This is a genomic window from Phenylobacterium sp. VNQ135 (assembly GCF_049445735.1).
Lineage (GTDB): Bacteria > Pseudomonadota > Alphaproteobacteria > Caulobacterales > Caulobacteraceae > Phenylobacterium.
Map to the genome: position 1 here is coordinate 227675 of NZ_JBMSDS010000003.1, position 54791 is coordinate 282465.

56 protein-coding genes and 4 tRNA genes (2 of these 60 running past the window's edge) are annotated in these 54791 nt (G+C 69.9%); 37 read left to right on the forward strand and 23 right to left on the reverse strand.

All coding sequences use genetic code 11. The features are described from left to right. A protein-coding gene (locus ACO2Q0_RS12215) for a DODA-type extradiol aromatic ring-opening family dioxygenase (RefSeq protein ID WP_423351795.1) crosses the window boundary here: on the reverse strand, positions 1–344 show its beginning. The gene continues 463 nt to the left of window position 1, outside the view; only the first 344 of its 807 coding nucleotides appear in the window; the start codon lies at positions 342–344; its stop codon lies beyond the left edge, outside the window. A 5-nt stretch (positions 345–349) separates the two neighbouring features. Beyond that, on the reverse strand, positions 350–931 hold the full coding sequence (locus ACO2Q0_RS12220; RefSeq protein ID WP_423351796.1) for an NADPH-dependent FMN reductase: 582 nt from the start codon (positions 929–931) through the stop codon (positions 350–352). 136 nt (positions 932–1067) lie between these two features. Here ACO2Q0_RS12220 and ACO2Q0_RS12225 point away from each other — a divergent pair, with 136 nt between their 5' ends. Next, complete coding sequence (locus ACO2Q0_RS12225; protein WP_423351797.1) at positions 1068–2009, forward strand: LysR family transcriptional regulator; 942 nt, start codon at positions 1068–1070, stop codon at positions 2007–2009. On the opposite strand, the gene ACO2Q0_RS12230 is transcribed toward ACO2Q0_RS12225, so the two are convergent. The 4 genes from ACO2Q0_RS12230 to ACO2Q0_RS12245 form a co-directional block, all read right to left on the reverse strand. Further along, complete coding sequence (locus tag ACO2Q0_RS12230) at positions 2006–2839, reverse strand: DUF6644 family protein (RefSeq protein ID WP_423351798.1); 834 nt, start codon at positions 2837–2839, stop codon at positions 2006–2008. The genes ACO2Q0_RS12225 and ACO2Q0_RS12230 overlap by 4 nt on opposite strands. Further along, the gene (locus tag ACO2Q0_RS12235; protein WP_423351799.1) at positions 2836–3450 is read right to left on the reverse strand and encodes a DUF6644 family protein; all 615 of its coding nucleotides are present in this window, start codon (positions 3448–3450) and stop codon (positions 2836–2838) included. The genes ACO2Q0_RS12230 and ACO2Q0_RS12235 overlap by 4 nt, the downstream gene beginning before the upstream one ends. A 129-nt stretch (positions 3451–3579) precedes the next feature. Beyond that, positions 3580–4101, reverse strand: coding sequence for a CinA family protein (locus tag ACO2Q0_RS12240; protein WP_423351800.1), 522 nt, complete (start codon positions 4099–4101; stop codon positions 3580–3582). A gap of 1 nt (position 4102) precedes the next feature. Then, entirely contained in the window at positions 4103–4687 is a 585-nt protein-coding gene (locus ACO2Q0_RS12245) for a hemerythrin domain-containing protein (RefSeq protein ID WP_423351801.1), read from the reverse strand. 116 nt (positions 4688–4803) lie between these two features. Here ACO2Q0_RS12245 and ACO2Q0_RS12250 point away from each other — a divergent pair, with 116 nt between their 5' ends. After that, positions 4804–5823, forward strand: a complete 1020-nt coding sequence (locus ACO2Q0_RS12250; protein ID WP_423351802.1) for an NAD(P)/FAD-dependent oxidoreductase — start codon at positions 4804–4806, stop codon at positions 5821–5823. Beyond that, on the forward strand, positions 5820–6989 hold the full coding sequence (locus tag ACO2Q0_RS12255; protein WP_423351803.1) for an acyl-CoA dehydrogenase family protein: 1170 nt from the start codon (positions 5820–5822) through the stop codon (positions 6987–6989). The genes ACO2Q0_RS12250 and ACO2Q0_RS12255 overlap by 4 nt, the downstream gene beginning before the upstream one ends. Here the strand turns inward: ACO2Q0_RS12255 and ACO2Q0_RS12260 are convergent. Next, positions 6986–7672: a TonB family protein gene (locus ACO2Q0_RS12260; protein ID WP_423351804.1), complete on the reverse strand. Its 687-nt coding sequence runs from the start codon at positions 7670–7672 to the stop codon at positions 6986–6988. The genes ACO2Q0_RS12255 and ACO2Q0_RS12260 overlap by 4 nt on opposite strands. 112 nt (positions 7673–7784) lie before the next feature. Between ACO2Q0_RS12260 and ACO2Q0_RS12265 the strand changes: the two genes are divergently transcribed. From ACO2Q0_RS12265 to ACO2Q0_RS12280, 4 genes are all read left to right on the forward strand, one after another. After that, positions 7785–8621, forward strand: a complete 837-nt coding sequence (locus ACO2Q0_RS12265) for a transglycosylase SLT domain-containing protein (protein ID WP_423351805.1) — start codon at positions 7785–7787, stop codon at positions 8619–8621. A gap of 66 nt (positions 8622–8687) precedes the next feature. Then, positions 8688–9452: a histidine phosphatase family protein gene (locus tag ACO2Q0_RS12270; protein WP_423351806.1), complete on the forward strand. Its 765-nt coding sequence runs from the start codon at positions 8688–8690 to the stop codon at positions 9450–9452. Further along, the gene (locus ACO2Q0_RS12275; protein ID WP_423351807.1) at positions 9449–10327 is read left to right on the forward strand and encodes an NAD(P)H-hydrate dehydratase; all 879 of its coding nucleotides are present in this window, start codon (positions 9449–9451) and stop codon (positions 10325–10327) included. The genes ACO2Q0_RS12270 and ACO2Q0_RS12275 overlap by 4 nt, the downstream gene beginning before the upstream one ends. A 65-nt stretch (positions 10328–10392) precedes the next feature. Beyond that, positions 10393–11709 (forward strand): MFS transporter, encoded by a 1317-nt coding sequence (locus ACO2Q0_RS12280; RefSeq protein WP_423351808.1) that lies wholly within the window; start codon positions 10393–10395, stop codon positions 11707–11709. Between the two features lie 21 nt (positions 11710–11730). On the opposite strand, the gene ACO2Q0_RS12285 is transcribed toward ACO2Q0_RS12280, so the two are convergent. Continuing rightward, on the reverse strand, positions 11731–12927 hold the full coding sequence (locus ACO2Q0_RS12285) for a CaiB/BaiF CoA transferase family protein (RefSeq protein WP_423351809.1): 1197 nt from the start codon (positions 12925–12927) through the stop codon (positions 11731–11733). A 50-nt stretch (positions 12928–12977) separates the two neighbouring features. Continuing rightward, positions 12978–14723 (reverse strand): ATP-binding protein, encoded by a 1746-nt coding sequence (locus ACO2Q0_RS12290; protein WP_423351810.1) that lies wholly within the window; start codon positions 14721–14723, stop codon positions 12978–12980. A 174-nt stretch (positions 14724–14897) separates the two neighbouring features. On the opposite strand from ACO2Q0_RS12290, the gene ACO2Q0_RS12295 reads away from it, so the two are divergent. After that, complete coding sequence (locus ACO2Q0_RS12295) at positions 14898–16037, forward strand: DUF2336 domain-containing protein (protein WP_423351811.1); 1140 nt, start codon at positions 14898–14900, stop codon at positions 16035–16037. A 48-nt stretch (positions 16038–16085) separates the two neighbouring features. Continuing rightward, a complete protein-coding gene (locus tag ACO2Q0_RS12300; protein ID WP_423351812.1) occupies positions 16086–16859 on the forward strand; it encodes an NUDIX hydrolase in 774 nt (257 codons plus the stop codon). Here ACO2Q0_RS12300 and ACO2Q0_RS12305 read toward each other — a convergent pair. The 3 genes from ACO2Q0_RS12305 to ACO2Q0_RS12315 all read right to left on the reverse strand — a co-directional run bounded on the left by ACO2Q0_RS12305 (position 16856) and on the right by ACO2Q0_RS12315 (position 19379). Then, positions 16856–17341 (reverse strand): Hpt domain-containing protein, encoded by a 486-nt coding sequence (locus ACO2Q0_RS12305; RefSeq protein WP_423351813.1) that lies wholly within the window; start codon positions 17339–17341, stop codon positions 16856–16858. The genes ACO2Q0_RS12300 and ACO2Q0_RS12305 overlap by 4 nt on opposite strands. A gap of 81 nt (positions 17342–17422) precedes the next feature. Continuing rightward, positions 17423–18205: an NAD kinase gene (locus ACO2Q0_RS12310; protein WP_423351814.1), complete on the reverse strand. Its 783-nt coding sequence runs from the start codon at positions 18203–18205 to the stop codon at positions 17423–17425. Positions 18206–18257: 52 nt separating this feature from the next. Continuing rightward, the gene (locus ACO2Q0_RS12315; RefSeq protein ID WP_423351815.1) at positions 18258–19379 is read right to left on the reverse strand and encodes a DUF2336 domain-containing protein; all 1122 of its coding nucleotides are present in this window, start codon (positions 19377–19379) and stop codon (positions 18258–18260) included. 124 nt (positions 19380–19503) lie between these two features. Here ACO2Q0_RS12315 and glpK point away from each other — a divergent pair, with 124 nt between their 5' ends. From glpK to ACO2Q0_RS12340, 5 genes are all read left to right on the forward strand, one after another. Then, the gene (gene glpK, locus ACO2Q0_RS12320) at positions 19504–21000 is read left to right on the forward strand and encodes a glycerol kinase GlpK (protein WP_423351816.1); all 1497 of its coding nucleotides are present in this window, start codon (positions 19504–19506) and stop codon (positions 20998–21000) included. 62 nt (positions 21001–21062) lie between these two features. Continuing rightward, positions 21063–21833 (forward strand): class II aldolase/adducin family protein, encoded by a 771-nt coding sequence (locus tag ACO2Q0_RS12325; RefSeq protein WP_423351817.1) that lies wholly within the window; start codon positions 21063–21065, stop codon positions 21831–21833. Positions 21834–21976: 143 nt separating this feature from the next. Continuing rightward, entirely contained in the window at positions 21977–22501 is a 525-nt protein-coding gene (locus ACO2Q0_RS12330; RefSeq protein ID WP_423351818.1) for a hypothetical protein, read from the forward strand. A 411-nt stretch (positions 22502–22912) separates the two neighbouring features. After that, positions 22913–24127: an efflux RND transporter periplasmic adaptor subunit gene (locus ACO2Q0_RS12335; protein ID WP_423351819.1), complete on the forward strand. Its 1215-nt coding sequence runs from the start codon at positions 22913–22915 to the stop codon at positions 24125–24127. Beyond that, positions 24127–27369, forward strand: a complete 3243-nt coding sequence (locus tag ACO2Q0_RS12340; RefSeq protein WP_423352267.1) for an efflux RND transporter permease subunit — start codon at positions 24127–24129, stop codon at positions 27367–27369. Before ACO2Q0_RS12335 ends, ACO2Q0_RS12340 begins: the two co-directional genes overlap by 1 nt. A gap of 205 nt (positions 27370–27574) precedes the next feature. Here the strand turns inward: ACO2Q0_RS12340 and ACO2Q0_RS12345 are convergent, their stop codons facing one another. Both ACO2Q0_RS12345 and ACO2Q0_RS12350 read right to left on the reverse strand, forming a co-directional pair. Next, positions 27575–28084: a c-type cytochrome gene (locus ACO2Q0_RS12345; protein WP_423351820.1), complete on the reverse strand. Its 510-nt coding sequence runs from the start codon at positions 28082–28084 to the stop codon at positions 27575–27577. 60 nt (positions 28085–28144) lie between these two features. Beyond that, positions 28145–28597, reverse strand: a complete 453-nt coding sequence (locus ACO2Q0_RS12350; protein ID WP_423351821.1) for a YaiI/YqxD family protein — start codon at positions 28595–28597, stop codon at positions 28145–28147. 76 nt (positions 28598–28673) lie between these two features. Between ACO2Q0_RS12350 and ACO2Q0_RS12355 the strand changes: the two genes are divergently transcribed. The 3 genes from ACO2Q0_RS12355 to ACO2Q0_RS12365 all read left to right on the forward strand — a co-directional run bounded on the left by ACO2Q0_RS12355 (position 28674) and on the right by ACO2Q0_RS12365 (position 30557). Further along, the gene (locus tag ACO2Q0_RS12355; RefSeq protein ID WP_423351822.1) at positions 28674–28970 is read left to right on the forward strand and encodes a hypothetical protein; all 297 of its coding nucleotides are present in this window, start codon (positions 28674–28676) and stop codon (positions 28968–28970) included. Positions 28971–29020: 50 nt separating this feature from the next. Next, positions 29021–29096: transfer RNA gene (locus tag ACO2Q0_RS12360), tRNA-Thr, on the forward strand. Positions 29097–29153: 57 nt separating this feature from the next. Continuing rightward, positions 29154–30557: an amidase gene (locus tag ACO2Q0_RS12365; protein WP_423351823.1), complete on the forward strand. Its 1404-nt coding sequence runs from the start codon at positions 29154–29156 to the stop codon at positions 30555–30557. Here ACO2Q0_RS12365 and ACO2Q0_RS12370 read toward each other — a convergent pair. The 5 genes from ACO2Q0_RS12370 to ACO2Q0_RS12390 form a co-directional block, all read right to left on the reverse strand. Further along, positions 30554–31330, reverse strand: coding sequence for an ABC transporter permease (locus ACO2Q0_RS12370; protein WP_423351824.1), 777 nt, complete (start codon positions 31328–31330; stop codon positions 30554–30556). The two genes, ACO2Q0_RS12365 and ACO2Q0_RS12370, sit on opposite strands and share 4 nt — an antisense overlap. After that, a complete protein-coding gene (locus ACO2Q0_RS12375; protein ID WP_423351825.1) occupies positions 31327–32199 on the reverse strand; it encodes an ABC transporter permease in 873 nt (290 codons plus the stop codon). The genes ACO2Q0_RS12370 and ACO2Q0_RS12375 overlap by 4 nt, the downstream gene beginning before the upstream one ends. Next, a complete protein-coding gene (locus ACO2Q0_RS12380) occupies positions 32196–33161 on the reverse strand; it encodes an ABC transporter ATP-binding protein (RefSeq protein WP_423351826.1) in 966 nt (321 codons plus the stop codon). Before ACO2Q0_RS12380 ends, ACO2Q0_RS12375 begins: the two co-directional genes overlap by 4 nt. After that, the gene (locus ACO2Q0_RS12385; protein WP_423351827.1) at positions 33158–34246 is read right to left on the reverse strand and encodes a polyamine ABC transporter substrate-binding protein; all 1089 of its coding nucleotides are present in this window, start codon (positions 34244–34246) and stop codon (positions 33158–33160) included. The genes ACO2Q0_RS12380 and ACO2Q0_RS12385 overlap by 4 nt, the downstream gene beginning before the upstream one ends. 376 nt (positions 34247–34622) lie before the next feature. Next, entirely contained in the window at positions 34623–35147 is a 525-nt protein-coding gene (locus tag ACO2Q0_RS12390) for a hypothetical protein (protein ID WP_423351828.1), read from the reverse strand. Positions 35148–35226: 79 nt separating this feature from the next. Between ACO2Q0_RS12390 and ACO2Q0_RS12395 the strand changes: the two genes are divergently transcribed. Further along, entirely contained in the window at positions 35227–35580 is a 354-nt protein-coding gene (locus tag ACO2Q0_RS12395; protein ID WP_423351829.1) for a DMT family protein, read from the forward strand. On the opposite strand, the gene ACO2Q0_RS12400 is transcribed toward ACO2Q0_RS12395, so the two are convergent. After that, positions 35577–36050: a hypothetical protein gene (locus ACO2Q0_RS12400; RefSeq protein ID WP_423351830.1), complete on the reverse strand. Its 474-nt coding sequence runs from the start codon at positions 36048–36050 to the stop codon at positions 35577–35579. The genes ACO2Q0_RS12395 and ACO2Q0_RS12400 overlap by 4 nt on opposite strands. Before the next feature lie 201 nt (positions 36051–36251). Between ACO2Q0_RS12400 and metG the strand changes: the two genes are divergently transcribed. After that, on the forward strand, positions 36252–37970 hold the full coding sequence (gene metG / locus ACO2Q0_RS12405; protein ID WP_423351831.1) for a methionine--tRNA ligase: 1719 nt from the start codon (positions 36252–36254) through the stop codon (positions 37968–37970). Positions 37971–38002: 32 nt separating this feature from the next. Here metG and ACO2Q0_RS12410 read toward each other — a convergent pair whose 3' ends face one another. Together ACO2Q0_RS12410 and rlmB are read right to left on the reverse strand one after the other, a co-directional pair. Then, positions 38003–38716: a TerC family protein gene (locus tag ACO2Q0_RS12410; protein ID WP_423351832.1), complete on the reverse strand. Its 714-nt coding sequence runs from the start codon at positions 38714–38716 to the stop codon at positions 38003–38005. A 39-nt stretch (positions 38717–38755) separates the two neighbouring features. Next, a complete protein-coding gene (gene rlmB, locus ACO2Q0_RS12415) occupies positions 38756–39553 on the reverse strand; it encodes a 23S rRNA (guanosine(2251)-2'-O)-methyltransferase RlmB (protein WP_423351833.1) in 798 nt (265 codons plus the stop codon). Between the two features lie 136 nt (positions 39554–39689). On the opposite strand from rlmB, the gene ACO2Q0_RS12420 reads away from it, so the two are divergent. From ACO2Q0_RS12420 to ACO2Q0_RS12435, 4 genes are all read left to right on the forward strand, one after another. Then, positions 39690–39775: transfer RNA gene (locus ACO2Q0_RS12420), tRNA-Tyr, on the forward strand. A gap of 54 nt (positions 39776–39829) precedes the next feature. Next, positions 39830–39903: transfer RNA gene (locus tag ACO2Q0_RS12425), tRNA-Gly, on the forward strand. 40 nt (positions 39904–39943) lie between these two features. Next, positions 39944–41134 carry an elongation factor Tu gene (gene tuf / locus ACO2Q0_RS12430; protein WP_423351834.1) on the forward strand — a complete coding sequence of 397 codons (1191 nt, stop codon included), beginning with the start codon at positions 39944–39946 and terminating at the stop codon, positions 41132–41134. 159 nt (positions 41135–41293) lie between these two features. After that, complete coding sequence (locus ACO2Q0_RS12435; RefSeq protein ID WP_423351835.1) at positions 41294–42127, forward strand: hypothetical protein; 834 nt, start codon at positions 41294–41296, stop codon at positions 42125–42127. Here ACO2Q0_RS12435 and ACO2Q0_RS12440 read toward each other — a convergent pair. After that, positions 42124–42408 (reverse strand): hypothetical protein, encoded by a 285-nt coding sequence (locus ACO2Q0_RS12440; protein ID WP_423351836.1) that lies wholly within the window; start codon positions 42406–42408, stop codon positions 42124–42126. The two genes, ACO2Q0_RS12435 and ACO2Q0_RS12440, sit on opposite strands and share 4 nt — an antisense overlap. Before the next feature lie 140 nt (positions 42409–42548). Between ACO2Q0_RS12440 and ACO2Q0_RS12445 the strand changes: the two genes are divergently transcribed. The 14 genes from ACO2Q0_RS12445 to rpoC form a co-directional block, all read left to right on the forward strand. Next, a tRNA-Trp gene (locus ACO2Q0_RS12445) sits at positions 42549–42624 on the forward strand. A gap of 67 nt (positions 42625–42691) precedes the next feature. After that, complete coding sequence (gene secE, locus ACO2Q0_RS12450) at positions 42692–42994, forward strand: preprotein translocase subunit SecE (RefSeq protein WP_423351837.1); 303 nt, start codon at positions 42692–42694, stop codon at positions 42992–42994. A gap of 7 nt (positions 42995–43001) precedes the next feature. Then, positions 43002–43574, forward strand: coding sequence for a transcription termination/antitermination protein NusG (gene nusG, locus ACO2Q0_RS12455; protein ID WP_423351838.1), 573 nt, complete (start codon positions 43002–43004; stop codon positions 43572–43574). Positions 43575–43583: 9 nt separating this feature from the next. Continuing rightward, positions 43584–44012: a GxxExxY protein gene (locus ACO2Q0_RS12460; RefSeq protein ID WP_423351839.1), complete on the forward strand. Its 429-nt coding sequence runs from the start codon at positions 43584–43586 to the stop codon at positions 44010–44012. Positions 44013–44195: 183 nt separating this feature from the next. Continuing rightward, on the forward strand, positions 44196–44627 hold the full coding sequence (rplK, locus tag ACO2Q0_RS12465; protein WP_423351840.1) for a 50S ribosomal protein L11: 432 nt from the start codon (positions 44196–44198) through the stop codon (positions 44625–44627). A 3-nt stretch (positions 44628–44630) separates the two neighbouring features. After that, on the forward strand, positions 44631–45320 hold the full coding sequence (gene rplA / locus ACO2Q0_RS12470; RefSeq protein WP_423351841.1) for a 50S ribosomal protein L1: 690 nt from the start codon (positions 44631–44633) through the stop codon (positions 45318–45320). 264 nt (positions 45321–45584) lie between these two features. Next, positions 45585–46415, forward strand: a complete 831-nt coding sequence (locus tag ACO2Q0_RS12475; protein WP_423351842.1) for an enoyl-CoA hydratase-related protein — start codon at positions 45585–45587, stop codon at positions 46413–46415. Beyond that, complete coding sequence (locus ACO2Q0_RS12480; protein WP_423351843.1) at positions 46412–46885, forward strand: hypothetical protein; 474 nt, start codon at positions 46412–46414, stop codon at positions 46883–46885. Before ACO2Q0_RS12475 ends, ACO2Q0_RS12480 begins: the two co-directional genes overlap by 4 nt. Positions 46886–47178: 293 nt before the next feature. Then, on the forward strand, positions 47179–47694 hold the full coding sequence (rplJ, locus tag ACO2Q0_RS12485; protein WP_423351844.1) for a 50S ribosomal protein L10: 516 nt from the start codon (positions 47179–47181) through the stop codon (positions 47692–47694). Between the two features lie 45 nt (positions 47695–47739). After that, positions 47740–48129 carry a 50S ribosomal protein L7/L12 gene (rplL, locus tag ACO2Q0_RS12490; protein WP_423351845.1) on the forward strand — a complete coding sequence of 130 codons (390 nt, stop codon included), beginning with the start codon at positions 47740–47742 and terminating at the stop codon, positions 48127–48129. Between the two features lie 95 nt (positions 48130–48224). Beyond that, positions 48225–49292 carry a helix-turn-helix domain-containing protein gene (locus tag ACO2Q0_RS12495; protein ID WP_423351846.1) on the forward strand — a complete coding sequence of 356 codons (1068 nt, stop codon included), beginning with the start codon at positions 48225–48227 and terminating at the stop codon, positions 49290–49292. Positions 49293–49382: 90 nt separating this feature from the next. Beyond that, positions 49383–50183 carry a sterol desaturase family protein gene (locus tag ACO2Q0_RS12500; RefSeq protein WP_423351847.1) on the forward strand — a complete coding sequence of 267 codons (801 nt, stop codon included), beginning with the start codon at positions 49383–49385 and terminating at the stop codon, positions 50181–50183. 416 nt (positions 50184–50599) lie between these two features. After that, positions 50600–54670 (forward strand): DNA-directed RNA polymerase subunit beta, encoded by a 4071-nt coding sequence (rpoB, locus tag ACO2Q0_RS12505; RefSeq protein ID WP_423351848.1) that lies wholly within the window; start codon positions 50600–50602, stop codon positions 54668–54670. 104 nt (positions 54671–54774) lie between these two features. Then, positions 54775–54791 carry the beginning of a DNA-directed RNA polymerase subunit beta' gene (gene rpoC / locus ACO2Q0_RS12510; RefSeq protein WP_423351849.1) on the forward strand. The gene runs 4174 nt beyond the window's last position, so the window shows 17 of its 4191 coding nt (coding positions 1–17); its start codon is at positions 54775–54777; its stop codon lies off the right edge, out of view.

Here is a 54791-nt window from a genome sequence, read left to right on the forward strand (position 1 = left end):
TCCGGATCGGCCGCCGAGGCGATGCCGGCCTCGGCGAGCAGGCCCCGAACCCGCGCCGCCAGCTCAGGCGACCCCGGCGCCGGGAAGGTTAGCTCGTAGGTGTGCTCGGGAAAGCCGTAGTAGTCGAAGATCAGCCCCGGCGCCTCGCCCGAGCCCACGGTGAACACCGGCGCTTCCCAGTGGCCCGAGACCACCAGGATCGCGCGCGGCCGTTCCGGCAGGCTGTCCACGAGGCCGCGGAGGAACGCTTCCGTCCGCGCCCAGGTGTCGGCCGGCCCGCGGGTCCACGCCATGAAGAAGCAGGGACCCGCGCCGTGCGGGATGTAGAGCGCCGGGAGCCGCATGGTCGTCAGGCTGCCGCGCGGGCCGCCGGCGTCTCGGCCAGGATCTTCTCGATCCAGGCGCTGAACGCCGCGCCGAAGGTCTTCAGGAACTCGGCGGTGCTTTCGTTGATCAGCTCGCCGGCGTCGTCGAACAGGGTGAAGGCGTTGCCGATATAGGCTTCCTGGCTGAGCAGGGGGACGTTCAGGAACACCAGCGCCTGGCGAAGATGGTGGTTGGCGCCGAAGCCGCCGATGGCGCCCGGGCTGACGCTGATCACCGCGCCGGGCTTGCCGTCCCAGGCGCTGGAGCCATAGGGGCGCGAGCCCACGTCGATCGCGTTCTTCAGCGCGCCGGGGACAGAGCGATTGTACTCGGGCGTGACGAACAGCACCGCGTCATGGGCGGCGATCTCCTGGCGGAACTTGGTCCAGGCGGCCGGCGGGCTGTCGGTTTCGATGTCCTGGTCGTAGTGCGGCAGGTCGCCGATCTCGACGAAATCGAACTTCAGGTTCGGCGTCTGGGCGGCGAGCGCCTTGGCGACCTTGCGGCTCACCGAGTCCTTGCGGAGGGAGCCGACGACGACGGCGACGGTGCGGGTTTGCGACATGAGAAGGGGGCCTTTCGCGAGGGGTCCGAAGCGCGTTGTGGAGAACGCCTCGGGTTGAGCGAAAGGTGGTCCCTATCCGTGCTGTTGATAATCGGCCTCGTTTGAAGGACTGTCTTGCCTGAAAGGAAACAATCCGATGGACCGTCTCGACGAGATCGCCGCCTTCGTGGCGGTGGCCGACGCCCGCAGCTTCACCCAGGCGGCGCGCAAGCTGGACGTCTCCTCCGCCCAGGTCTCGAAACTGGTCGCCCGGCTCGAGAACCGGCTCAAGGCGCGGTTGTTGAACCGAACCACGCGCGACGTGTCGCTGACCGACGTCGGCCGAGCCTACCTCGACCGCGCCCGCGAGCTGCTCGAGGACTTCGAGACCCTGGAGACCACCGTCCGCGACCAGAGCGGCCCGTCGGGGCTTCTGAAGATCTCGGCGCCGATGTCCTTCGGCGCCAGCCAGCTCACCCCCGCGCTACTGGATTTCGCCGCCGGCTGCCCTTCGGTGTCCCTGGACGTGGTGTTCAGCGACCGCATGGTCAATCTCGTGGAGGAGGGCTTCGACGTGGCCGTCCGCATCGGTCACCTGTCGGACTCGTCGCTGGTGGCGCGCAAGCTGGCCGCCGTGCGCATGGTCACCTGCGCCTCGCCCGAGTACCTGGCCCGCGTGGGCGCGCCCAGGGAGCTGGCCGACCTCGCGCAGGTCGAGGCGATCCTCGACACCAACGGCCGCGATCCCACGGTCTGGCGCTTCCTGAAGAACGGGGAGCCGCACGACGTGCGGGTGAACGGTCGGCTGCGGTTCGCCGGCGCCGACGCCTGCGTGGCCGCCGCCCGGGCCGGCTTCGGCGTCGCCCGCAGCCCGGCGTTCGCGGCCGCGGCCGACCTGCGTTCAGGCCGCCTCGTGCCCCTCTTCTGCAACTATGAGCCCGAGCTGATCCACGTGCATGCGGTCTATCCGCATGCGCGCCATCTGGCGGCCAAGGTCCGGGGCTTCGTCGACTTCCTGGCCCACCGCTATTCGGGAGAGCCCGAGTGGCATCAGGGCTGGGGCAGCAAGCACCCGGCCCTGACGCCCGTCCCGGCCTAGGCGAAGGCGATCCAGCGCCCGGCGGCCGCCGTCGTCACCCACACCAGGATGGCGGCATAGGCCATCGCCTTGGTGTATGCCCCCGCGCCCGCCTCGTTGCGCCCCGACGAGACGACCTGCACGGCCGCCGCGCCCAGGATCCAGGCCGCGAAGACGAAGAAGAACGTCTTGTTGGCGGGGTCCAGGCGGGTGAAGTCGTCCGGCTTGATGACGAAGTGCGTCGTCACGAACTGGATTGCGATCAGTCCGGCCAGCCCCGCCGCATAGACGATCCGGGTGAGGCCGCGGCTGACGAAGAGCACGATCAGCGCCGCGGCCGTTGCCACGTGCCAAAGGCCCGGGTTCACCAACTTGGCCGAAGCGAAGACGTAGAGCGACAGCGCCCAGACGACGATCCCCAGCAGGCCGAGCAGGCGAGCGGCGGTCCCGGCCCGTCCCTCGTTGCGCGCCAGGGGCAGGCTGACGCCGTAGGTCAGGATCACCGCCGCCAGAAGGCCCAGCATCTTCGCCGTGAAGGCTTCGGAGGTGTAGAGGCGCTCGGGGTTCGAGGCGCCGATCAGCACGCCCGTGATCAGGATGCCCGCCACGCCCAGGTGCAGCCAGGGCGAGACGTCGCGGCGCACCTCGGAAGGCGTCTGGTCCGAAAGGCCGAAGCCGATCAGGCGCAGGTTGAGCAGGATGCTCGCCCCGCCCAGCAGCACGAGCGAGAGGAGGTGGCCCACCTCCCACTGCGCGAACCAGGGTTTCACGGCCGCGCCCGGCCAGGTTTGGTCCAGCGTCGCCACCCAGGGCTGAATCGCCGGAAGGAAGTCCTGCGGAGCCAGGCTCATTGCGGCATCTCCCCGATGTCGATGGCGCCGTGCTCGGAGCGCGCGCATTCCTGGACGGCGTTGGCCCAGTGGGGCAGGGCCTTGCCGCACTCGTACCAGTCGTAGGCGATGAAGCGGCCGAAGGTGATCACCAGGATCCAAGACAGCAGCGAGACGGCGGCCGACAGCCGCGTCTTGGCCGGCGGCCTCGCGGCGGTGTCCCACTCATGCCGGTTTCGCTGAACCCGCCAATGGAAGACCATGATGTTGAGAAGCGCGACCGCCAGGAAGACCAGCTTCAGGCGGAACCAGAGATTGTGATAATAAAGCAAGGGCTTGGCGTAGAAGAGCGCGAGGCCGGTCAGCAGCATCAGCACGAAGCCGAAGACCGTCAGCGGCAGCACCCGGTCGCTGATCACCGAGACCGGCGTCCGCTTGAAGGCGACGCCCAGCAGCCGCAGGTCCACCAGGAAGATGGTGCCGGCGAACAGCATCAGCGTGAGCACGTGGGTGCCTTCCAGAAGGCCCCAGAAGTTCAGAGACGAGGCCAGCGCCTCGCTCCAGGACATGGGGTATTCCCCCTTGCCCTTACCTAGCTCGGTCGCGAGCCAGACCAGGAAGTCTCGCAGCACCTAGTCGCCCCCCTAAACATACCCGTCTTTCTAGTGAAGACGTACGCCCCCTCCATTGCGGAATTGCTGCGGCTTGGCAACACGCAAACGTCGGGCGGATGGGAGCCTAGGTGGATTCGTGAACGCTGATCAGGCAGCGCCGGTCGGCGGGGCGATCTGCCGGCGCAGCAACTCCAGGCCGACCCTCAGGGCCTCGAGCCGGACCTCGGCCCGGCCGACGTCGCCGAAGGTCTCCTTGCGGTGCAGCGTGGGGCTGCCGTGGCGGGCGCAGGCGAAGTGGACGAGGCCCGCCGGCTGTCCCGGCCCACCCTCCGCGAAGCCGGTGATCGAGACGGCGACGTCGGCCTTGGAGTTGGCGATCGCGCCTTCCGCCATGGCCCGGGCGCAGCGCTCGCTCACCACGCCGTCGTTGTCGATGATCGTCTGCGGGACGCCCAGCATCTCGTGCTTGGCCTCGGGCGTGTAGACGACGAAGCCGCGCTCGAAGGCGTGGCTGACGCCCGGAAGGTCGGTCAGCAGGGACGCAAGCAACCCGCCGGTGCAGCTCTCGGCCGTGGCCAGGGTGAGGTTCCGGTCGCACGCCTCGCGGAGCACGCGCTCCGCGAGGCTGTCGATCTCGGGCGGCAGGGCTGGTTCGAGGGCTTCCGCCATCCTACTGGAGGGCGGACCCGCCCATCTTGGCCATCAGCTCTTCCTTGCGGGCCTTGAGCTGCTCGCCGACGGCCTTCAGGTCCATGTCGGACTTGCGGCACTCGGGGAAGTATTCCTTCTCCTCCTCCTCGACGTGGTGCTCGATCATCTCCTTCAGGACGGTGACCTTGGCGTCGTAGTAGGGGTCTTCCGGCTTCATCTTCTGAAGCTGGGCCATCAGGTCCTTGGCCGAAGCGTGCTCGACCTCGGCCTCGTTGACGATGTCTTCCTCGTCGAGGTGCGGCCGCGAGGCGGGATAGAAGATCTCCTCCTCGATCTGCGTGTGGACCGCCAGCTCCATGTAGATCTGCTGGAAGATCGCCTGCTTCTCGGCGGGCTTCTCCTTGGCCTTTTCGTATTGCTTGAACAGCTTCTCGACGGCCCGGTGGTCCTGCATCAGCAGGCGGGTCGCGGGGTCGCTCTTCGGCGTCGTCGAGGTCTTCTTGGCCGTCGACTTCGAGGACGACGCCGATTTCGACGCGGTCTTGGCCTTCGTCGCCGATGATTTGCTTTTCTTGGTCGTGCTGGTCTGGGTCCCGGTCGCCATGGGGGTCTCCGTGGGCTTGAGAGGGGCGGGCGTCCGGTTGAACCCGCCGCCGCGGCCCAGGTTCCGCGCAAGCGCGGCCTTGATTTTCCGAGGCGGGGCGGGTCGTTAGGGAGCCGATGAGCAGGCAGCCGACGGTGACGATCGCGGGCGCGGGCGCCCTGGGCCTGGCGTGCGCCGTGGCGCTGGCCGACGCGGGCCTGCATGTCACCGTCTGCGATCCGGCCGAGCCCGCGGCCAATGCCTCGGGCGTCGCGGCGGGCATGATCGCGCCCGCCTTCGAGGCCGTGCTGGACGCCGCCGCGCGGCCGCACTTCGACGTCCTGCTGGCCGGGCGCGATCTCTGGCCGGGACTGGCCGAACGCGCAGGGATCGGTCTGCACCGCGACGGCGCGACGGCTGTCGGCGACGAGGCCTGGCTGGAAGGCGTGGCGGCGGAGTTCACGCGCCTTGGCCTGCACCCCGCCGAGCTGCCGGCCGCCACGGCCCAGGTCCTTGCGCCAGGCCTCTCGCCCGCCTGGACGCGGGCCCTGCTGACGCGCGAGGACTGGCGGCTCGACGCGGTCCAGGCGCTCGCCGCCCTCCGCGCCGCCGCCCAGGCCGCCGGCGTGCAGTTCCGCTCGGAAGCCGTCACCGGACGCGGCGACGCCGACCTGCTCGTGGTGGCCACCGGCGCCGGCCCCGCGCCTCTCGCCCCCGAGCTGTCCGTCCTCTCGCCGATCAAGGGCCACATCCTGCGTGTCCAGGCGCCTTGGGCCGCCGGCGTCACCGTGCGTGGGCAGGGGGCCTACGCCGCGCCGGGCCAGGCCGTGATGACCGTCGGCGCCACCATGGAGCCCGGCGTCGCCGACGCCGCCGTCGACCCGGCCAAGGCGGAGCCGCTGCGCGTGGCGGCCGCCCGGCTGTTCCCGGCGCTCGCCGACGCGCGGTTCGAACTCTCGGCCGGCGTCCGCGCCGCCACGCCGGACGGCCTGCCGCTGGTCGGCTTCGGCGCGGAGCCCGGCCTCATCCTGGCGGCCGGCGCGCGACGCAACGGCTGGCTGCTGGCCCCGCTGGTCGCCCATATCGTCGCCGCGCTGGCCATCGGCCGCGATCCAGGGCCCTATGCCGCACGGTTCGACCCGAGACGCTTCCCATGACCGGCTTCTGGCTCACCGACGAACAGCAGGCGATCCGCGACGGAGTCTTGAAGCTCTGCGCCCGCTTCGACGCGTCCTACTGGCGCCGCACAGACGAGACCGGCGACTTCCCGGAAGCCTTCGTGTCCGAGATGGCCAAGGCCGGCTGGCTGGGCGCCGCCATGCCCGTGGAGCTGGGCGGCTCGGGCCTGGGCCTCACCGAGGCCGCCATCGCCATGCAGGCGGTGGCCGAGAGCGGCGCGGGCTTCTCGGGCGCCAGCGCCCTGCACCTCAACATCTTCGGCCCCATGCCGCTCGCCCGCTTCGGCACGGAGGAGCAGAAGCAGCGGCTGATCCCTCGCCTGATCTCAGGCGAGGACCGGATGTGCTTCGGCGTCACCGAGCCGGACGCCGGCCTCGACACCACCCGGCTCGCCACCAAGGCGGTGCGCACCGAGGGCGGCTACGTCATCTCGGGCCGCAAGCTCTGGACCACCATGGCCCAGCGGGCGACCAAGATGCTGATCGTCGCCCGCACCACGCCGCGCGAGCAGGCGAGGAAGCCCACCGAGGGCATCAGCCTCTTCTACGTCGATTTCGACCGCTCGAAGATCCAGGCCACCCCGATCCCGAAGATGGGCCGCAAGGCGGTGGAGTCGAACGCGGTCTTCATCGAGGACCTGCACGTCCCCGGTGACGCCCTGGTGGGCGAGGAAGGCCAAGGCTTCCGCTACCTGCTGGAGGGCCTCAATCCCGAGCGCGTCCTGATCGCCGCGGAAGCCGTCGGCCTCGGCCGCGCCGCCCTGAAGAAAGCCGCCGCCTATGCGAAGGAACGCGTCGTCTTCGGCCGCCCCATCGGCCAGAACCAGGGCGTCGCCCATCCGCTGGCCAGGTCCTGGGCCGAGCTCGAGGCGGCGAACCTGATGGCCTTCAAGGCCGCCGCCCTCCACGACGCTGGCCGCGAGTGCGGGGCCGAGGCCAACGCGGCCAAGTACCTCGCGGGCGAGGCCGGCTTCCGCGCCTGCGAAGCGGCCGTCCTCGCCCACGGCGGCATGGGATACGCCAGGGAGTACGACGTCGAGCGCTACTTCCGGGAGGCGATGATCCCGCGCATCGCCCCTGTCAGCCGCGAGATGATCTTCAACTACATCGCCGAACGCGTGCTGGGGCTCCCGAAGAGCTACTAGGCCTCGGGCAGGCGGAAGCGGATCGGCACCCGCACGATCCCGCCCTCGACGGCGCGCCCGTCGACCGTCTTCGGGCTCATGCGGAAGTAGCGCGACAGCTTCACGGCCGCCTGGCCGAAGCCCGCCCCCGCCGGGGTCTCCGACACCACCTCGCAGCCGCCGATGGCGCCCTTGGCCGTCACCGTGCAGGAGATGGTGGCCGAGCCTTCCAGCCCCCGCCGGATGGCGCCGTCCGGGTAGTGCCGGGCCAGGTCCTGGGCGTCGGGCAGCCGCAGCCAGCTCGGATTGCCGATCACCGGGTCCGGCGCGGGCCGGGTCTGCACGGGCGTGTCAACCTTCAGCTCCGCGACCGGGCCGATCGGCGGCGGGCGCACCTCGTCCGGCGGATCGACGGGCAGCGGATCGATGGGCGCGGCCGCGCTGCTCACCGGCTTGTGCGGCGTAAGCGTCTTCGGGCGTTCCGTCGGCTGCGGCGGGGGCTTGGGCTTCTCCAGCCGGATCCAGGGGCCGGTCACCGGCGGGTCCAGCGTGACCGGCGGCTGCGGGGGCGCGAATTGCATCATCGCCAGGTACGCCGCAACGCCCGCGTGGGCCGCAATCGAGAGCCCCACGACGACCGTCGTCCGCGAGACCCGCCGTCCGTTCCAGGCGAAGCCGGAAGCGAGGGAAGCCAGAGCAGCCATGACCGAACTCCTGGGTTACACTTGTAAGACGCACTAGATGTGCGCCTGGAGATTACATCTGTCAATCGCCCGTCGCGGATATGGTTAGCGGCGCGTTAACCATGCCGGTCGCATGCCTAAAGCCATGGCCGTCCAGGGGATTCGCGGGATCGTCGAGGCTGCGATCGATCGCGCCTCCAAAGCGACCGGCGTCGATTTCAGCTTCCTGATGAAGACCGCCCATCGGGAGAGCGGCTTCAATCCGACGGCGCGCGCGTCCTCCTCCTCGGCGGCGGGCCTCTTCCAGTTCGTCGAGCAGACTTGGCTCCAGACGCTCAAGACCCACGGCTCGAAGTACGGCTACGCCCGCTACGCCGAACTGATCAGCCAGGGCGCCGACGGCCGCTACCGCGTGACCGGCGCCGAGGCGCGGCGGGCGGTGATGGACCTGCGCCTCGATCCGCATGCCGCCTCGCTGATGGCCGGTGAGCTCGCCTCGGATCATGCCGCCTATCTGAAGGGCCGCACCGGCCGCACGCCCACGGCAGGCGAACTGTACGCCGCCCACTTCCTGGGGCCGCAGGGCTCGGCCAAGCTGATCGAGGCCGCCCAGTCACGCCCCGGCGCCTCGGCCGCCGCGCTGTTCCCGGACGCGGCCCAGGCCAACCGCTCGATCTTCTACCGCGACGGCCGGGCCGCGACGGTCTCCGAGGTCTACGCCAATCTCACCCGCACGGGCGGGGCCGGCGCCGCTACCTCGGGCGACAAGGCCTCGGACGACGACGGCGGCTTCATCCAGTACGCTTCCGCTCGCCAGCTCTCGCGCCAGCGGGACGAGGAGGCGCTGATCCAGCTCATCCTCAAGGGCTCCCAGCCCAACGACCAACTCGGCGTCGGCTCGCGCCTGACGGGCTCCCTGTTCACCTCCGAGATGCTCAAGGTCCTGTCGGACAGCCGCGACGCCTCCTAGGCGGGAGCGCAACCGCCTCCAGCCGCGTTGCCATCGCCGTTGGTTTCATCGGCGAAGGTTTGAGCAATGGCGCAGCGCTGGCCCGAACGCTTGTGGATCGTCCGTCACGGCCAGAGCGCCGGCAACGTCGCGCGCGATCTCGCCGAGGCCGGCCGGCTGCCCCGCATCGACATCGCCGAGCGGGACGTCGACGTGCCGCTCTCGCCGCTCGGCCACGAGCAGGCCTGCGCGCTCGGCCGCTGGTTCGGCGCCCAGCCGATGGAGGAGCGGCCCCAGGTGGTGCTGACCTCGCCTTACGTCCGCGCCCTGCAGACCGCCGACATCGTGCGCGACTGCGGCGGCTTCTCGGCCCAGGCCAAGCGCCCGACGCCGGACGAGCGGCTGCGCGAGAAGGAGTTCGGCGTCCTCGACCGCCTGACCCGCTCAGGGATCGAGGCCGACTTTCCCGACCAGGCCGAATTCCGCCGGCTGCTGGGCAAGTTCTATCACCGGCCCCCCGGCGGGGAGAGCTGGTGCGACGTGATCCTCAGGCTCCGCAGCGCGCTCGACACGCTGTCGCTGCACCATGCGGGCGAGCGGGTGCTGATTGTCACCCATCAGGTCGTCGTCCTCTGCCTGCGCTACCTGATCGAGGAGATGACGGAGGCGGAGATCCTCGCGGTCGATCGGGAGGCCGACGTCGCCAACTGCTCGGTCACGGAATACCGGCTCGACGCGTCCGAAGGGCCGAACGGCTGCCTCAAGCTCCACCGCTACAACTTCGTGGCGCCGCTGGAGCGTGAGGGCGCGCCCGTCACCCGCGAGCCGGACGCCGCCGTGGCCGCGCGATGAGCCTCGTCGAACTCACGCCGCAGAGCCTGGGCGCCTGGCCCCTGCCCGTGATCCCGACCGAGACCGACAAGGAGAGCCGTGGGCGCGTCCTTGTGGCCGGCGGCGGGACCCAGGTGGCGGGCGCCGTGCTGCTGGCGGCGGTGGCGGCGCTGCGGGCGGGCGCTGGCAAGCTGCAGGTGGCCGCGCCGGCCTCCTTCGCCACCCACCTCGCCCTCGCCTTGCCGGAGGCCCGGGTCTTCGGCCTCCGCGAGACCGCCGACGGCGAACTCGCGGCCGAGGCGGCCACCGCGCTCGCCGACGCCGCGCCGCGGGTGAATGCGGTGGTCATCGGCCCCGGCCTGCTGGACAGCGCCGCCGCCGGCGAACTGGCGCTGCGCCTGATGCAGCCCGACGGTCCCCCGATGGTCGTCGACGCCGCCGCCATGCCGGGGTTGGCCGAGGCGCCGGACCGGGCCCGCCGCCACGCCGGCCGCCTGGTGCTGACGCCTCACGCGGGCGAGATGGCCGGACTGCTCGGGCGCAGCAAGGCCGAGGTCGAGGCCGCCCCGCTGGACGCCGCCCGGTCGCTCGCCGCCGACCTCCATGCGGTCGTCGCGCTGAAGGGGCCCGAGACCTTCATCGTCTCGCCGGACGGGCGCGCGTGGCGCAATGTCGGGCATTGTCCGGGTCTGGCGACGTCCGGCTCCGGCGACGTGCTCTCAGGGATCATCGGCGGCCTCCTGGCGCGCGGCGCCCCGCCGGCCCAGGCCGCGGCCTGGGGCTCGTACATCCACGGCGCCGCTGGGCGACGCCTCGCCGCCCGGATCGCGCCCGTCGGCTTCCTGGCCCGCGAGCTGCTCGACGAGATCGCCCCCGCCCTGGCCGAACTGGGCTAGGCACATTTCGCCGAACGCCCATATCTGAAGCAAGCGGGGCCCGGCGGCCCCTTTGGGCCGCGCGCATGAAGCCGTTCTACCAGCTGCTGGGCAACAACCTCGTCGCCAACGTCACCAACTACACGGTTTGGTTCGCGCTGACCTTCTGGGTCTACCTCGAGACCCGGTCGGTCTTCGCCACGGGCATGATCGCCGGCATCTATGTGGTCTTCACGGCGGCTTCCGGCATGTGGTTCGGCAGCCTCGTCGATCACAACCGCAAGAAGCTGGTGATGCTGGGCTCCAGCGTCGTGTCCTTCGTCTTCTACGCCCTGTCGCTCGCCTATCACCTGGCGGTGGGCGAGCCGGCCATGCGCGACGTCGGCGGCGTCCATCTGTGGCTGTTCGTCCTGCTGGTGATGCTCGGCATGCTCGCCGGCAACATCCGCGGCATCGCGCTCCCGACGCTGGTGACGGTGCTGGTCCCGGAGGACCGCCGCGACAAGGCCAACGGCCTCGTCGGCATGGTCACCGGCGTCGGCTTCCTGACCACCTCGGTGATCAGCGGCTTCCTGGTGGCCTGGGGCGGCATGTACGCCACCCTCGCGCTGGCGATGGCCTTCACCGTGGCGGTGTTCCTGCATCTGCTGTTCGTCCGCCTCGACGAGCCCGCCCGCGAGGCGACGCCGGGCGAGCCGGCCGCGTCCCGGCGCATGGACCTGTCCGGCACGCTCAAGGTGATCGGCGCCGTGCCCGGTCTCTTCGCGCTGATCTTCTTCGCCGCCTTCAACAACTTCCTGGGCGGCATCTTCATGGCGTTGATGGACGCCTATGGCCTGTCGCTGGTTTCGGTCCAGGCGTGGGGGCTGCTTTGGGGCGGCGTCTCGACCGCCTTCATCCTCTCCGGGATGGTCATCGCCCGCACCGGCCTGGGGTCGAACCCTTTGCGCACCCTGCTGCTCGTGAACCTGATCATGTGGAGCGTGTGCTGCGTCTTCACGCTGCAGTCGTCGATATGGCTGCTGGCCGCCGGCTGCTTCGTCTGGATGTTCCTCGGCCCCTACGCCGAGGCCGCCGAGCACACGACGCTGCAGAAGGTCGTACCCTTCGAGCGCCAGGGCCGGGTCTTCGGCTTCGCCCAGTCGGTGGAGCAGGCGGCCTCGCCCCTGACCGCCTTCCTGATGGGCCCGCTCACCCAGTTCGTCTTCATCCCGCTGATGACGGACGGGGCGGGCGCCGATGCCATCGGCGACTGGTTCGGGCGCGGTCCCGATCGCGGCATCGCCCTGGTCTTCACCCTCGCCGGCGTCGTGGGCGTGATCGTCACCACGATCGCGCTGAACTCGCGGCCCTACCGCGCGCTCAGCGCCGCCTACGCGAGCCGCGCGCCTGAGCCGGCCTGAATTCGGGCGCAGGTCGCGCCGTCAGGCCGCCGCCCCGCTCGCCAGCATCGCCTCGATCTCGGCCTCGGCGTAGCCCAGTTCCGCCAGGACCTCCCGGGTGTGCTGGCCAAGCGCTGGCGAGGGCGGTCGCCGCGTCGGGTCGGCGCCGGGGAACCGCGCCGGAGCCGCGATCGAGCGGACCGTTCCACCCTGGCCGTCGTCGATGTCGATCCAGGCGCCGGCCGCCTCCACCTGCGGGTCGGCTGCGACGTCGGCCGGGGTCTGGACGGGCGCCCAGACAAGGTCGGCGGCGTCGAGCCGGCGGGCGATCTCGTCGAAGGGCAGGGCGGCGAAGCCCTTGTCGAATTCCTCGGTCAGCGCCTTGGCGTTCTCGCGCCGCGCCTTGCCCGTCGCGAACCGCTCGTCGGCGATCAGTTCCGGCCGCCCCGCGGCCGTGCAGAACGCCTCCCAGCCGCCGCCGGAGCCGCGCGGGTTGTGCACGAACCAGCGGCCGTCCGAGCTCTTGTAGAGATTGGCCAGGGCGTTGATCGGATTGTCCCGCGTCCGTGCCGACGCGACGCGGCCGAACTTGAGCTGCACCGCCAGGTCCGAGCTCATCACATAGACGCCGGTCGCCAGCAGCGAGGTCTGCACCAGCCGGCCTTCGCCGGTCCGTTCGCGTTCGTACAGCGCCGCCAGGATCGCCGAAACCGTGGCGAGCGAGGTGGTGTGGTCGCCGACGCCTGAGCGCAGCAGGAAGGGGTCCATGCCCTTCGGCGCGGTCATGGCCGCCACGCCGGCCCGCGCCCAGAAGGCGGTGACGTCGAAGCCCGGCTTGTGCGCGTCCCGCCCTTCCAAGCCGAAGCCCGTGATCACGGCATAGACCAGCCGCGGATTGGCCCCCCGCAGCGTGTCGGCGTCCAGGCCATACTTCTTCAGCGAGGCCGGCCGCACGTTGGTCAGGAAGACGTCGGCGTCGGCCGCCAGCCTCGCCAGCGCCTCCCGGCCTTCAGGCTTGCCGATGTCCAGCACGACGCCGCGCTTGCCGCGGTTGTCGACGTCGAAGGTCGGATTGGCGCCCAGGTCGGTCTTCAGGTCGCCGAAGATGTGGCGCATGGCGTCGCCCCCGGGGCGTTCCACCTTGATCACGTCCGCGCCCCAGTCGCCGAGGATCGCCGCCGCCCCTGGTCCGGCGATGTAGGCGGTGAAGTCGACGACCTTCAGCCCTTGCAGCAGCACGCGTTCTCTCCCCGGTTCGGCGGGGATTTAAACAGGCGTTGGAGCGCTTGTCAGGCTACCGCACGGTCATTGGCGGCGGCGCTCGTCGACAGCGCCTCGGCGATGGCGCGGGCCGTCGCGGGCGCGGTCACGGGCTTGCGCAGCAGGGCGTCGGCGCCGGCGGCGCGGCGCGCGTCCGCCTCGGCGGCGTCGCCGCCCTCGATAAGGCCGATCACCGGCGTCCCGGCGGCGCGGCCCGCCAGGCGGCGCAGGGCCAAGATGGTGTCCGGCGTCTCCACGAACGCCAGGTCCAGGTCGCAGACCCGGGCGAGTTCCACGGCGCGGGCCCCGTCGGCGGCCTGGACGACCTGATGGCCGAGTTGCTCCAGCGTCGCGCGCAGCATGGCGGCGCCCAGGGCCTGGTCGCAGGCGATCAGCACCCGAAGGCGTCGCGGCTCCGCTTCGGCGGCGGCGGTCTCGCGCGCCGCCGGGACGGCGTCGGCCTCGTAGGGCAGTTCCAGGGTGAAGCAGGAGCCGACGCCCGGGGCGCTCTGCGCCCGGATCTCGCCGCCCATGAGGCCCGCCAGCCGGCAGGCGAGCGGCAGGCCGAGGCCCGCGCCCGACGCGCCGGCGCTGGTGCGCGCCACGCGGCGGAACGGCTGCAGCGCGACCGCCAGCTCCTCGTCGCTGAGCCCTGGACCCGTGTCGGCCACCGCCGCCAGCATCCGACCGCCGCTCACCGAAAGGCGCGCCTCCACCCGTCCGCGGACGGTGAACTTCACGGCGTTGCCGATCAGGGCGGCGAGGACCTGCCGCGCGCGGCCCGGGTCGGCGATGGCGGCCCCGGTCAGCTCGCCGTCCACGTGGAGGCCGATCTCCAGGCCTTTCGCCGCCGCGGCGGGGCGGTGCTGCAGCACGAGCTCGCGGGCGATCCCCACGAGGTCGATGGGCCGCAGCTCCACGATCAGCGCGCCGGCTTCGGCCGTCTCGGCGTCGACGGTGGTCTGCAGCACGGAGAGCAGGTCTTCCACCGCCTCCCGGGCGGCGGCGAGCTGCTGGCGCGAGGGCGCGGCCCGGCCGCCGGTCCCGGCCGCGGAGGCCAGCATGTGGGCGACGCCGGTCAGCCCGTCGCGGATCTCGTCCGAAAGGGTCGAGACCAGGTCGGACTTCGAGCGCGCCAGCCGGCGGGCGGCCTCGGCCTGTTCGGCGCGGTCGGCGATCAGGTGCTCGCGCTCGACGGCCAAGCTGAACTGGCGGCGCAGGATGCGGTTGACCATCAGGGCCAGGGCCAGCGCCAGGGCGGCGGCGGCCAGCCCGAGCCGGGCCAGGTCCGCGTCGTGCGGCCGGCTGAAGAGGGCCACAAGGGGCCCGGCGAGCGCCGCCGGCGCGACGATCAGCAGGCTGGGCAGCCAGGGCGCGGCGAAGAACACGCAGATCAGGGCGGCTCCGAGCGACATCAGCAGCAGCGGTTCGCGCGCCGCGCCGGACCCTTCCGCGAAGATCGCGAGCTGGGCGATCGTCCCGGCCCAGATCAGCCCGCCCAGCACCTGCACCCGGGCGCGCCGCGCAAGGTCGCGCGCCGCGTCGTCCTTCAGCCAGTTCACCACGCCGTAGAAGGCGCCCCAGCCGATCGCGAAGAGCGCGAAGGCGGCGCTCATCCAGGCGGCGTTGGCGGCGTGGCTGCCCGCCCAGACGAAGACCGGCAGGCACACCGCGAACGCGGCCAGGGCATAGGGCAGGAGGGCGGCCTGCGCCTTCATGCCCTGTTCGTTGACGGTGAGGCCGCCCAGGTCTTCCGGCTTGCTGGTGATGGTCACGGGAGTCCCTTCGCGAAGCGTCGTGCGAAGGCTAGCCGCCGTGCGGTTGGCGCGGGGTTACGCGGGAGCCTTAATCCACAGATTCGCCCGGCAACCTCTCATTAAGCTTAACGGTCGATAACTCGACTCGTGGGACTCCGGTGCTGACCGGAGTAGGGGTTCTTGGGCGGGCTTATGGCGACGACGCGTTCAGCGTTGACGGAGAGCGATATCCGCACGCTGGTCAAAGGCGCTACGCCGGACGAGCGGGCGCTTGCGGCCCGTAAGCTCTGCACCAGCCTCGACCGCGAGATCCTCAGCGACGAAGATCGGGTGACGGCCGCCGAGATCCTCCGGGTCATGGCCGCCGACGCCGCCGTCATGGTCCGCCGGGCGCTGGTGGAGACGCTGAAGGCCTCGCCGGTGGTGCCGCGCGACGTGGCGATGAAGCTGGCCAGGGACGTCGAGACCGTCTGCCTGCCGATGCTGGCCTTCTCGCCGGCCTTCACCGACGAGGACCTCTCGGAGATCGTCCGCCTGGGCGGACCGGTCCGCCAGCTCGCCATCGCCAAGCGGCCCGTGCTGTCGCGCGCGGTCACCGACACCCTCGCCGAACACGGCAGCGAGCGCGCCGTGAGTGTCGCCTGCGCGAACGACAAGGCCGATTTCGGCGAGGACGCCCTGCAGAAGGCCATGAGCCGGTTCGCCGAGTCCGAGAAGGTTCTGGCGGCCATCGCCTACCGCAATGTGCTGCCGCTGTCGGTGACCGAGCGGCTGATCACCCTGGTCGGTGACAGCCTGCGCGACCACCTGGTCAGCCGCCATGCCGTCTCGCCGGAAGCCGCGCTCGAGGTGGCGACCGGCGCCGCCGAGCGGGCCACGGTCGATCTGGTCGACCAGGCCGGCCGCGCCGCCGACGTGAAGAGCTTCGTCGCCCACCTGAACGGCGAGAAGCGGCTGACGGCTTCGCTGCTGCTCCGCGCCCTGGCGCACGGCCACATGACCTTCTTCGAATGGGGCGTGGCCGAACTCGCCGGCGTGCCGCACCATCGCACCTGGCTGATGATCCACGACGCCGGCCCCCTGGGCCTGCGGGCGATCTACGAGCGGGCCGGCCTTCCGGCGCGGCTGTTCCCGGCCTTCCGCGCGGCGGTGGACGCCTTCCACGCCATGGAGTTCGACGGCGGACCGCGTGACCGCGAGCGCTTCCAGGAGCGCATGCTCCAGCGTTTCCTCACCCAGCCGCAGGCCGCCGCGCGCGAGGATGTCGACTATCTGCTGGACCGGATGAACCGCGCCGGCGCCGCGGCTCGCGAGGCCGTCGGGAGCGCCTGACCTAGGGGCACGCTTGTCCGCTGCGCGCCGGGGTCCCAAGCTGGCGCGATGTCCGTCTCCGAGATCAAGCCCGCCGCCACCATCCTGCTGCTGCGCGACGACCCCGCCTTCCAGGTGCTGATGGTCAAGCGCCATCACCAGATCGACTTCGCCTCGGGCGCTCTGGTGTTTCCCGGCGGGAAGACCCACGCGGGCGACCACGATCCCGCCTGGACCGAACATGCTCGCGGCTGGGAGGGCCTTGAGGCCGAGCAGCGGGCGCTGCGCATCGCCGCCATCCGCGAATGCTTCGAGGAGGCCGGCATCCTGCTGGCCGAGCGGCGGGACGGCCGTCCCTTCGATGCGGCCTGCGACCCGGCGGTGCGGGAAGCGGTCGACCGCGGCGAGACGGCGTTCCTGGACGTCGTCCGCGATCTCGGCGTGCGCTTGAGTCTCGACGCGCTCACCGTCTTCGCCCGCTGGATCACGCCCGTGATGATGCCCAAGCGGTTCGACACCTGGTTCTACGCGGTCCGCGCGCCTGAGGGGCAGCTCGCCGCCTGCGACGGCCGCGAGACCGTCGACGCCGAGTGGGTCGCGCCGTCCGAGGTCCTGCGCCTGGCCGAGGCCGGCGAGCGGACGGTGATCTTCCCGACGCGGATGAACGTCCAGCTCCTGGGGGAGGCGCAGAGCGCCGCCGACGCCGTGGCCCGCGCTGAAGCGCGCACGCTGGTGACGGTGCTGCCGCATGTGGAAACGCGGCCCGAAGGCCGCGTGCTGGTGTTGCCGCCCGACGCCGGCTACGGCGCGGTCGCGGAGTCCATGGACCGGATCATGGGCTAGGCGCCCAGTTCGCGGACCCGGCTTTCGAGTTCCTGGACCAGGACCTTGCCGATCGGATGGTCCACGTCCTTGATGCCGTCGCGGACGGCGGCCTTGATGGCGTCGATGTGGGCGTCGATCAGCGGCATGGGCGCGTCCGTGCGCTTGGCCTTGTCGTCGATCAGCCGGCAGAGCAGCCCGGAGATGCGGGTGATCAGCGGGAAGCCGTAGGTGGCGCCCAGGCCCTTCAGGTCATGGGCGCGCAGGTACAGCGCCTCCATGGTTTCGACGGTCACGCCCTGGGCGCGGACCACCTGGCGGGCGGCCTCCAGCTTGGCGACCTCGTCGTTCAGCCATTGGGCGAAGTTCCCGGACAGGCTCTGCAGGGCCGCCTCCGCCTTCGCGATGGCCGAAGCGTCGATCATGCCCAGGCGGCCGCCGCCGACCTTCAGGCGAAGGGCGTTGGACGGCTGGATCAGGTGGCCGGACTTATGCTCGCTCACGGTGGCTCTCCAGGGAGGGTCGCACCGGGCAAGCTAGGGCCAACCCGTTAATAACACCTGATAACCGAACGGCCGCGCTACTCAGACGGCGAACTGCTCGGCCAGCACCCGCTCCTCCAGGCTGCGGCCGGCGTCGAACAGCATGGTGATCGAGACGTGCCGGTCCTCGGCGACGCGCACCTCGGCGACGTCGCGGACCTCGAAGTTGTCGGCCACCGCGCTGACCGGCCGCTTGTCCGCCTCCAGGATCTGGAAATCCACCTTGGCGGTGTGCGCCAGCAGGGCCCCGCGCCACCGCCTCGGCCGGAACGCGCTGATCGGCGTCAGCGCCAGGATCTTGGCGTCCAGCGGGATGATCGGCCCGTGGGCGGAGAGGTTGTAGGCCGTAGAGCCCGCCGGCGTCGCCACCAGCGCCCCGTCGCACGACAGCTCGCCCAGCCGCACCTTGCCGTCCACCGAGATGCGCAGCTTCGCCGTCTGCCGCGTCTGGCGCAGCAGCGAGACTTCGTTGAACGCCAGCGCCTCGTGCGTCGCCCCGTCGACGCTCCGCGCCTTCATCCGCAGCGGGTGGATGACCGCCTGCTCGGCGGCGTTGATACGCTCCAGCAGGCCGTCCTCGCTGTATTCGTTCATCAGGAAGCCGACCGAGCCGCGGTTCATGCCGTAGATCGGCTTGCCCGCGGCCGTGCAGCGATGGACCGTCTCCAGCATGAAGCCGTCGCCGCCCAGGGCGACGATCACCTGGGCCACGTCCTGGCCGGCGTCGCCATAGCGTTCGGCCAGCCGCTCGCGCGCCTCCTGGGCCTCGGGGCGGTCGCTGGCGACGAAGGTCAGCCGCGTGACAAAGGGCTCTGGCTTGAACATGGCGCAGGGAGAACGCCGCAAGCGGGCGCGTCTGTCCAGCCGTCCCGTAAGGTCAGAGGGTCCGTGCCGCCTGGCGGAAGGCGGCGTTCGCGACGCTGGGGCTCACGGGGGCGAAGGCCCCCACGGCGCGCCGCCCGGAATCCGGGCCGCCTCCGGGACGGCCGCCGTTGAGGTCGCGCACCAGTTCCAGGATGGTGGGGAAGACGCTGCGGTCGATGCCGACGGCGGCGCAGGCGAGGCCCAGCAGCTCGGGCTGGTCGGAGTCGATCGCCCGCTGCACCTGGCCGGCCTCGAACCGGCCCAGCATGGCCAGCGCGGTGACGAACAGGGTCAGCCGGCCTTCGCGCAGGGCGCGGACGAGGTAGCCCGGGCGGAGCTGGCCCGCGCCGTGCAGCTTCTCGATCAGCCGCCGCTCCATCTCCTCGCGCTCGCCGTCCCGGGCCTTGACCATTCGCGGGCCGGAGGCGCGCGGCGCTCCGGCATGGGCCTCGGCCACCGAATGGGCCAGCGCCCGGTCCAGCGCCTCGCTGTCCAGGCGGAACCGGTCGGTCAGCGACTTCTTCAGCGCCTGGCCCACCCAAAGGTAGAGCCGCTCGGCGAGGTCGCTGGTCAGGCGCGGGTGCCGGGCGAGCGGCTGGCGCAGCGCCGCGATCTGCCGGGAGCGTTCGACCAGCTCGGCCATGTCGCGCGGCGACAGTTCGGCGCTGTCGTTGGCGGCCAGCGCCGTCAGTACGGCCGGCTCGCCCTGGTGCAGGATGGCGGAGACGATGTTCTGGGAAATCCGCGGACGACGCGCGATCTCGACCTGGTGCTCGATGGTGGCCTCGACCAGCAGGCGCACGAGGTCCAGGTCGCGGAGCAGGGGGCTCTTCTCGATCACCGGCCGGGCGATCTCGATCTCGTCCAGCGCCAGCACGTTGATCAGGGCCGGCGGCGCCCAGTCCGCGCCGGCCAGCTTCTCGGACAGGCGTTGGCGGATGTCGCGCTCGGCCTCGACCACCAGGCTCATGAAGATGGACGACAGCAGGCCCTGGATCTGCGGGGCCATCATGGCCTCGCCGGCATGCGGCGTGTCGCAGAGGTCCGCGATCGCCAGGAGCAGGCGCTCCCGGTCGGCGGGAGCGCGGCTCTTGGCGAGGTCGAGCAGACTTTCGCTGCTGAGCGCGACGCTCAAGCCTCAATCCCCCATTGCCCAAACAGAATGCGGCTGTAAGCGATCCTGTCGGGCGCGGATGAAGACATGCTTAAGACCGGAGCGTAGCCCGCAAACGCCGGTTGAGTGAGGGAACACGCGACACATGGCCGACCCGCTGATCCTGGCCCTGGACCAGGGCACGACGAGCACCCGCGCCATACTGTTCACGCCGGACGGCCGCGCGCTCGCCGAGGCCGGGCGACCGCTGAAGCAGCACTACCCCCGCGACGGTTGGGTGGAGCACGACGCCGAGGAGATCTTCCAGGCTTCGGTCGCGGTCCTCCGCGAGGCGGTCGAGCAGGCCGGCGCCGACCCCGCGGCCATCGCCGCCATCGGCATCACCAACCAGCGCGAGACGGCGGTGATCTGGGATCGGCGCACGGGCAAGCCGATCCACAACGCCATCGTCTGGCAGGATCGCCGCACCGAGCCCGCCTGCCTGCGCCTGCGCGACAGGGGCTGCGAGCCCAAGGTCGCCGAGCTCACCGGCCTGCTGCTCGACCCCTACTTCTCGGGCACGAAGTTCGCCTGGCTGCTCGACCACGTGTCGGGCGCCCGAGAGGCGGCCGGCCGCGGCGAGCTGTTGGCCGGCACCATCGATTCCTGGGTGATCTGGCGGCTGACCGGGGGCAGGGTCCACGCCACCGACGCCACCAACGCCTCCCGCACCCTGCTGTTCGACATCGGCCGCGGCGCATGGTCGCCGGAGCTGTCCGAACTGCTGGACGTGCCGCTATCGCTGCTGCCCGAGGTCCGCGACTGCGCCGGCGACTACGGTGAGACCGAGCCCGCGCTGCTCGGCCGCGCCATCCCGATCCGCGGCGTCGCCGGCGACCAGCAGTCGGCCCTGATGGGGCAGGGCTGCATCCGGCCGGGAGAGATGAAGGCCACCTACGGCACCGGCTGCTTCATGCTGATCAACACGGGCGAGACGCGCGCCCCGTCGCGCTCGCGGCTGCTCACCACCGTCGCAGCCCGGCTCGACGGTCGCACCACCTACGCCCTGGAAGGGGCGATCTTCATCGCGGGCGCGGCCATTCAGTGGATCGAGGAGGGGCTGGGCGTCGAGGGCGGGCCGCAGGCGGTCGAGGCGCTGGCGGCCAGCGCGCGGCCCGATCACGGCGTCACCCTGGTGCCCGCCTTCACCGGCCTCGGCGCCCCCTGGTGGGACGCCAACGCCCGCGGCGCCCTGTTCGGCCTGACCCGCGACGCCGGCCGCGCCGAAATCGCCCAGGCCGCCTTCGATGCCTGCGCGCTCCAGACGCGCGATCTCGTCGAGGCCATGCGCGCCGACGCCCCTGACGCCTTCGCGGGCCCGGTGGAGCTGCGCATCGACGGCGGCATGTCCAAGAGCGCCTGGTTCAGCCAGCGTCTCGCCGATCTCACCGGCATCCAGGTCTGCCGCGCCACCTATCGGGAGACGACGGCGCTTGGCGCGGCCCTGTTCGCGGGGCTCGGCGCCGGGCTCTACCGCGACGTCGCCGAGGCGGCGGGATCGCGTCCGCCGACGGAAGGCTACCGCCCGACGCCGCACGGCGCGGTGCGCGAGAGCGCCTACGCCCGCTGGCTCGACGCGGTCGCCCGCGTGCGCACCGCTTGACGGTCCGGCCCGGCGGCGCGACTCTGATCGGTGATAACCAGACGGACCAAAGGGAGAAGGCCATGGCGGACGGATCGGCGGCAGGCGTGGTCTCGCTGAAGGGCAAGGTCAGCGCCGAGGAGTGGCAGGCCCGCGTCGAACTCGCGGCGCTCTACCGGCTGGTGGCGCTGCACGGGTGGGACGACCTGATCTACACCCACATCTCGGCCCGCATTCCGGGGCCCGAGCATCACTTCCTGATCAATCCCTACGGCATGCTGTTCGACGAGATCACCGCCTCGTCGCTGGTGAAGATCGACCTGAACGGCAACATCCTTCAGGAGACGCCGTACTTCATCAATCCGGCGGGCTTCACGATCCACTCGGCGGTCCACGAGGCGCGCGAAGACGCCAAGTTCGTGATGCACCTGCACACCGACCAGGGCGTGGCGGTCTCGGCCCAGAGGGAAGGCCTCCTGCCGCTCACCCAGCACGCGCTGATCGTGCTGCCCAGGCTCGCCTACCACGACTACGAAGGCATCGCCCTGAACCTGGACGAGCGTGAACGTCTCGTCGCCGACATCGGCGACAAGCACCTGATGCTGCTGCGCAATCACGGCACCCTGTCGGTGGGCGCCACCGCGGGCGACTGCTGGGTCGGGATGTTCTTCCTGGAGCGGGCTTGCAAGCAGCAGATCATGGCGCTCTCCGGCGGCCGCGAGAACGTGCTCTTCGCGCCCGAAGCGTCGGTCGCGGAGGTGAAGATGCAGACCTCGCGCGGCATGGGCGGCGGTCTCGCCTGGCCCGGCTGCCTCCGCCGCCTGGACCGCCATCTCCCCGGCTACGACGCCTAGTCTCCCTCCGCCCTCATCCCGGACGGCCGCAGGCCGATCCGGGACCCAGGGCCGCCGCACTGCAGAACCGCCTGAGTCCCGGTCCTCCGCGGGGATGACGAAAGTTTTTGACTTTCCGCGCGACTTATGTTCTCTTTTTGTTCGTGATCAGCGACGCCGACATGCTGGAGGAGATCGACGCCCGCCTCGCGGCGGTGGCCGACGTCCAGTTCGCGCTGATCCAGAAGATCCAGAGCCGCATTGAGGCCGCGGAGGACGCCGCCGAGCTTCAGGCTCTGGCCGAGCCCCTCGACCGCTGCGCCCGGTCCATCCGCCTGACCTATGCGCTGCGCGTGAAGCTCCGGAAGGACGTCCGCGCCCTCGACCGCGAAGAGACCCGCCTCGCCGAGGCCGCCCACAGGGAGCGCAGCCAGGACCGCTGGGATGCGGTCCGCCACCGTGTCGAGACCCTCACCTGGCGAGAAGCCGACTGGGAGGACGAGGGCCTGCTGGCCGAGTACGACCGCGTCCTCGACTTCGAAAGCCTCGACGAACGCTTCCTCGACCTCACCGTCGAACAACAGGCCGACCGCCTCATCGCAAAGCTCGACCTCAGGGCCGAGCCGCCACCGTCCTATCCCGAGGCGGAAGCGGCCGAGGCTCGCGAGGGCTTCCAGAGCTCCGCCTGATCCCGCCGCCGCACGATCGACCACGAACCAACACGAACCAACACGAACAGCGCGGTTGGTCGTCGTCCCTCACAGCCTCAGACGAGACCGCGCGCCTCCGGCGCGCCTTCCTCCCGAAGCGCATGCGCTTCCGGGCTCGCGCCGCATGCGCCGTCGCGTTCGTGTGGGTTCGTGTTCGTTCGTGGTTCTAAAAGAGCAGCGCGGCGCCCCACCCGTGATCTTCGTGTGGTTCGTGGACAAACCTGCCGACGCCTCAAGCTCCGCGCGAACATGACGGCGAATTAATCGCGTAAGTTTCAGGCACGAAACGTCAAGCCATCCTGCTGTCACTGGATCGCGTCAGAGAGGCGCCGTAAGAGCGCTTCCTCCCAGTATGTCAGCCCGTCCGCCGGGCGCCGGAGTACCTACGCCTTGATTCGACGCCACTTCTTCCTCGCTGCAGCCATCGTGGTGCTGGCGGTCATGGTCGTCGTGGGCGGCATGAAGGTGATCGCGCTGAAAGCCGGCGGCGGCAACGCTGGCGGCCCGCCCGGAGCGGCGGCGGCGGCGAAGGGGCCCGGCGGCCCGGGCGGGGGCTCGGGCGGCGCTCGCGGCGGGCGCGGCGGGTTCGGTCCCACCCAGGTTTCCGTCGCGGTGGTCCAGCCGCGCAGTTTCGCCGACACCATCGAGGTGCTCGGCGTGGCCAAGGGGCGTCAGTCGGTGACGCTTACCGCCGCCGCCACCCAGCTCGTGGACCGGGTGCGCTTCCGCGACGGCCAGCAGGTCGCCCGCGGCGCCGTCCTCGTCGAGCTGCGCGCCACTGAACAGGACGCTGGCGTCGCCCAGGCCCAGGCCCGGCTCGTCCAGGCCCAGCGCAGCTACGAGCGCTACCGCACGCTTGGCCAGCAGGGCTGGGCCTCCAAGGCGCAGGTCGACGAGATCGAGGCCGCGTACCGGTCCGCCCAGGCCGACGTGGCCGCCGCCCGGGCTCGCGAGTCCGACCGGGTGATCCGTGCGCCCTTCGCCGGAGTCGTGGGCCTCTCGGACGTGGCGCCCGGCGCGCTCGTGAACCCGGGGGCCCCGATCGTCACCCTGGACGACATCTCCGCCATCCGCGTCGACTTCCAGGTGCCCGAGCGCTACCTGGCCCAGCTTCGCCAGGGGCAGACCATCCTCGCGAGCGTCGACGCCTATCCGGGCGAGACGATCACCGGCCGCATCGCCCAGCTCGACACCCGCATCGACGAGCGGACCCGCGCCATCACCGCCCGCGCCGAGTTCCCGAACCCAGGCGGCCGCCTGAAGCCCGGCATGCTGGTCCGGGTCGGGGTTTCGCGCGGCGAGCGCCAGAGCCTGAGCGCGCCGGAGTCGGCGGTCTCCGTGCAGGGCGACAACGCCTTCGTCTACGTCATCCGCCAGGCCGGCGAGCGTACGGTGGCCGAGCAGCGGCCGATCCTCACCGGCCTGCGCCAGCAGGGGCTGGTCGAGATCCGGGACGGCGTGCAGGCGGGCGAGAAGATCGTCGCCGACGGCCTCAACAAGATCCAGCCGGGCCAGCCCATCCGGGTGGGCGGCCAGCGCCCCGGCGGCGGCCAGCGTCCGGCTCAGGGCGCGGGCGCCCAGAGGCCGGCGAGGACGCCGGCATGATGCTCTCGGACATCTCCGTCCGGCGGCCCGTCTTCGCGGCGGTGGCCGCGATCATTCTCTGCGTGGTCGGCTTCGCAGCCTTCCAGTCGCTCACGGTCCGCGAGCTGCCCAGCGTCGACCCGCCGGTCGTCTCGGTGGGCACCACCTACCGCGGCGCCTCGGCCGAAGTCATCGAGGAGCGGATCACCGAGGTCATCGAGCGGCAGATCGCCGGCATCGAGGGCATCGACCGGATCAACTCGGCCTCCCGCGACGGCTCCTCGCGGATCAACATCTCCTTCACGCTGGACCGCGACCTGGACGATGCGGCCAACGATGTGCGCGACGCCGTCAGCCGCACCCTGGCCCAGCTGCCCGAGCAGGCGGACCCGCCGACGATCCAGAAGGCGAACGCCGACGCCTCGCCGATCATGTTCCTGAGCTTCACGTCGACGACGCTCAACCGCCTGCAGCTCACCGACTACGCGCAACGCTACCTCGTGGAGCGCTTCTCCACCGTGCCGGGGGTCGCCAACGTGGGCGTCGGCGGCGCCCAGAACTACTCCATGCGGGTCTGGCTCGATCCGGACGCCATGGCCGCCCGCGGCGTGACGGTTGAGGACGTCGAAACCGCGCTGAACACCCAGAACCTGGAGCTGCCGGCTGGCGCCCTCGAAGCGCCCGCCAAGGACTTCACCATCCGCGTCGCCCGCGGCTACGCCACGCCCGAGCAGTTCGCGCGCCTGCCCGTCGTGCCGTCGCGGACTGCGGCCGCCACCCAGAGTTCGGCGGCGCTCGGCGGGACCGCGGCGGGCGCCGGCGCGGCCCAGGGCGCCACCCGCGACATCACCGCCGCGACCCAGGGTCAGGCCTACGTCACGCGCCTGGGCGATATCGCCCGGGTGGAAGAAGCCGCCGACGAACATCGTCGCAGCTTCCGCTCCAACGGCCAGGATCAGGTCGGCATCGCCATCTTCCGCCAGAGCCTGGCGAACGACCTCGAGATCTCGGACGGCGTGCGGGAAGCGATCCGGGAGATGAAGTCGGGCCTGCCCAAGGGCACCGACATTCAGGTGGCCGTCGACTACACCGAGTTCACGCGCCACGCGATCGAGGAGGTGTGGATCACCATGGGCATCGCGCTCGGATGCGTGGCCCTGGTCAACTTCATCTTCCTGGGCACCTGGCGAGCGGCGCTGATCCCCTCGGTCGTCGCGCCGATCTGCATCCTCTCCACCTTCATCGTGCTGGCCCCGCTCGGCTTCTCGATCAACCTGCTGACGCTGCTGGCGCTCGTGCTCGCCATCGGCCTCGTGGTCGACGACGCCATCGTGGTGGTCGAGAACATCCAGCGGCGCATCGACGAGGGCGAGCCGCCGATCGTCGCCGCCGAGCGCGGCGCCCGTCAGGTCTTCTTCGCCGTCGTCGCCACCACCATCGTGCTGATCTCGGTCTTCGCGCCGCTGATGTTCATGCCGGGCTTCACCGGCCGCCTGTTCGTGGAACTGGCCGTGGCCGTGGCGGCTGCCGTCGCCTTCTCGGCGCTGATGGCGCTGTCGCTGTCGCCGATGCTGGCGTCCAAGCTGCTGCGCCCGGCCAAGGGCGAGGGCTTCATCGCCCGCCACATCGACGGCGCGATGGAGAAGCTCAAGAACTCCTATCACGCCTCCCTTGAGAGCATGCTCGGACGGCGGTCGGTCGGCGCCGCGGCCGGCGGCCTCGTCCTGCTGCTGGCGGGCTTGGCGGTGGTGGTGTTCACCAGCCTGCCCAAGGAGCTGACGCCCGAAGAGGACCGTCGCCGCGCCCAGGTGATGATCACCGGCCCCGAGGGCGCGGGCTACGACTACACCAAGGCCGCCGCCGACCAGCTCGAGCGGATCCTGATGGGCTACGTCAGGGACGGCACCCTCGATCGCTATGTGCTGTCCATGCCCCGCTTCGGCGGCGCCAGCAGCTACAACAGCGCCGGCGGCAACACGATGCTGTCGGAAAAGGCCCCGATGACCACGCAGGAGTTCGCGGCGCAGCTGAACCGCCAGCTCAGCGCGATCACGTCGGTGCGCGCCATCGTCTCGCCCGAAGGCGGCCTGCAGCGCGGCGGACCCGGCGGCGGGGGTGGCGGGGGCGGCTCGAGCCTCCAGCTCATCATGACCGGCAACGACTATCCCGAGATCGCGCGGCGCATGCAGCCGATCCTGGCGGCGGCGGAACAGAATCCGGGCCTGGCGCGGCCACGGCTCGACTACGAGCCGACCAGCCCGCGCGTGGTCGTCGACATCGACCGGGACAAGGCCGCGACCCTCGGGGTGTCGGCCCAGGCCGTGGGCCGGGCGCTCGAGACCATGTTCGGCAACCGGCGGGTCACGACCTACATCAAGAACGGCCAGGAGTACGACGTCCTCCTTCAGACCGACCGCTCCAACCGGCAGACCGAACAGGACCTCGGCAAGCTGTATGTCCGCACCGCCTCGGGCGAAACGGTTCCGCTCTCGGCTTTGGTCAGCACCCGCGTGCGCGGCGACACGCCCGACCGGTCGCGGGTCGACCGACTCCGGTCGATCAGCCTGAACGCCCAGCTCAACCCCGGCTACTCGATGGGCGAGGCGATCGAGTTCCTGCGCGAAGAGGCGGCGAAGCAGGGTGCGGCCAGCAGCCTCAAATGGGGCGGCGGGGCCCGCGACTATCTGGAGTCGTCCAGCGCCGTGGGCGTCGCCTTCGGCCTGGCGCTGCTGCTGGTGTTCCTGGTGCTCGCGGCGCAGTTCGAAAGCTGGATCCACCCGGCGGTGATCATGCTGACCGTGCCGGTCGCGACCTTGGGCGGGCTCTTCGGCCTGCTCGTGGCCGGCAGCTCCATCAACACCTACAGCCAGATCGGCCTGATCATCCTGGTCGGCATCGCCGCCAAGAACGGCATCCTGATCGTCGAGTTCGCCAACCAGCTCCGCGACGAGGGGCTTTCGGTGCGGGAGGCGGTGATCGAGAGCGCCGCGCTGCGCCTGCGCCCCATCATCATGACTTCCATCTCGGCGGCCGCCGGCGCCATTCCCCTGATCGTCTGGGGCGGGATGGGGGGCGAGGCGCGGAAGACCATCGGGGTGACCATCTTCTTCGGCGCGATCTTCGCCACCCTGGTCACGCTGTTCATCGTTCCGGTGTTCTACAACATGCTCGCCCGCTACACGAAGTCGCCCATGGCCACGGCGCGCCGCATCGAGGCCTTCGAGGAGGCGGAGAAGGCCCGCGTCGCCAACGCGGCCGAGTAGCCGGAAACAAAGCGGCCTCCCGCGTGGGGAGGCCGAAGAAGATTTCCTCGCCGGCAAGGGGGGAAGCCGGTCGAGGCTGCGCCGTCCTGTTCGGGCCGGCTGAAGGGTGTCGTCGACAGATGCAGGATCGACGAACGCCACCATGCGCCCGCCGAAGATGCCCGTCAAGGTTGTCTTGTGGGCGTCTATGCGCGCGTCGGGTGAGTTATTCCGGCTTGTGGCCGGTCTCGACCATGAGGAAGGCGATGAGGTCCGTGCGGTCCTTGGCGTCCTTCAGCCCCGCGAACGACATCTTGGTGCCGGGCAGGTAGGTCATCGGCTTGGCCAGCCACTGGTCCAGGTGGTTCGCGTCCCAGACGATATCCGAGCTCTTCAGCGCGTCCGAGTACTTGTAGTCCTCGGCCTGGGCCGCCTTCCGGCCGAACACGCCGTGCAGGTTCGGCCCGGTCATGTTGGCGCCGCCGGGCGTGATCGTGTGGCACGAGCGGCAGAGCCCGAACTTGGCTTCGCCGTTCGCCAGGTCGGCCGTGTTGTAGGGCGCCGGGAACGAGGCCAGCAGCGCCTGCTTCTCGGCGTCGGCCATCTCCGGCGCGGCCGGCGCGGCCGGCGCCTCGGCCGTGGCGGTGGTCGTCCCGCTCGTGTCGCCGCCGGACTGCGACTGGCCGCACGCGGCCAAGGTGGAGGCGAGGAGGACGGTGAAGGCGATGCGGCGCATGAACGACTCCCTTGGATCGCGCCGGGAAGCTAGCGCGACCGTCGCCTTAAGCAAGCCGCCTCAGCGCCGTTTGCGCCGCTCGCGGTTCACGGCCTCGTCCAGCGCCTGCAGGAAGCGCGACCGGTCGGCCGCCGCGAACGCTTTCGGCCCGCCGGTGATCTCGCCGGTCGAGCGGATGTGTTCCATGATCGACCGCTGGGCCAAGGCCTGACCGATGCTGTCGACCGTGAACGCCCGACCATTCGGGGCGATGGCCGCGGCGCCCGCCTTCAGCACCCGGTCGGCGAGCGGGATGTCGTTGGTCACCACGATGTCGCCGGGCTCGGCCCGCTCGGCGATCCAGTCGTCCGCCACGTCCGGTCCCGCGTCCACCACCACCTGTTCGATGGCCGGCGTCTGCGGCGTACGGATCCAGCTGTTCGACACCACGAAGGTCTTCAGTCCGTAGCGGGCGGCGACCTTGTAGGTCTCGTCCTTCACGGGACAGGCGTCGGCGTCGATGAAGATGCGCATGGTCGGCTGCGTAGCGCCGGAACCTCCGCCCGCAAAGACCGTTGGACCTCCGGGTCATTGCGCTAGGGGTTCGCCCGTGTTCCGCAAAGCTGTCGTCGCCGGCGCCGCCGCGCCGCCTTCCAAGCCCTCGTTCCTGGACGCCATGGTGCTGAAGCTTCATGCGCTGGCTGTCCGCTTCGACCAGGTTCCGACCGAATTCGGCGAGCTCGGGCCGGTGGACGAGACGGACCCGAGAGCGGTGCGTGAGGAGTGGCTGCGGCAGTATCGCATCTGGGCAGACTCCAACCCCGAGCGCCTCTTCGCCATCAAGGTCGGCGCGATCCTGCTGGGCGGGCCGCTGCTGGTGCTGCTGATCTTCATCGCCGCCATGTGAGCCTTGCGTCCGGCGCGCGATGCCCTCAATAACCGGCCAGCCCGCAGAGGGCCGGATTAGCTCAGCTGGTAGAGCAGCGGTTTTGTAAACCGAAGGTCGCGGGTTCGAGCCCTGCATCCGGCACCATCCTTGGTCCCGCCGCCGCCATGTGCTTCGCTGCTCCCAATGACAGGGGAGGAGCCGATGCGGTTCGAGGACTACCGGAAGCACGACGCCCTCGGCCTGGCCGATCTGGTTCGCCGCGGCGAGGTTTCGGCCGACGAGCTGCTGGAGACGGCGCTCGCCCGCAAGGCTGAGGTCGACCCGCAGATCAACGCCGTCACGAGCGACCTCTCGCAGCGCGCAGCAGGCGCAGCTCCGGCCGAGGGGCCGCTCGCCGGGGTCCCGTTCCTGCTGAAGGACCTCGGCGCCCAGCTCGAGGGGACCGTCACCTCGGGCGGCTCGAAGCTGTTCGCCGACGCAGTCGCGCCCGCCGACAGCGCCATCGTGCAGCTCTACAAAGCGGCAGGCCTCAACATCTTCGGCAAGACCAACACGCCGGAGTTCGGCCTTTGGCCGGTGACCGAATCCGAGCACCTCGGCGTCTGCTGCAATCCCTGGGACCTCGGCCGCACGCCGGGCGGGTCGTCGGGCGGAGCTGCGGCGGCGGTCGCCGCGGGGATCGTCCCGGCCGCGCACGCGAGCGACGGCGGCGGCTCGATCCGGACGCCCGCAAGCTGCTGCGGCCTGTTCGGGATGAAGCCCTCGCGCGGACGGGTCAGCTTCGCGCCCGCCGGCGAAGGCTGGGCCGGCGCTTCGATCCAGCACGCCGTGACCCGTTCGGTGCGGGACAGCGCCGCGTTGCTGGACGCGGTCTGCGAGCCGCAACCGGGCGATCCCTACTTCCTGCCGGCGCCCGAGCGGCGGTTCCTGGAGGAGGTGCGGCGAGACCCCGGCCGGCTGCGGATCGGCTTCACCAAGGCGGCGCTGCAGTCGACAGCCCTGGACCCGGAGTGCGCCGCCGCGGTCGTGGACGCCGCCCGCCTGTGCGCCGAGCTCGGCCATGAGGTCGAAGAGGTGACGGTTCCGGGCGACCTGGCGGGCATGCAGGCCGCCGCGGGCCTGGTCATCGCGGCGAGCGTCGCGGCCACCCTCGACGCCGAGGCTGAGCGGCGCGGCCGAGCGGTCGAGGCTGGCGAGGTGGAGGGCCTGACCATGGCCACCTACCGGCGCGGCAAGGGGGTGGGCGGGGCCGATTATGTGCGGGCGCTGGCGACGCTGCACGCCTTCGGGCGCGACATGGCCGCGCTGTTCCAGACCTACGACGTGCTGCTGCTCTCGACGCTGGGGCGTCCGCCGATCCCGATCGGCTGGATCTTCGAGGAGACCGGCGAGATCACGGAGCGGCTGTTCAGCTTCATGCCCAACACCCAGCCGTTCAACAACACCGGCCAGCCGGCCATGACCGTGCCGCTGGCCTGGAGCGCGTCGGGCCTGCCCATCGGCATCCAGTTCGTCGGCCGGATGGGCGACGAAGCCGGCCTGTTCCGGCTGGCGGGCCAGCTCGAGCGGGCGAGGCCCTGGTTCGGCCGCGTGCCGCAACTCTAGGCGCGCCTGCGCTGCTGGACGACGTAGGCGCCGATCACCGCCGTGGCGACGAGCCCGATCAGCAGGGTGGAAATGGCGTTGATCTCGGGGTTCACGCCCAGGCGCACCTGGCTGTAGAGCCGCATGGGCAGGGTGGTCGCGCCCGGGCCTGAGGTGAAGCTGGCGATCACCAAGTCGTCGAGCGAGAGGGTGAAGGCCAGCATCCAGGCCGCGGCGACGGCGGGTGCGATGTTGGGCAGGGTGACGGTCAGGAACGCCCGCCAGGGCGGGGCGCCCAGGTCCTGGGCGGCCTCCTCAAGGCTGCGGTCGAAGCTGGACAGGCGGGCCTGCACGACCACGGTGGCGTAGGCGAGCGTCAGGGTCGTGTGCGCGAGGGCTACGGTCCAGAAGCCGCGCGCCACGCCCACGGCGACGAACAGCAAGAGCAGCGACAAGCCCAGGATCACCTCGGGCATGACGAGGGTGGCGTACACCATGCCGGCCAGGCCCGTTCGGCCGCGGAAGCGCCCGGCGCGGACGAGCGCCACCGCGGCGAAGGTTCCGAGGAGCGTGGCGAAGCTCGCCGAGAGCACGCCAACGCGCAGCGTCGTCCAGACCGCCTCGAGCATCTGCCGGTCGTGCAGGAGCGCCCGATACCAGCGCAGTGAGAAGCCGGACCAGACCGTCACCAGCCGTCCGTCGTTGAAGGAGTAGAGGATGAGGATGGCGATCGGGGCGTAGAGGAAGGCGAGGCCCAGGCCGACGGCCGCAAGGTTGAACGCGGACGGCCTCACCGCAGCACCTTCGCGGGCTGACGCTCGAAGAGCAGGATCGGGACGAGCAGAGTGGCGAGCAGGGCGACGGCGACGGCGGAGGCGGCCGGCCAGTCGCGGTTTGCGAAGAACTCGGTCCAGATCACCCGGCCCAGCATCAGCGTCTCGGAGCCGCCCAGCAGGTCGGGCACGACGAACTCGCCCGCCATCGGGATGAAGCAGAGGAGGGCGCCGGCCGCCACGCCCGGCAGCGATAAGGGGAAGGTCACGCTCCAGAAGGCGCGCACGGGCGAGGCGCCCAGATCGCGCGCGGCCTCGACGAGGCGCGTGTCTCGCCGCTCCAGGACGGCGTAGAGCGGCAGCACCATGAAGGGCAGGTACGCATAGACGAGGCCCAGGATCACGGCGGCCTCGGTATTGAGCAGGTTCACCGCCGGAAGGCCGAGCGCTCCCAGGCCCGCGTTCAGCAGGCCGGCCGGCTTGAGGATGGCGATCCAGGCGTAGATGCGGATCAGGAAGCTGGTCCAGAACGGCAGGATCACCGCCATGACCAGCGCCTGTCGTGCCCGCGGCGGGCAGCGGGCGATACCGTAGGCCATGGGGTAGCCGACCAGCAGCAGGAGCAGGGTGGCCGTCCCGGCGATCCGGAGGCTCGAGACATAGGCGTCGAGGTACAGGCGGTCGGCGGCGAGGCGGGCGTAGGTCTCGAAGTCGAGCCCGGCGACGAAGGCGTCCAGACGGTCCCAGGCGAACCGGGGCGCGTAGGGCGGGATCGCGAGCGCGGTGTCGGACAGCGACAGCTTCAGCACCAGCAGGAACGGGAAGGCGAAGAACGCCGCCAGCCAGACGGCGGGCAGGATCGCCGCGAGGCGGGAGCGGTCGCGCCTCATTCCGCAAGCCTCGCCGCGGCGTCCGCCGGCCAGCTGACGTGGACGGTCGATCCGACCGACAGCGGGGGCTCGCCGGCGAGGTTGGCGCGGCTGGCGCGCAGGCGGCCCTGGGCGGTCTCGATGACGTAGCGGGTGCGGTCGCCGAAGTAGGCGGTCTCGACCACGCGGCCCTCGATCCCGGTGTCGCCGAGCACGACGGTTTCGGGCCGGACGGCGACCCAGCCGGCGCCGTCGGGCAGCACGTTCACTTCGCCGAGGAACTCCGCGACGGCGCGGGTGGCGGGGCGCTCATAGACCTCGCGGGGCGCGCCCACCTGGGCGATCCGGCCCGCCTGCATGACCGCCAGGCGGTCGGCCATGGCGAGCGCCTCGTCCTGGTCGTGGGTCACGACCAGGAAGGTGAGCCCAAGCCGGCGCTGGAGAGCGACGAGCTCGGCTTGCGTCTCCTCGCGCAGCTTGCGGTCGAGGGCGGCCAGCGGCTCGTCCAGCAGCAGGATGCGGGGGCGCGGCGCGAGCGCGCGAGCCAGGGCGACCCGCTGCTGCTGGCCGCCGGAAAGCTGGTGCGGCTTGCGGCCGCCGAGGCCGTCCAGCTTCACGAGGGCCAGCATCTCCGCGACGCGGGAGTCGGCCTCCGGCTTCGGAAGGCCGCGCAAACCGTAGGCGACGTTCTTCGCAACGCTCAGGTGCGGGAAGAGCGCATAGCTCTGGAACATCATGGTCACCGGCCGCCGGTGCGGGGGCAGGGCGGCGATGTCCTGTCCGTCGAGCAGGATGCGTCCGGCGTCCGGCGCCTCGAAGCCGGCGAGCAGACGCATCAGCGTGGTCTTGCCGCAGCCGGACGGGCCCAGCAGGGCGAAGAACTCGCCCTCCCCAACGGCGAGGTCCACGCCGTCGACAGCCGCGTGGTCGCCGAACCGCTTCGTCACGCCTTCGAAGCGGACGATCGCCCTGTCTTCGCTCATCGGCCGGTCAGCACCCTTGTCCACTGGCGGTTCACGTCGCGCAGCAGGGCCTGGTCCTTGGTGGTGGTGACGAACAGGCGCTTGGCGAGCTCGGGCGTCGGATAGACGTTCGGATCGTTGCGAACTTCCGCGTCGACGAGCGGCGTCGCCGCGGCGTTGGCGTTGGCGTACCGTGTGTAGTCGGAGGCCTTGGCGATCACCTCCGGCCTCAGCATGAAGGCCAGGAACCGGTGGGCCGCCCCGGGATTGGGCGCGTCCTTCGGGATGGTGAAGACGTCGAACCAGATCTGGCTGCCTTCCTTTGGGACGGCGTAGGCGAGCTTCACGCCGTTCTTCGCCTCTTCGGCGCGGGCCTTGGCCTGCAGCACGTCGCCCGAATAGCCGACCGCCACGCAGGCGTCGCCGTTGGCCAGGGCCTCGATGTATTCCGAGGAGTGGAACTTGCGGACGTAGGGGCGGGCCTTGAGCATCAGGTCCGTGGCCTGGGCGTAGTCGGCCGGGACCTTCGAATTGGGGTCCTTGCCCAGGTAGTTCAGGGCGACGGCGTACATGTCTTCGGAGGCGTCGAGGAAATAGACGCCGCAGTCCTGCAGCCTGGCGAGGTTCTTCGGATCGAACACGACGGCCCAGCTGTCGATCGCCACGCCCGGCAGGCGCTTGGCCACCTCGGCGGTGTTGTAGCCGATGCCGATCGTGCCCTGCATGTAGGGGACGGCGTAGCCGCCTCCGGGATCGAAGGCGGCGAGCTTCGCCATCAGCTCGGGCGACAGGTTCGACAGGCCCGGCAGCTTCGCCTTGTCCAGCGGCTGGATCGCGCCGGCGGCGATGTAGCGGGGCAGGTTGTGGTTGGAGGGGACGACGAGGTCGTAGCCTGTGCCGCCCTGCAGGACCTTGGTCTCCAGCACCTCGTTGGAATCGAAGGTGTCGTAGGTGACCTTGATCCCTGTCTCCTTGGTGAACTGCTCGAGGAGGGCTGGGTCGATGTAGTCCGACCAGTTGTAGATGCGCAGCTCTTCGGCTGGCTTGCCGCACGCGGCGAGCAGCAGGGCCAGACCCAGCGCCAGAACCTTGCCGATATCCCTCATGCCCATCCCCCGCTTCGCCCAGAGGGAAGAAGCCCGCTCGGCCGCGCGAGTGCAAGGGGCGGTCGGCGTGGATCGGCCACGAACGACGCGAACGAACAGGAAGGGGGCGCTGCGAACCACTGAGCCGTCATGGGCGGACTTTTCCCGGCCGTTCAGGTGCGCGGGCGCGCGCCGGCGCCGGCTTTTTTAGAACCACGAACGAACACGAACCCACACGAACGGGACGGCGCATGCGGTGCGAGCCCGGAAGCGCAGGGGCTTGCGGGATGAGGCGCGCCGGAGGCGCGCGACAGGGCTGAAGCTCTGAGGGACGACGACCAACCGCGCTGTTCGTGTTGGTTCGTGCTTGTTCGTGGTCGATCCTGCGGCGCCGGGATCAGGCGGAGTTCTGGAAGCCCTCGCGGGCCTCGGCCGCTTCCGCCTCGGGATATGAGGGCGGCGGCTCGGCCCTGAGGTCGAGCTTTGCGATCAGGCGGTCGGCCTGCTGTTCGACGGTGAGGTCGAGGAAGCGTTCGTCGAGGCTTTCGAAGTCGAGGACGCGGTCGTACTCGGCGAGAAGGCCCTCGTCCTCCCAGTCCGCCTCGCGCCAGGTGAGGGTCTCGACACGGTGGCGGACCGCGTCCCAGCGGTCCTGGCTGCGCTCCCTGTGGGCGGCCTCGGCGCGGCGGGTCTCCTCACGGTCGAGGCTGCGGATGTCCTTCCGCAGCTTCACGCGCAGCGCATAGGTCAGGCGGATGGAACGGGCGCAGCGGTCGAGCGGCTCGGCCAGAGCCTGGAGCTCGGCGGCATCGTCCGAAGCCTCGACGCGGCCCTGGATCTTCTGGATCAGCGCGAACTGGACGTCGGCCACGGCCGCGAGGCGGGCGTCGATCTCCTCAAGCATGTCGGCGTCGCTGATCATGAACAAAAGGAGAACATAGGTCGCGCAGAAAGTCAAAAACTATCTGTCGCCCGGGCGACTGCGGCGCTACAGCGGCGGCATGCCTTCGATCTGGACCTTCGCCGCGCCCGTCCTGCTGCTGATCGGCTCGAACGTCTTCATGACCTTCGCCTGGTACGGCCATCTGAAGGTCGAGCACCGGCCGCTGTGGATCATCGTGCTGGTGAGCTGGGGCATCGCCTTCTTCGAGTACTGGCTGGCGGTGCCGGCGAACCGTATCGGCCGGCTCGCGTACGAGCCGGCCGAATTGAAGGCCATGCAGGAGGTGATCACCCTGGTGGTGTTCGCGATCTTCTCGGTGACCTACCTGGGCGAGAAACTCACCGTGAACCACGCCATCGGCTTCGTGCTGATCGCCGCCGGCGCCTTCTTCGTCTTCAAGGGGCCGCTTTAGCCCGCTGGCGGGACCATCACCGTGACCTCGTTGGTCTTGGACAGGAACCTGATGCCCTTCACCCTGCCGTCGGTGTAGCGGTTCCAGTGGCCGCTGACGTCGATGGGCGTGGCGGCCCCCTGGCCCCCCTGGGCGCCGGACGCGCTCGGAGCGGTCGCGATGACGTCGACCTCATAGATGCCGTCCGGCGGCTGGGCCGCGTAGATGCGCGGCAGGAAGGCCGGCGCCGTCCAGCCGGCGCTGGACGCGGTGGCCTTGGCGCTGAGGTTGAGACCGCCCGAGTGGCCGACCTCGACCGCACCCGACTGGACCGACAGCACCTGTTCCTGGCCGGCGTACATGGGGGCCGGGCGGGCCAGGGACTTCTTGGGCGGCGGCGCCGGGGTCGCCTCGGCCTGGCTGACCTGGCCTTCGCACGCGGTGAGAGACAGGCAGGCCAGCGCGCCCGCCACGAGAATGAACCTGCGCATGGTTCGCGTTTCCTCCGATGTCGGCGGCGTCTTGTTGTTCTCGACCCGGACATCCGACTCGGGGTCGCCGCCTCGCCCTGAGGCGGAGTTTGCGCCGATACCGGCGTTTGGCGAGCGTTTCTTGCGCCGGCCTCTTTGGCGAACCACCTGAGGCGGCCTATAAGCCGCGGTCCCTAGCCATACCCGACGTCCCGGAGCTCCATGTCCCGCATCCTGATCACCTCGGCGCTGCCCTACATCAACGGCATCAAGCACCTGGGGAACCTGGCGGGCTCGATGCTGCCGGCGGACGTCTATGCGCGTTTCAAGCGCGGGCAGGGCGACGAGGTGCTGTACGTCTGCGCCACCGACGAGCACGGGACGCCCGCCGAACTGGCCGCCGCGGCGGCCGGGCAGGACGTGCGCACCTACTGCGACGAGCAGCACGAGATCCAGAAGCGCATCGGCGCCGAGTTCGGCCTGTCGTGGGACTGGTTCGGACGGTCCTCCAATCCGCCCAACCACCGCCTGACCCAGCACTTCTGCGAGGCGCTGGAGGAGAAGGGCCTGATCGAGGAGCGGACGGATCGGATGATCTATTCGCTCGAGGACCGGCGCTTCCTGCCGGACCGCTACGTCGAGGGGACCTGCCCGCACTGCGCCTATCCGAAGGCCCGCGGCGACCAGTGCGACAACTGCGGGCGGCTGCTGGACCCGCTGGACCTGAAGGACCCGTATTCGGCGGTGTCGGGGTCGCGGAACCTGGAGGTGCGCGAGACGCGTCACCTCTACCTCCTGCAGTCGAAGCTCGAGGGGAAGATCCGCGCCTGGGTGGATTCGAAGACCGAGTTCCCGCAGCTCACCCGCTCGATCGCCTACAAGCACCTGGACGAGGGGCTGATCGACCGCGGCATCACCCGCGACCTCGCCTGGGGCATCCCGGTGACCAAGGGCGGCTTCCCGCGACCGGGTTTCGAGGACAAGGTCTTCTACGTCTGGTTCGACGCGCCCATCGAGTACATCGGCGCTACCGTGGAGTGGGCCGAGGCGACCGGGGCCGATTGGGAGCGCTGGTGGCGCACCGACAAGGGCGCCGACGACGTCCGCTACGTCCAGTTCATGGGCAAGGACAACGTCGCCTTCCACACGGTGAGCTTCCCGGCGACGCTGCTGGGCTCGGAAGAGCCGTGGAAGTCGGTCGACCTGCTGAAGAGCCTGAACTGGCTGAACTGGTACGGGGGCAAGTTCTCCACCAGCCAGAAGCGCGGCGTGTTCATGGACGCGGCGCTGGAGCTGCTGCCGGCCGACTACTGGCGCTGGTACCTGACGGCCAACGCCCCGGAGAGCGCGGACAGCCCGTTCACCTGGGAGCACTTCCAGAACACCGTGAACAGCGACCTGGCCAATGTGCTGGGCAACTTCGTCAACCGGATCTGCAAGTTCGCTGAAAGCCGGTTCGAGGGCGTCGTTCCGGCCGGCGGGACGCCCGGGCCGCTGGAGGAGAAGCTCTACGCCGACATCGGCGCGGGCCTGGCTTCGCTGACGGCGTCGCTGGACGCGATCTCGATCCGGCGGGCGGCGCAGGACGTGCGCGAGCTGTGGGTGACGGGGAACGCCTATCTGACCGAGGCCGCGCCGTGGACGGCGATCAAGACCGATCCTGAACGCGCGGCGGTGGTGGTGCGCACGGGCCTGAACCTGGCGGCGCTGTTCGGGCGCATCTCGCAGCCCTTCATTCCCTTCGCGGCCGAGAAGATCCTGGCGGCCTTCGAGGGCGCGCCGCGCGACTGGCCGTCGGCCGACGGGAAGGCGGAGCTGTCGCGGCTGGGTGCGGGCGCGAAGATCGCCGCGCCGCCGGTGCTGTTCGCCAAGGTCGAGGACGCGCAGGTGGCGGAGTGGACCGAGCGCTTCGGCGGGGCGGAGACGGATCAGCCCGCGTAAGGCCGGGAACGGCCCCGGCCTCGAACTGAGGTCTAGTGCGCCGGAGCCGGCGCCTTGGGGTGGGCTTCCATGAAGGTGGGCACGGCGGCGTTGAACGCCTCCGCATTGCCCGTGCGCAGGATCACGTCGTGCCCGCCCTCCCACATCATGTGCAGGGCGACGTAGAGCACGATGAGCAGGCCGACATAGCCGATCCAACGGTACTTGTGCAGCAGCCTGGCGATGGCGTGGGCGGCGACGCCCATCAGCGCGATGGAGAGCAGCAGGCCGAAGACGAGGATGGTCGGGTGCTCGCGCGCGGCGCCGGCGACCGCCAGGACGTTGTCCAGCGACATCGAGACGTCGGCCACGAGGATCTGGATCAGCGCGTCCTTGAAGCTCTTGGGCTTAACGCGCGGCTCGGTCGCGGGATCGGAATCCATCGCGGCCTGGGCGGCCTCTTCTTCCTGGATCGCCTGGTTGCGCAGCTCGCGCCACATCTTCCAGCACACCCAGAGCAGCAGCAGACCCCCGGCGAAGAGCAGGCCGACGATCCCGAGGAGCTGGGTGGTGACCAGCGCGAAGCCGATCCGTGTGACGACGGCCGCGGCCAGGCCCCAGAAGATCGCCTTGCGGCGCTGTTCCGGCGGGAGGCCCCCGGCGGCGAGGCCCACGGCGACCGCATTGTCGCCGGCGAGCACCAGGTCGATCATCAGGACCTGGAGGAGGGCGGAAAGGCCGCCGGGGCTGAACAGCTCTTCGAACATGCCGCCTCAATGCGTCAGGGGACGGCAGGCTGCAATAGCTCAGCCACGCGACCGGCTGGCTTCGTAGAGCGCGATGGCCGCGGCGTTGGAGACGTTGAGGCTTTCGAAGCCGCCGGGCATGGGGATCTTGGCCAGTTCGTCGCAATGCTCGGCGACCAGGCGGCGCAGGCCCTCGCCCTCGGACCCCATGACCAGCACGGTCGGGGCGCCGTCGAGGGCTTCCGCAAGGGTGCGGTCGGCGTCGCCCGCGAGCCCCACCGCCCGCCAGCCGGCGTCGGTCAGCTCGTCAAGCGCGCGGGAGAGGTTGACCACCCGCGCCACCGGCGTCCGCTCCACCGCCCCGGCCGCGGCCTTGGCGAGCGCACCGGTCAGCTTGGGCGCGTGGCGGTCCTGCAGCACGAGGCCGGCCGCGCCGAACGCCGCCGCCGATCGGAGAATCGCCCCGACGTTCTGTGGGTCGGTCACTTGGTCCAGCATGAGGATCACGGCGCCGGGCCTGGGCGCGAAATCGGCGAGGTCGACGTCGGGCAGGGCGCCGGGTTTCAGGGCCACGCCCTGGTGCACGGCGCCCTGGGGCAGGACATGGCCGATGGCCTGGTTGTCGGTCGGCTCGATGGGCGTGCGGCGGCCGAATCTCGCCTCGAGCTGCCGGGCGCGCTCAGGGGTGGCGAGCAGTCGCAACGGGGCGCCGCGGCGGTCGTTGGCCAGCGCCGCCTCGACGGCGTGCCAGCCCCAGATCCACTCGTCGGAGGGGGCTTCGCGAGGCTTGCGGAAGCCCGTTTGCGGACGGAATTTTTTCCCCTTCCGGGCGTCGTTGCGTTCGGGATGCGAGGCCACTATAAGACGCGCTCCAAATTGGGGCCCCCGGATGGGACGCCGCTTTTCAGGACTGTGTTGCCGGGCTCTTAGGCCCCTCGCGTCCCGAAGCGGAAGCCTTATTTCCGAGGGTCTCCGATGAGGCTCCAAGCGCGCTGGGGGAATGTCCCGAGTGGCAAAGGGGGGGGACTGTAAATCCCCTGGCGTCAGCCTTCGTAGGTTCGAGTCCTACTTCCCCCACCACGCGCCGGAGTGAATAGAAGCGTGAGGAGTTGCGGCGGCCCCGCACCGGTTTTGGCGGGTATAGCACAATGGTAGTGCAGCAGCCTTCCAAGCTGAGGATGCGGGTTCGATTCCCGCTACCCGCTCCAGCTCCTTTGGAACCCTAGATTTAAAAGCCGGCAGGATCCGATGGCCAAAGAGAAGTTCGAACGTAACAAGCCGCACTGCAACATCGGCACGATTGGTCACGTCGACCACGGCAAGACGACGCTGACGGCGGCGATCACGATCACGCTGGCGAAGTCGGGTGGTGCGACGGCGAAGAACTACGCCGACATCGACGCGGCGCCGGAAGAGAAGGCGCGCGGGATCACGATCAACACGGCGCACGTGGAGTATGAGACGAGCAACCGTCACTACGCCCACGTCGACTGCCCCGGCCACGCCGACTACGTGAAGAACATGATCACGGGCGCGGCGCAGATGGACGGCGCGATCCTGGTGGTGAGCGCTGCCGACGGCCCGATGCCGCAGACGCGCGAGCACATCCTGCTGGCCCGTCAGGTGGGCGTGCCGGCGCTGGTGGTGTTCATGAACAAGGTCGACATGGTCGACGACGCCGAGCTGCTGGACCTGGTCGAGATGGAAGTGCGCGAGCTGCTGAGCTCGTACCAGTTCCCGGGCGACGACATCCCGGTGGTGAAGGGCTCGGCCCTGGCGGCGGTGGAAGGCCGTGATCCGGAGATCGGCGAGAATGCGATCCTGGAGCTGATGGCGGCGGTCGACGCCTACATCCCGCAGCCGGAGCGTCCGATCGACCAGCCGTTCCTGATGCCGGTGGAAGACGTGTTCTCGATCTCGGGCCGCGGCACGGTGGTGACGGGCCGGATCGAGAAGGGCATCGTGAAGGTCGGCGACGAAGTCGAGATCGTCGGCATCCGCGACGTGCAGAAGACGACCTGCACGGGCGTCGAGATGTTCCGCAAGCTGCTGGACCAAGGTCAGGCGGGCGACAACGTGGGCGTGCTGCTGCGCGGCACCAAGCGTGAGGACGTCGAGCGCGGCCAGGTGCTGTGCAAGCCGGGCTCGATCACGCCGCACACCGAGTTCGTGGCCGAGGCCTACATCCTGACGAAGGAAGAAGGCGGCCGTCACACCCCGTTCTTCACGAACTACCGTCCGCAGTTCTACTTCCGCACGACGGACGTGACGGGGATCATCAAGCTGAAGGAAGGCGTGGAGATGATCATGCCCGGCGACAACGCCGAGCTGAACGTCGAGCTGATCACGCCGATCGCCATGGACCAGGGCCTGCGCTTCGCCATCCGCGAAGGCGGCCGGACCGTCGGCGCCGGCGTCGTGGCCAAGATCATCAAGTAAGCCACGCGCTCACAGCGTAGAGACCACGAAAGGCCGTCGGGAAAACCCGGCGGCCTTTTCTCTTGGCTGCATGACTTCTGTGTAATGACTTGGAATTAAAGTGCTTTCGGCCTGATGCGCTCCTAGCCTTCTCCTCGGGTTGTTCAGAAGGAGAGGGCCATGGGCCTCAGGATCGCGCTTCTCGCCGCAGCCGCCGCGCTGACCGCCGGCGCCGCTCAGGCCGCGACCGTCCAGTTCGATGACGCGGTCGCCCGCGTGACCGTCATCCCGGAGGCCCGCGCGGACGTGCGCGTGGAAATCCTCAAGCCGAACGCCGAGCTGCCGCTGCGCGTGACGACCTCGGGCGACCGCACGGTCATCTCGGGCGACCTCGGCTCGCGCCTGCGCGACTGCAACGGCAAGGGCGAGACCCGCAAGGTGCGCATCCGCGGCCTGGGCTCGGTCGACTGGCGCGAGATGCCGCAGGTGGTGATCCGCGTCCCGCGCGACGTGCGCATCGAGGCAGACGGCGCGGTGTTCGGCTCGATCGGCCGCTCGGGCAGCTTCGAGCTGCAGACCTCGGGCTGCAGCGGCTGGACCGTCGCCGACACGGCGGGCGCCGCCAAGGTGCGGGCGTCGGGCGCAGGCTCGGTGATGATGGGCGCGGCCGACCGGCTCGACGTGCGGATCTCGGGCGCCGGCAACGTGCACGCCACCCGCATCCGCCGGGGCATGCAGGCGGGTCTTTCCGGCGCGGGCGGGGTGAATGTCGACGAACTGACCGGGCCGGTGCAGGCCGACGTCTCGGGCGTGGGCCGCATCCAGGTGGCCGGCGGCCGCGCGACGACGCTGCGGGCTTCCGTCTCGGGCATCGGGGGCGTGGATTTCGACGGCGTCGCCGACAGCCTGGAGGCCTCGATCTCGGGCCTGGGCTCGATCCGGGTCGACGAGGTCAAGGGGCCGGTGCGCAAGTCGGTTTCGGGCGCCGGCAAGGTGGTGGTCGGCGGACCCTAGCCGCCGTCGCCCTGCGTCGAAGGCGGACCGCGGCGGCGCACGCCGTCGGTCTGGTCCGCCTCGGCCTGGTTCGGCGCGTGCGAGTCGCCCTGGCTCTCGCCCGACGCCGGATCGGTCAAGGTTTTGGACGTCCTGGCCTCGCCTTCCGAGCCCTTCGGCTCGTAGGCCGTGCGCTGCGGCCGGCCGGGCTTCTGCTCGTCGTCGCGGTTGTACGAGGGATCGTGCGGATGCGGCATGCCCTGGAAACGGCCCGGCGCGGCATTCGATCCGAGCCGCCGCACCCCATCGCTCCCTTGCGGGGGGAGGCGCTCGCTGCTAGATCACCCGGCTCCGGCGATGAGCCGCGCGCGCCGAAGGCCCAAGCCGGCTTCCGGCGCGCTGTTCATTGTCCGGAAGGTGGGCTCTCGAAGCTTCGCGCTTTAGGAGTGTAGCTCAGCTGGTAGAGCATCGGTCTCCAAAACCGAGGGCCGGGGGTTCGAGTCCCTCCACTCCTGCCACCCACCTATATGTACTGAACCGGGGCGGCGGCGGTCGTCGCTCCAAGAACGAGTTTGAAGACGCCGCATGGCCAGGAAACCGGGATCGAACCCGCAAGCGATGAGGAACCGCGCCGCCAAGACGGCCGCGGCCATGGCCTCGCCGGCTGCGGTCGCCCAGGCTCCGAAGAAGAAGGTGAGCCCGGCGCAGTTCGCCCGCGAGGTCCGCGCCGAGGTGCGCAAGATCACCTGGACGAGCCGCAAGGAGACCTGGATCACCTCGGTCATGGTGGCGATCATGGTCCTGTTGGCGGCGGCGTTCTTCTGGATCGTCGATTTCGTCCTGCGCATCGGCGTCAACGAGATCCTCAAGCTGGCGAACGCCGGGTGATTTGAAGATGTCCGAAGCCGCAGAAACCACCGCCACCAAGAGCAACCCGCGCCACAAGTGGTACATCGTCCACGCCTACTCGAACTTCGAGAAGAAGGTGGCCGAGAGCATCCGCGAGCAGGCCAAGCAGCAGGGGCTCGACGAGAACTTCTCCGAGATCCTGGTGCCCACCGAGGACGTGGTCGAGATCCGTCGCGGCCGTAAGGTCAACTCGGAGCGCAAGTTCTTCCCCGGCTACGTGCTGGTGAAGATGGAGCTCACCGACGAGGCCTACCACCTCATCAAGAACACCCCGAAGGTGACGGGCTTCCTGGGCTCGGGCTCGAAACCGATCCCGGTCTCGGAAAAGGAAGTCGAGCGCATCGTCGGCGCCATCGAAGAGGGCGTGGAGCGGCCGAAGCCGACCATCACCTTCGAGATCGGCGAGCAGGTGCGGGTCACCGACGGGCCGTTCGCGAGCTTCAACGGCTCGGTGGAACAGGTCGACGAGGAACGCGCCCGCCTGCGGGTCACCGTCTCGATCTTCGGCCGCGCCACGCCGGTCGAGCTGGAATACGGCCAGGTCGAAAAGATCGCGTAAGAGGTCGGCTTGGCGGAGTCGTCTGAAGGAGGACCGCCAAGACGCCAAGAACGCCAAGAGCCTTCGGCCGCCGCGGACGCGGCGGCGCGACAGGTGGTCGATGCAAGTCTCAAGGTTCACAAGGCGCTGGGGCCGGGCCTTCTTGAGTCCGTCTATGAGGCCTGCCTGCGGCATGAGCTCGCGCTGCGTGGCCTAAACGTCCGCTGTCAGGTTCCGCAGCCTCTCGAATACGAGGGCCTTCAACTTGATGCGGGATATCGGCTCGACCTCGTGGTCGAGGACCTGGTCATCGTGGAGGTGAAGGCCGTCGAAGCTCTTACGCGCATCCATGAGGCGCAATTGATCACATATCTGAAGCTCTCAGGCCTGAGGCTCGGACTGCTCATCAATTTCAACGTCGTCCTTTTGAAAGACGGGGTGCGCCGCCTGCTCGGCTGACTTGGCGGCCTTGGCGTCTTGGCGGTCAGCTTTCGAGGCAGTGATTGTCTCAGGGCCGCCGGACTGCTACATGCGCGCGCTTCGCGGGTTCGCCTGCGATTTCAAATCCGTGGGAGGGGGCGGCCAACGTAACCCCGCACCACGGCTCAAACCGGCCGGATCTCCCGGCCTTTGGAGGCAAAGATGGCCAAGAAGATTCTGGGCTACATCAAGCTGCAGGTGCCCGCGGGCTCCGCCACCCCGTCGCCGCCGATCGGCCCGGCGCTGGGTCAGCGCGGCGTCAACATCATGGGCTTCTGCAAGGAGTTCAACGCCCGGACCGAGAAGGAAGCGAAGGGCACGCCCCTTCCGACCATCATCACGGTCTACCAGGACAAGTCGTTCACCTTCGTCACGAAGACTCCGCCGGCGACCTTCTACATCAAGGAAGCCCTGGGCCTGAAGTCGGGCTCGCAGAAGCCCGGCCGCGACAGCGCCGGCAAGATCACCCGCAGCCAGCTGCGCGAGATCGCCGAGAAGAAGATGAAGGACCTCAACGCGAACGACGTCGAGGCCGCCGCCCGCATCATCGAGGGCTCCGCCCGTTCGATGGGCCTGCAGATCGTGGAGGCCTAAGTCATGGCGAAGCAACCGAAGCGCATGCAGAAGTGGACCGGCGACATCGCCGCCACGCACGGCCTCGAAGACGCCGTGAAGCTGGTGAAGGCCAACGCCAACGCCAAGTTCGACGAGACCGTCGAGATCGCCGTGAACCTGGGCGTCGACCCGCGTCACGCCGACCAGCAGGTCCGCGGCGTGGTCGCCCTGCCGTCCGGCACGGGCCGTGACGTCCGCGTGGCCGTCATCGCCAAGGACGCCAAGGCCGAGGAAGCCAAGGCGGCCGGCGCCGAAGTCGTCGGCGCGGAAGACCTCGTGGAGCGCATCCAAGGCGGCTTCATGGACTTCGACCGCGTCATCGCGACCCCCGACATGATGGCCCTGGTGGGTCGTCTGGGTAAGGTGCTGGGCCCGCGCGGCCTGATGCCGAACCCGCGCGTCGGCACGGTCACGCCGAACGTCGGCCAGGCCGTGAAGGACGCCAAGGGCGGCTCGATCGAGTTCCGCGTCGAGAAGGCGGGCATCGTCCACGCCGGCATCGGCAAGGCCTCGTTCACCGAGGAGCAGCTGCAGGCCAACGTGAAGGCGCTGGTCGACGCGCTGAACAAGGCCAAGCCGTCGGGCGCCAAGGGCACCTACGTGAAGAAGGTCAGCCTGTCCTCGACGATGGGCCCCGGCTTCAAGATCGACGTGGCCTCGCTGGGCGTCTGAGCCCGACGACCACGGTCGAGACGAGATCAGGGAGCGGCGGAAACGCCGCTCCCTTTTTCTTTGGTCAGAAGCAAGGACGCATCCGGAGGCCCGGCGAGCGCCGCAGGCGTCCTATTCACCGCCAGGACGCCAAGAGCGCCAAGAGGTCGGCGCCGAACCCCCTTGGCGTGCTTGGCGTCTTGGCGGTCGAACAGCAGAGCCTCCGCTCGCGCGGAGGCGAGAGCGGGCTTCCGATTTCACCGCGAGCTGGGCTCTAATGGCGGCATGGAGCTCAAGGCTGTCCGCTACGAAGTGACCGACGGGATCGCGGTCGTGACGCTGTCGCGGCCCAAGCGCCGCAACGCCTGGACCGGGCGGATGCACACCGAATACCGCTGGGTGCTGCGCGAAGCCGATCGCGATCCGGCGGTGCGGGTGATCGTCGTCACCGGCGATCCGGAGGGGCAGGCGTTCTGCGCCGGGGCCGACCTTCAGGCGCTGGAGGGGCATTCCGAGAAGGGCGGCTACGATCCTGGCACGCCCGAGGACATCGCCGAGCCGGGCTTCGGCGTCGATCCGGCCTTCGACGCGGCCTTCGCCTACCACTTCGGCGTGGGCAAGCCGATCCTGGCGGCGATCAACGGCGCGGCGGCGGGCGTGGGCCTGGTGCTGGCGGCCTTCGCGGACCTGCGGTTCTGCGCGCCCGGCGTGAAGTTCACGGCCGCGCACGGGCGGTTCAACTTCCCGGCCGAGTTCGGGCTCTCCTGGGTGCTGCCGAGGATCGTCGGTCTGACCCACGCCAACGACATCCTGCTCTCGAGCCGCGTCTTCACGGCGGAGCAGGCGATGGCGATGGGCTTCCTGAACCGAATCGTCCCGCCCGAGCGGCTGATGGAGGAGGCGCTGGCCTACGCCCGGGACCTGGCGCGCACAGTGGCGCCCGGCTCGGCGCGGGAGACCAAGCGGCAGATCTACCGCGACCTGCACCGCGACGCGGCGAGTTCGGTGCGAGCCGCCGAGGCGCTGCTGGAGCAGATGGCCCGCGAGCCCGACTACAGGGAGGGCGTGAAGGCCTGGATGGAGAAGCGCCCGGCGAACTGGGGCGGGCAGGGGTGAGCCCGGCTGACCTGGAGGCCCTGGTCCGTCGGCTCGCGCCCGACCTGGCGGCGCTGACGGAGCCTTGGACGATCATCGGCAGCGGGGCGCTGATGATGCTGGGGCTGCCGGTGGCGGACTGTCCCGACCTCGACGTCCTGACGACGGCGCGCGGCGCGTCGACGCTGGAAGCCGCCTGGGCCGGCTGGCGGCAGACGGACTATGCGCCGGATCCCGCCGCGGCGTTCCGCTCGCGCTTCTCCCGCTACCTCGCGCCCGAGGGGGCGGTGGAGGTGATGGGCGACCTCGAACTGCGCACCGCGGGCGGCTGGTCCCCGGTGAAGGTCCGCGCGACCGAGCCGCGCCGCTTCGGCGACCTGGACATCGCCCTGCCGACGGCGGCCGAGCAGCTGCGCATCCTGCGCGAGTTCGGGCGGCCGAAGGATCTGGCCAAGGCCCGGGCGCTGGAGACCTGGCTGGCGGCGGGTTGAACCGGCGGGCCGGTTCGTGTAAAGGCCCGCGCTTCGTCGATCCTCTCCGGAGGACAGGCGAGGACGGGCACGCCTTCGGGCATGTCCATCCTGTCCAAGAACTGCGCAGCCGCCGGGGCCACCGGAGGCCGTAACGCGGGGAAGAGCCCTTCCTCGGACGCAGGGAGACGGGAAGATGAAGTTTCGCCGCCGTCCGATCCGGATGAGCGCGAGGCTGCGGCTTCTCTCACAGGACAGGTTGCTTACCGGCGTGCGCAATCGCGCGTGCGTCGAACCTGAGTATGGAGACCGCAATGGACCGCGCTCAAAAGCAGGAAGCCATCGAGGCGCTCAAGGGCGTTTTCGACACTTCCGGCGCCGTGGTCGTGACCCACTACATGGGTCTGACCGTTGCGGAAATGACCGATCTGCGGGGCAAGCTGCGTGAGCAGGGCGCCCAGCTGAAGGTGGTGAAGAACACCCTGGCTCAGAAGGCGCTCGAAGGCGCGGCCGGTGAAGCGGGCGACGCCCTCTTCAAGGGCCCCGTCGCCATCGCCTTCGGCCCGGACCCCGTCTCCGCCGCCAAGGTCGCGACCCAGTACGCCAAGGACAACGACAAGTTCACTGTCATCGGCGGCCTGATGGGTCAGCAGGTTCTCGACCAGAAGGGTGTGAGCGCGCTCGCGACCCTGCCGTCGCTGGACCAGCTTCGCGCCAAGATCATCGGCCTCATCCAGGCGCCCGCGACCAAGATCGCCGGCGTGCTGCAGGCGCCGGCTGGTCAACTGGCTCGCGTCATGGGCGCCTACGCCGCCAAAGACGCCGCCTAGATCGTCATCTTCCCGACAAACCTCTGAAATCAAGGATCGAACGAAATGGCTAATCTCGAAAAGCTGGTCGAAGACCTGTCCGCCCTGACCGTGCTGGAAGCCGCTGAGCTCTCCAAGCTGCTCGAAGAAAAGTGGGGCGTCTCGGCCGCCGCTCCGGTGGCCGTGGCCGCCGCTCCGGGCGCCGGCGGTGGCGCGGCTCCGGCCGAAGCCGCTGAAGAGCAAACCGAGTTCACCGTTGTTCTGACCGCCGGCGGCGACAAGAAGATCAACGTGATCAAGGAAGTCCGCGGCGTCCGTCCGGACCTCGGCCTGAAGGAAGCCAAGGACCTCGTCGAAGGCGCTCCGCAGAACGTGAAGGAAAACGTTTCCAAGCAGGAAGCGGAAGAGATCAAGAAGAAGCTGGAAGAAGCCGGCGCCTCCGTCCAGATCAAGTAGTCTGGCTGGCGCGGGTCACCCGCTTCAGACGATCGAGGGCCGGGAGCGATCCCGGCCCTTTTTCGTGGCCGCCGCCGCCGTGGTAGGCTCGGCGCGTGACGGACTGGCCGCTCCTCCTCGACATGTTCATCCGCGGCGTCGCCGTGGGCGGCGTGCTGGCCCTGGCGCTCGCCGTTCAGCGCTCGGAGCTGAGCCGCGCGGTGCGGCTGGTCAGCCTCGCGTTCGGGATCAGCGCCGCGGCCTGGATCATCACCGAGTCCGACGCCCTGTGGGCGGCGACGGGCCACGCCCGGTGGCTGATGACGCTGGCGTGTCCGGTGGCGGGGTTCTTCTGGCTATTCGCCGCCGCCGTCTTCCGCGACCGGCCGGTGACTCCCCTGGCGCTCGTCCCCGTCGGCCTCCTCTGGATCAGCGGCTTCCTCATGGGGCCGGATCCCGCCGCGGCTCCCGACTGGCTTTGGGGCGCGCGCAACCTGTTCAGCGGGCTGCTGTCGCTGCACATCCTCTGGATGATCGTCGAAGGCTGGTCGGGCGACCTGCTGGAGGCGCGCCGGCGCCTGCGCGGGCCGGTGCTCGGCCTCGCGGCGACGTTCAGCGTGGTGATGGTCGTGCTGGCGATCAGCAACCGCATCCAGCCCAACGCGGCCGTCCGCTACGTCGACGTCGGCGAGCTGTACGGCGGGCTCGTCGTGGCGGTCCTGGCGTTGGCCAGCGCCATCGTGTTCCTGCAGGCCCGCGGCGAGGTCTTCGGCGCCCCGCGGCGTCCGGTGGCCGTGGACGCGAGGGCCGAGGCGGCGGACCGGACGCTGCTGCGCGAGCTCGACGCGTTCATGGCGAGCGAGGGATGGCGGACGGAGGGGCTCACCATCGGCGCGCTCGCGCAGGCGGTGGGCGCGCCCGAGCATCGCCTGCGCCGGCTGATCAACCAGCGCCTGGGGCACCGCAACTTCGCCGAGTTCCTGAACGCCCATCGGATCGAGGCGGCCAAGCGGCGGCTGGCCGATCCGGCGCAGGCGCGCGCGACGGTGGCCGCCATCGCCTATGACCTCGGCTACGGCTCGCTGGGGCCGTTCAACCGCGCCTTCCGCGCCGCCACCGGCGTCACGCCCACCGAGTGGCGGCGCCAGGCCCTGGCCTCGCCGGAATTGCAAGAAGCCGTCTGATTTCGAAATCGGCGAGGCTTTTCCAGCCGCGGCGAGACGTCGGCGGCGGGCGGGGCTCTCCTTTGCGGACATTGCAAGGGGATCGCCCATATGGACGCCTTTCTCGCCGACGCCGCCGCCGCCTGGCTGGCCGAGCTCAAGCCGACGCTCGAGCGCTACCTGATCTTCACCGTCGCCATATGGCTGGCGCTCTGGGTGGTGCTCAGGCCGCTGCTCGCGGCGCGAAAGATTCGGGACGCCACGCCGCCGGCGCGGCAGCTCGTCACCGAGGCGCTGTTCTCGCTGCGGACGATGGTGATCTTCGCCACGGCCGGCGTGGTCACCTGGTACATGCACCGGGCCGGCCTCTATCCGCTGACGCCGCTGGCCACGAGCTGGGGCGCGCCCTGGCTGGCGGTGTCGATCGTCGTCGGCGTCGTGGCTCTGGACGCCTGGTTCTACTGGACCCACCGGCTGATGCACGATCCCAGGCTGTTCCGGCGCTTCCACCGGCGGCACCACCGCAGCAACAACCCGTCGCCGTTCACGGCCTACAGCTTCGACATCGGGGAGGCGCTGGTGCTGTTCGGCTACGTCGTCGTCCTGCCGGCGGTGTTCCCGATGCACCGGGACGCCATGCAGTGGGTGATGCTGTACCAGATCGTCACCAACACCCTGCTGCACTCGGGCTACGAGCTGATGCCGGCGCGGCGGGACGGACGGCCGATGCTGGACTTCATCGTCACCACCACTCACCACGACCTGCACCATGCGCAGGCGGGCTGGAACTACGCCGCCTGGTTCACTTGGTGGGACCGGGTCTGCGGCACCGAGCATCCCGAGTACCTGGCGCGCTATGCCGAGAAGGCCTGGCGACCCTTCGGAAAGCCGGCGCTGCAGGCCGCGGAGTAGTCGGGAACTTCCGGCCGCCGTCCTGGGTTGGAGGGATGCGCGACCAGCGCAAGATCGGAAGCTAGCACATCCCGGGATCTGCCCGGGTTGACCCCAAGAGCGGCGTCGGACCCAAGGGTCCGGCGCCGCTCGCCCTTTGCGGCGCATTTTCTTGGCGCCGGGGGCTTCACAAGCGGCCCGAAAGGGCTTACTTCCGCCCGTTCGCGAACAATCCCGATTCCGTCTTCTGCCGACGCGGCTTTTTCGCGCGTGATGTCCCGAGGCATGGTCCGCCGCCCTCCGACCATGCGAAGGGGCGCCCCTGACGATACAGGGGTTTCCAGCGTCCGGCTTCCCGTCCGGGAAGTTCGAGGGTGGACGCAGGATGAAAAGCTCGACGGCAGGACTCCGTTCCGCGCCGTTCTCAAGGGATCAAAATGGCGCAGTCCTTCACCGGTAAGAAGCGGATCCGGAAGTCTTTCGGCCGCATCCCCGAAGCCGTGCAGATGCCGAACCTGATCGAGGTTCAGCGTTCGTCCTACGAACAGTTCCTGCAGCGCGAGGTCCGTCCGGGCGAGCGCCGGGACGAGGGCATCGAGGCGGTCTTCAAGTCGGTCTTCCCGATCAAGGACTTCAACGAGCGCGCGGTGCTCGAGTACGTCTCCTACGAGTTCGAGGAGCCGAAGTACGACGTCGAGGAATGCGTCCAGCGCGACATGACCTATGCCGCGCCGCTGAAGGTGAAGCTGCGCCTGATCGTCTTCGAAACGGACGAAGAGACCGGCGCCCGCTCCGTGAAGGACATCAAGGAGCAGGACGTCTACATGGGCGACATCCCGCTCATGACGGAGAAGGGCACCTTCATCGTCAACGGGACCCAGCGCGTCATCGTCTCCCAGATGCACCGCTCGCCGGGCGTCTTCTTCGACCACGACAAGGGCAAGACCCACGCTTCGGGCAAGCTGCTCTTCGCCGCCCGCGTGATCCCTTACCGCGGCTCGTGGCTCGACTTCGAATTCGACGCCAAGGACATCGTCTACGTCCGTATCGACCGCCGCCGTAAGCTGCCGGCCTCGACCTTCCTGATGGCGCTGGGCATGGACGGGGAGGAGATCCTCTCCACGTTCTACGACACCGTGCCCTACGAGAAGAAGGGCGACGGCTGGGCCACGCCGTACAAGGCCGAGCGCTGGCGCGGCGTTAAGCCGGAGTTCCCGCTGGTCGACGCCGACACCGGCGAGGAGATCGCGCCGGCCGGCACCAAGATCTCGGCTCGGAACGCCAAGAAGTTCGCCGACGCCGGCCTGAAGACCCTGCTGCTCGCGCCCGAGGCGCTGGCGGGCCGCTACCTGGCCAAGGACCTCGTCAACTACGAGACGGGCGAAATCTACGCCGAAGCCGGCGACGAGCTGGACGCCACGCTGCTGGCGTCGCTGGAAGAGCAGGGCTTCACCACGCTCGACGTGCTCGACATCGACGAGGTCACGGTCGGCGCCTACATGCGCAACACCCTTCGCGTGGACAAGAACACCGCCCGCGAGGACGCGCTGTTCGACATCTATCGCGTGATGCGCCCAGGCGAGCCGCCGACGGTCGAAGCCGCCGAGGCGATGTTCAAGAGCCTGTTCTTCGACAGCGAGCGCTACGACCTCTCCTCGGTCGGCCGCGTGAAGATGAACATGCGTCTCGAGCTGGACTGCCCCGATGACGTCCGCATCCTGCGCAAGGACGACGTGATCGCCGTGCTGCTCACCCTGGTGGGCCTGCGCGACGGCCGCGGCGAGATCGACGACATCGACAACCTGGGCAACCGCCGGGTGCGTTCGGTGGGCGAGCTGCTGGAGAACCAGTACCGCGTCGGCCTGCTGCGCATGGAGCGCGCGATCAAGGAGCGCATGAGCAGCGTCGATATCGACACGGTCATGCCGCACGACCTGATCAACGCCAAGCCGGCGGCCGCGGCCGTGCGGGAGTTCTTCGGCTCCTCGCAGCTGTCGCAGTTCATGGACCAGACGAACCCGCTGTCCGAGATCACCCACAAGCGCCGCCTCTCGGCGCTGGGCCCGGGCGGCCTGACCCGCGAACGCGCGGGCTTCGAGGTCCGCGACGTGCACCCGACCCACTACGGCCGGATCTGCCCGATCGAGACGCCGGAAGGCCCGAACATCGGCCTGATCAACTCGCTGGCCACTCACGCGGTGGTCAACAAGTACGGCTTCATCGAGAGCCCGTACCGCCGCATCCGTGACGGCAAGATCACCGACGAGGTGGTCTACATGTCGGCCATGGAAGAGGCGAAGCACGTCATCGCCCAGGCGAACATCAAGCTGGACGGCGGCGAGATCGTCGAGGACCTCGTCCCCGGCCGGATCAACGGCGAACCCTCGCTGCTGCCCCGGGCCGACGTCGACCTGATGGACGTGTCGCCGAAGCAGGTCGTCTCGGTGGCCGCCTCGCTGATCCCGTTCCTGGAAAACGACGACGCCAACCGCGCCCTGATGGGCTCGAACATGCAGAAGCAGGCCGTGCCGCTCATCGAGTCCGATGCGCCGCTGGTCGGCACCGGCATGGAGAGCGTGGTGGCGGTGGACTCCGGCGCCGTGGTCGTCGCCCGCCGCACCGGCGTGGTCGAGCAGATCGACGGCACCCGGATCGTCATCCACGCGACGGAAGAGACCGACCCCTCGAAGCCGGGCGTCGACATCTACCGCCTGCAGAAGTTCCAGCGCTCGAACACCTCGACCTGCATCAACCAGCGTCCGCTGGTGCGCGTGGGCGACGCGGTGAAGGCCGGCGACGTGATCGCCGACGGCCCCTCGACCGAGCTGGGCGAACTGGCGCTGGGCCGCAACGCCCTCGTCGCGTTCATGCCCTGGAACGGCTACAACTTCGAAGACTCGATCCTGATCTCCGAGCGGATCGTGCGCGATGACGTCTTCACCTCGATCCACATCGAGGAGTTCGAGGTCATGGCCCGCGACACCAAGCTGGGTCCGGAAGAGATCACCCGCGACATCCCGAACGTCGGCGAGGAAGCGCTCCGCAACCTCGACGAAGCGGGCATCGTGGCGATCGGCGCCGAGGTCCAGCCGGGCGACATCCTGGTCGGCAAGGTCACGCCGAAGGGCGAAAGCCCGATGACGCCGGAAGAGAAGCTGCTGCGCGCCATCTTCGGCGAAAAGGCGTCCGACGTCCGCGACACCTCCCTGCGTCTGCCCCCGGGCGTCGCCGGCACGATCGTGGAAGTCCGCGTCTTCAACCGTCACGGCGTCGACAAGGACGAGCGCGCGCTGGCCATCGAACGGGCCGAGATCGACCGCCTGGGCAAGGACCGCGACGACGAGTTCGCGATCCTGAACCGCAACTTCCAGGGCCGTCTGCGCCAGCTGCTGGTGGGCAAGAACGCCGTCTCGGGTCCGAAGGGCCTGGGCCGCGGCGAGATCACCACCGAGAAGCTGGAAGAGATCGCGCCCGGCCTGTGGTCGCAGATCGCCCTCGACGACGAGAAGGCGATGGGCGAGCTGGAGGCCCTGCGCAAGCAGTTCGACGACGCCCGCAAGCGTCTCGACCGGCGCTTCGAGGACAAGGTCGACAAGCTGCAGCGCGGCGACGAGCTGCCGCCCGGCGTGATGAAGATGGTCAAGGTGTTCGTGGCGGTGAAGCGCAAGCTGCAGCCGGGCGACAAGATGGCCGGCCGTCACGGCAACAAGGGCGTCATCTCCAAGATCCTGCCGATCGAGGACATGCCGTACCTGGAAGACGGCACCTCGGTGGACATCGTGCTGAACCCGCTGGGCGTGCCCTCGCGGATGAACGTCGGCCAGATCTTCGAGACCCACCTGGGTTGGGCCGCCGCCGGCCTCGGCAAGCAGGTCCAGTGCCTGCTCGAGGATTGGCAGCACGGCGGCCAGAAGCAGGCCCTGATCGACCATCTGCGCGACGTCTACGGCCCCGATGAGGAGCTGCCGGAAACGGAAGAGGAGCTGGTCGAGCTGGCCCGGAACCTGTCGAAGGGCATCCCGTTCGCCACTCCGGTCTTCGACGGCGCCCACATCGACGACATCGAGAACCTGCTGGAGAAGGCGGGCCTCGACCGGTCGGGTCAGTCGTACCTGTACGACGGCCAGTCCGGCGAGCGGTTCAAGCGTCCGGTCACGGTCGGCTACATCTACATGCTGAAGCTGCACCACCTGGTCGACGACAAGATCCACGCCCGGTCGATCGGTCCGTACAGCCTCGTCACCCAGCAGCCGCTGGGCGGTAAGGCCCAGTTCGGCGGTCAGCGCTTCGGGGAAATGGAAGTGTGGGCCCTGGAAGCCTACGGCGCCGCCTACACCCTGCAGGAAATGCTGACGGTGAAGTCGGACGACGTGGCCGGCCGGACGAAGGTCTACGAGTCCATCGTCCGCGGCGATGACACCTTCGAAGCCGGCATCCCGGAAAGCTTCAACGTGCTGGTCAAGGAGATGCGCTCCCTGGGCCTCAACGTGGAGCTGGAGAACAGCTGACGGGACCCTACATGCCCTCCTTCGCAGCGATGCGGAGGAGGGCGGTCCGCCCACCCGTCCTGCTTTGAAATTTTCGCGGGCCCCGTCCCGCAGAAGGAACCGAGATGAACCAGGAAGTCCT

What these genes read in the sequence shown, in the direction of transcription:
- ACO2Q0_RS12220 (WP_423351796.1), bottom strand. Translation starts at nt 931, where the DNA reads ATGTCGCAAACCCGCACCGTCGCCGTCGTCGTCGGCTCCCTCCGCAAG.
- ACO2Q0_RS12225 (WP_423351797.1), top strand. Translation starts at nt 1,068, where the DNA reads ATGGACCGTCTCGACGAGATCGCCGCCTTCGTGGCGGTGGCCGACGCC.
- ACO2Q0_RS12230 (WP_423351798.1), bottom strand. Translation starts at nt 2,839, where the DNA reads ATGAGCCTGGCTCCGCAGGACTTCCTTCCGGCGATTCAGCCCTGGGTG.
- ACO2Q0_RS12240 (WP_423351800.1), bottom strand. Translation starts at nt 4,101, where the DNA reads ATGGCGGAAGCCCTCGAACCAGCCCTGCCGCCCGAGATCGACAGCCTC.
- ACO2Q0_RS12245 (WP_423351801.1), bottom strand. Translation starts at nt 4,687, where the DNA reads ATGGCGACCGGGACCCAGACCAGCACGACCAAGAAAAGCAAATCATCG.
- ACO2Q0_RS12250 (WP_423351802.1), top strand. Translation starts at nt 4,804, where the DNA reads ATGAGCAGGCAGCCGACGGTGACGATCGCGGGCGCGGGCGCCCTGGGC.
- ACO2Q0_RS12255 (WP_423351803.1), top strand. Translation starts at nt 5,820, where the DNA reads ATGACCGGCTTCTGGCTCACCGACGAACAGCAGGCGATCCGCGACGGA.
- ACO2Q0_RS12260 (WP_423351804.1), bottom strand. Translation starts at nt 7,672, where the DNA reads ATGGCTGCTCTGGCTTCCCTCGCTTCCGGCTTCGCCTGGAACGGACGG.
- ACO2Q0_RS12265 (WP_423351805.1), top strand. Translation starts at nt 7,785, where the DNA reads ATGCCTAAAGCCATGGCCGTCCAGGGGATTCGCGGGATCGTCGAGGCT.
- ACO2Q0_RS12270 (WP_423351806.1), top strand. Translation starts at nt 8,688, where the DNA reads ATGGCGCAGCGCTGGCCCGAACGCTTGTGGATCGTCCGTCACGGCCAG.
- ACO2Q0_RS12275 (WP_423351807.1), top strand. Translation starts at nt 9,449, where the DNA reads ATGAGCCTCGTCGAACTCACGCCGCAGAGCCTGGGCGCCTGGCCCCTG.
- ACO2Q0_RS12280 (WP_423351808.1), top strand. Translation starts at nt 10,393, where the DNA reads ATGAAGCCGTTCTACCAGCTGCTGGGCAACAACCTCGTCGCCAACGTC.
- ACO2Q0_RS12295 (WP_423351811.1), top strand. Translation starts at nt 14,898, where the DNA reads ATGGCGACGACGCGTTCAGCGTTGACGGAGAGCGATATCCGCACGCTG.
- ACO2Q0_RS12300 (WP_423351812.1), top strand. Translation starts at nt 16,086, where the DNA reads ATGTCCGTCTCCGAGATCAAGCCCGCCGCCACCATCCTGCTGCTGCGC.
- ACO2Q0_RS12310 (WP_423351814.1), bottom strand. Translation starts at nt 18,205, where the DNA reads ATGTTCAAGCCAGAGCCCTTTGTCACGCGGCTGACCTTCGTCGCCAGC.
- glpK (WP_423351816.1), top strand. Translation starts at nt 19,504, where the DNA reads ATGGCCGACCCGCTGATCCTGGCCCTGGACCAGGGCACGACGAGCACC.
- ACO2Q0_RS12325 (WP_423351817.1), top strand. Translation starts at nt 21,063, where the DNA reads ATGGCGGACGGATCGGCGGCAGGCGTGGTCTCGCTGAAGGGCAAGGTC.
- ACO2Q0_RS12340 (WP_423352267.1), top strand. Translation starts at nt 24,127, where the DNA reads ATGCTCTCGGACATCTCCGTCCGGCGGCCCGTCTTCGCGGCGGTGGCC.
- ACO2Q0_RS12345 (WP_423351820.1), bottom strand. Translation starts at nt 28,084, where the DNA reads ATGCGCCGCATCGCCTTCACCGTCCTCCTCGCCTCCACCTTGGCCGCG.
- ACO2Q0_RS12350 (WP_423351821.1), bottom strand. Translation starts at nt 28,597, where the DNA reads ATGCGCATCTTCATCGACGCCGACGCCTGTCCCGTGAAGGACGAGACC.
- ACO2Q0_RS12365 (WP_423351823.1), top strand. Translation starts at nt 29,154, where the DNA reads ATGCGGTTCGAGGACTACCGGAAGCACGACGCCCTCGGCCTGGCCGAT.
- ACO2Q0_RS12375 (WP_423351825.1), bottom strand. Translation starts at nt 32,199, where the DNA reads ATGAGGCGCGACCGCTCCCGCCTCGCGGCGATCCTGCCCGCCGTCTGG.
- ACO2Q0_RS12380 (WP_423351826.1), bottom strand. Translation starts at nt 33,161, where the DNA reads ATGAGCGAAGACAGGGCGATCGTCCGCTTCGAAGGCGTGACGAAGCGG.
- ACO2Q0_RS12385 (WP_423351827.1), bottom strand. Translation starts at nt 34,246, where the DNA reads ATGAGGGATATCGGCAAGGTTCTGGCGCTGGGTCTGGCCCTGCTGCTC.
- ACO2Q0_RS12390 (WP_423351828.1), bottom strand. Translation starts at nt 35,147, where the DNA reads ATGATCAGCGACGCCGACATGCTTGAGGAGATCGACGCCCGCCTCGCG.
- ACO2Q0_RS12395 (WP_423351829.1), top strand. Translation starts at nt 35,227, where the DNA reads ATGCCTTCGATCTGGACCTTCGCCGCGCCCGTCCTGCTGCTGATCGGC.
- ACO2Q0_RS12400 (WP_423351830.1), bottom strand. Translation starts at nt 36,050, where the DNA reads ATGCGCAGGTTCATTCTCGTGGCGGGCGCGCTGGCCTGCCTGTCTCTC.
- metG (WP_423351831.1), top strand. Translation starts at nt 36,252, where the DNA reads ATGTCCCGCATCCTGATCACCTCGGCGCTGCCCTACATCAACGGCATC.
- ACO2Q0_RS12410 (WP_423351832.1), bottom strand. Translation starts at nt 38,716, where the DNA reads ATGTTCGAAGAGCTGTTCAGCCCCGGCGGCCTTTCCGCCCTCCTCCAG.
- tuf (WP_423351834.1), top strand. Translation starts at nt 39,944, where the DNA reads ATGGCCAAAGAGAAGTTCGAACGTAACAAGCCGCACTGCAACATCGGC.
- ACO2Q0_RS12435 (WP_423351835.1), top strand. Translation starts at nt 41,294, where the DNA reads ATGGGCCTCAGGATCGCGCTTCTCGCCGCAGCCGCCGCGCTGACCGCC.
- secE (WP_423351837.1), top strand. Translation starts at nt 42,692, where the DNA reads ATGGCCAGGAAACCGGGATCGAACCCGCAAGCGATGAGGAACCGCGCC.
- nusG (WP_423351838.1), top strand. Translation starts at nt 43,002, where the DNA reads ATGTCCGAAGCCGCAGAAACCACCGCCACCAAGAGCAACCCGCGCCAC.
- rplK (WP_423351840.1), top strand. Translation starts at nt 44,196, where the DNA reads ATGGCCAAGAAGATTCTGGGCTACATCAAGCTGCAGGTGCCCGCGGGC.
- rplA (WP_423351841.1), top strand. Translation starts at nt 44,631, where the DNA reads ATGGCGAAGCAACCGAAGCGCATGCAGAAGTGGACCGGCGACATCGCC.
- ACO2Q0_RS12475 (WP_423351842.1), top strand. Translation starts at nt 45,585, where the DNA reads ATGGAGCTCAAGGCTGTCCGCTACGAAGTGACCGACGGGATCGCGGTC.
- rplJ (WP_423351844.1), top strand. Translation starts at nt 47,179, where the DNA reads ATGGACCGCGCTCAAAAGCAGGAAGCCATCGAGGCGCTCAAGGGCGTT.
- rplL (WP_423351845.1), top strand. Translation starts at nt 47,740, where the DNA reads ATGGCTAATCTCGAAAAGCTGGTCGAAGACCTGTCCGCCCTGACCGTG.
- ACO2Q0_RS12500 (WP_423351847.1), top strand. Translation starts at nt 49,383, where the DNA reads ATGGACGCCTTTCTCGCCGACGCCGCCGCCGCCTGGCTGGCCGAGCTC.
- rpoB (WP_423351848.1), top strand. Translation starts at nt 50,600, where the DNA reads ATGGCGCAGTCCTTCACCGGTAAGAAGCGGATCCGGAAGTCTTTCGGC.